Origin of the sequence: Streptomyces venezuelae (assembly GCF_008642375.1) — a bacterium.
Classification (GTDB): Bacteria; Actinomycetota; Actinomycetes; order Streptomycetales; family Streptomycetaceae; genus Streptomyces; species Streptomyces venezuelae_G.
In genome coordinates this window covers 8,053,046-8,109,099 of record NZ_CP029194.1, presented here as the reverse complement: position 1 = coordinate 8,109,099, position 56,054 = coordinate 8,053,046, and the positions used below count along the sequence as shown (strand labels likewise).

48 protein-coding genes and 6 pseudogenes (2 of these 54 running past the window's edge) are annotated in these 56,054 nt (G+C 73.3%); 24 read left to right on the top strand and 30 right to left on the bottom strand.

Annotated elements, in window-relative coordinates:
• Positions 1-49 carry the 5' end (the start) of an MFS transporter gene (locus DEJ46_RS36830; RefSeq protein WP_150273372.1) on the bottom strand. The gene continues 1,208 nt to the left of window position 1, outside the view, so only the first 49 of its 1,257 coding nucleotides appear in the window; the start codon lies at positions 47-49; its stop codon lies off the left edge, out of view.
• Positions 50-187: 138 nt separating this feature from the next.
• Here DEJ46_RS36830 and DEJ46_RS36825 point away from each other — a divergent pair, with 138 nt between their 5' ends.
• Positions 188-1,069 carry a winged helix-turn-helix transcriptional regulator gene (locus DEJ46_RS36825; RefSeq protein ID WP_150273371.1) on the top strand — a complete coding sequence of 294 codons (882 nt, stop codon included), beginning with the start codon at positions 188-190 and terminating at the stop codon, positions 1,067-1,069.
• 201 nt (positions 1,070-1,270) lie between these two features.
• On the opposite strand, the gene DEJ46_RS36820 is transcribed toward DEJ46_RS36825, so the two are convergent.
• Positions 1,271-1,726, bottom strand: a complete 456-nt coding sequence (locus DEJ46_RS36820) for a hypothetical protein (protein ID WP_150273369.1) — start codon at positions 1,724-1,726, stop codon at positions 1,271-1,273.
• Between the two features lie 513 nt (positions 1,727-2,239).
• Between DEJ46_RS36820 and DEJ46_RS36815 the strand changes: the two genes are divergently transcribed.
• Positions 2,240-3,514 carry a VWA domain-containing protein gene (locus tag DEJ46_RS36815; RefSeq protein WP_150273367.1) on the top strand — a complete coding sequence of 425 codons (1,275 nt, stop codon included), beginning with the start codon at positions 2,240-2,242 and terminating at the stop codon, positions 3,512-3,514.
• Positions 3,514-4,335: a hypothetical protein gene (locus DEJ46_RS36810; RefSeq protein WP_150273366.1), complete on the top strand. Its 822-nt coding sequence runs from the start codon at positions 3,514-3,516 to the stop codon at positions 4,333-4,335. The genes DEJ46_RS36815 and DEJ46_RS36810 overlap by 1 nt, the downstream gene beginning before the upstream one ends.
• 125 nt (positions 4,336-4,460) lie before the next feature.
• On the opposite strand, the gene DEJ46_RS36805 is transcribed toward DEJ46_RS36810, so the two are convergent.
• The 4 genes from DEJ46_RS36805 to DEJ46_RS40305 all read right to left on the bottom strand — a co-directional run bounded on the left by DEJ46_RS36805 (position 4,461) and on the right by DEJ46_RS40305 (position 9,496).
• Complete coding sequence (locus tag DEJ46_RS36805) at positions 4,461-6,023, bottom strand: DUF4157 domain-containing protein (protein ID WP_150273364.1); 1,563 nt, start codon at positions 6,021-6,023, stop codon at positions 4,461-4,463.
• A 197-nt stretch (positions 6,024-6,220) separates the two neighbouring features.
• Complete coding sequence (locus DEJ46_RS36800; protein ID WP_024757086.1) at positions 6,221-6,700, bottom strand: (2Fe-2S)-binding protein; 480 nt, start codon at positions 6,698-6,700, stop codon at positions 6,221-6,223.
• 14 nt (positions 6,701-6,714) lie between these two features.
• Entirely contained in the window at positions 6,715-9,102 is a 2,388-nt protein-coding gene (locus tag DEJ46_RS36795) for a molybdopterin cofactor-binding domain-containing protein (protein ID WP_150273363.1), read from the bottom strand.
• A 61-nt stretch (positions 9,103-9,163) separates the two neighbouring features.
• Positions 9,164-9,496, bottom strand: a complete 333-nt coding sequence (locus DEJ46_RS40305; RefSeq protein ID WP_223835367.1) for a hypothetical protein — start codon at positions 9,494-9,496, stop codon at positions 9,164-9,166.
• Positions 9,497-9,736: 240 nt separating this feature from the next.
• Between DEJ46_RS40305 and DEJ46_RS36785 the strand changes: the two genes are divergently transcribed.
• Entirely contained in the window at positions 9,737-10,585 is an 849-nt protein-coding gene (locus DEJ46_RS36785; protein ID WP_223835366.1) for a type 1 glutamine amidotransferase, read from the top strand.
• Entirely contained in the window at positions 10,582-11,070 is a 489-nt protein-coding gene (locus DEJ46_RS36780) for an OsmC family protein (protein ID WP_223835365.1), read from the top strand. The genes DEJ46_RS36785 and DEJ46_RS36780 overlap by 4 nt, the downstream gene beginning before the upstream one ends.
• A 176-nt stretch (positions 11,071-11,246) precedes the next feature.
• Here the strand turns inward: DEJ46_RS36780 and DEJ46_RS40300 are convergent.
• The 4 genes and pseudogenes from DEJ46_RS40300 to DEJ46_RS36765 all read right to left on the bottom strand — a co-directional run.
• A pseudogene (locus DEJ46_RS40300) lies at positions 11,247-11,903 on the bottom strand (NPCBM/NEW2 domain-containing protein); the annotation flags it as partial.
• A gap of 565 nt (positions 11,904-12,468) precedes the next feature.
• Positions 12,469-12,624, bottom strand: a pseudogene (locus tag DEJ46_RS40295) (sulfatase-like hydrolase/transferase); the annotation flags it as partial.
• Positions 12,625-12,867: 243 nt separating this feature from the next.
• Entirely contained in the window at positions 12,868-14,304 is a 1,437-nt protein-coding gene (locus DEJ46_RS36770; RefSeq protein WP_150273361.1) for a carboxylesterase/lipase family protein, read from the bottom strand.
• Positions 14,305-14,356: 52 nt separating this feature from the next.
• Positions 14,357-15,658, bottom strand: coding sequence for an MFS transporter (locus tag DEJ46_RS36765; protein ID WP_150273360.1), 1,302 nt, complete (start codon positions 15,656-15,658; stop codon positions 14,357-14,359).
• A gap of 143 nt (positions 15,659-15,801) precedes the next feature.
• Here DEJ46_RS36765 and DEJ46_RS36760 point away from each other — a divergent pair, with 143 nt between their 5' ends.
• From DEJ46_RS36760 to DEJ46_RS36750, 3 genes are all read left to right on the top strand, one after another.
• Complete coding sequence (locus DEJ46_RS36760; protein WP_150273358.1) at positions 15,802-16,755, top strand: LysR family transcriptional regulator; 954 nt, start codon at positions 15,802-15,804, stop codon at positions 16,753-16,755.
• 73 nt (positions 16,756-16,828) lie between these two features.
• Complete coding sequence (locus DEJ46_RS36755; protein WP_150273357.1) at positions 16,829-17,194, top strand: hypothetical protein; 366 nt, start codon at positions 16,829-16,831, stop codon at positions 17,192-17,194.
• A gap of 162 nt (positions 17,195-17,356) precedes the next feature.
• Entirely contained in the window at positions 17,357-18,559 is a 1,203-nt protein-coding gene (locus tag DEJ46_RS36750) for a serine hydrolase domain-containing protein (RefSeq protein ID WP_150273355.1), read from the top strand.
• A gap of 11 nt (positions 18,560-18,570) precedes the next feature.
• Here the strand turns inward: DEJ46_RS36750 and DEJ46_RS36745 are convergent, their stop codons facing one another.
• Complete coding sequence (locus DEJ46_RS36745) at positions 18,571-18,963, bottom strand: DUF4440 domain-containing protein (protein ID WP_150273354.1); 393 nt, start codon at positions 18,961-18,963, stop codon at positions 18,571-18,573.
• 70 nt (positions 18,964-19,033) lie between these two features.
• A pseudogene (locus DEJ46_RS36740) lies at positions 19,034-19,621 on the bottom strand (arylsulfatase); the annotation flags it as partial.
• A 56-nt stretch (positions 19,622-19,677) separates the two neighbouring features.
• On the opposite strand from DEJ46_RS36740, the pseudogene DEJ46_RS36735 reads away from it, so the two are divergent.
• Positions 19,678-20,556: pseudogene (locus DEJ46_RS36735) on the top strand (TauD/TfdA dioxygenase family protein); the annotation flags it as partial.
• Positions 20,557-20,609: 53 nt separating this feature from the next.
• Here the strand turns inward: DEJ46_RS36735 and DEJ46_RS36730 are convergent.
• A complete protein-coding gene (locus DEJ46_RS36730) occupies positions 20,610-20,981 on the bottom strand; it encodes a cupin domain-containing protein (protein WP_150273352.1) in 372 nt (123 codons plus the stop codon).
• A 230-nt stretch (positions 20,982-21,211) separates the two neighbouring features.
• Here DEJ46_RS36730 and DEJ46_RS36725 point away from each other — a divergent pair, with 230 nt between their 5' ends.
• Together DEJ46_RS36725 and DEJ46_RS36720 are read left to right on the top strand one after the other, a co-directional pair.
• A complete protein-coding gene (locus tag DEJ46_RS36725; RefSeq protein ID WP_150273351.1) occupies positions 21,212-21,649 on the top strand; it encodes an SPW repeat protein in 438 nt (145 codons plus the stop codon).
• Positions 21,650-21,835: 186 nt separating this feature from the next.
• A complete protein-coding gene (locus DEJ46_RS36720; protein WP_150273350.1) occupies positions 21,836-23,125 on the top strand; it encodes an ATP-binding protein in 1,290 nt (429 codons plus the stop codon).
• On the opposite strand, the gene DEJ46_RS36715 is transcribed toward DEJ46_RS36720, so the two are convergent.
• Positions 23,103-24,038 (bottom strand): carbohydrate kinase family protein, encoded by a 936-nt coding sequence (locus DEJ46_RS36715; RefSeq protein WP_150273348.1) that lies wholly within the window; start codon positions 24,036-24,038, stop codon positions 23,103-23,105. The two genes, DEJ46_RS36720 and DEJ46_RS36715, sit on opposite strands and share 23 nt — an antisense overlap.
• 264 nt (positions 24,039-24,302) lie before the next feature.
• On the opposite strand from DEJ46_RS36715, the gene DEJ46_RS36710 reads away from it, so the two are divergent.
• Positions 24,303-24,830 carry a YdeI/OmpD-associated family protein gene (locus DEJ46_RS36710; RefSeq protein WP_150275091.1) on the top strand — a complete coding sequence of 176 codons (528 nt, stop codon included), beginning with the start codon at positions 24,303-24,305 and terminating at the stop codon, positions 24,828-24,830.
• A gap of 18 nt (positions 24,831-24,848) precedes the next feature.
• On the opposite strand, the gene DEJ46_RS36705 is transcribed toward DEJ46_RS36710, so the two are convergent.
• A complete protein-coding gene (locus DEJ46_RS36705; protein ID WP_150273346.1) occupies positions 24,849-25,370 on the bottom strand; it encodes a GNAT family N-acetyltransferase in 522 nt (173 codons plus the stop codon).
• A 131-nt stretch (positions 25,371-25,501) separates the two neighbouring features.
• Between DEJ46_RS36705 and DEJ46_RS36700 the strand changes: the two genes are divergently transcribed.
• Positions 25,502-25,906: a hypothetical protein gene (locus DEJ46_RS36700; RefSeq protein ID WP_223835542.1), complete on the top strand. Its 405-nt coding sequence runs from the start codon at positions 25,502-25,504 to the stop codon at positions 25,904-25,906.
• Positions 25,907-25,999: 93 nt separating this feature from the next.
• On the opposite strand, the pseudogene DEJ46_RS36695 reads toward DEJ46_RS36700, so the two are convergent.
• Positions 26,000-26,389 (bottom strand): annotated as a pseudogene (locus DEJ46_RS36695) (GNAT family N-acetyltransferase); the annotation flags it as partial.
• 133 nt (positions 26,390-26,522) lie between these two features.
• Between DEJ46_RS36695 and DEJ46_RS36690 the strand changes: the two are divergent.
• From DEJ46_RS36690 to DEJ46_RS36675, 3 genes and pseudogenes are all read left to right on the top strand, one after another.
• A complete protein-coding gene (locus DEJ46_RS36690) occupies positions 26,523-27,227 on the top strand; it encodes an ArsR/SmtB family transcription factor (RefSeq protein WP_150273344.1) in 705 nt (234 codons plus the stop codon).
• Positions 27,228-27,548: 321 nt separating this feature from the next.
• Positions 27,549-27,881, top strand: a pseudogene (locus tag DEJ46_RS40645) (hypothetical protein); the annotation flags it as partial.
• Between the two features lie 418 nt (positions 27,882-28,299).
• The gene (locus DEJ46_RS36675) at positions 28,300-28,962 is read left to right on the top strand and encodes an NADPH-dependent F420 reductase (protein WP_150273341.1); all 663 of its coding nucleotides are present in this window, start codon (positions 28,300-28,302) and stop codon (positions 28,960-28,962) included.
• Between the two features lie 12 nt (positions 28,963-28,974).
• Here the strand turns inward: DEJ46_RS36675 and DEJ46_RS36670 are convergent, their stop codons facing one another.
• Complete coding sequence (locus DEJ46_RS36670; protein WP_150273340.1) at positions 28,975-30,198, bottom strand: pyridoxal-phosphate dependent enzyme; 1,224 nt, start codon at positions 30,196-30,198, stop codon at positions 28,975-28,977.
• 65 nt (positions 30,199-30,263) lie between these two features.
• Complete coding sequence (locus DEJ46_RS36665; RefSeq protein ID WP_150273339.1) at positions 30,264-31,355, bottom strand: hypothetical protein; 1,092 nt, start codon at positions 31,353-31,355, stop codon at positions 30,264-30,266.
• 354 nt (positions 31,356-31,709) lie between these two features.
• Here DEJ46_RS36665 and DEJ46_RS36660 point away from each other — a divergent pair, with 354 nt between their 5' ends.
• Complete coding sequence (locus tag DEJ46_RS36660) at positions 31,710-33,206, top strand: PP2C family protein-serine/threonine phosphatase (RefSeq protein ID WP_150273337.1); 1,497 nt, start codon at positions 31,710-31,712, stop codon at positions 33,204-33,206.
• A 138-nt stretch (positions 33,207-33,344) separates the two neighbouring features.
• Here the strand turns inward: DEJ46_RS36660 and DEJ46_RS36655 are convergent, their stop codons facing one another.
• On the bottom strand, positions 33,345-34,838 hold the full coding sequence (locus DEJ46_RS36655) for a hypothetical protein (protein ID WP_150273335.1): 1,494 nt from the start codon (positions 34,836-34,838) through the stop codon (positions 33,345-33,347).
• Positions 34,839-35,072: 234 nt separating this feature from the next.
• On the opposite strand from DEJ46_RS36655, the gene DEJ46_RS36650 reads away from it, so the two are divergent.
• From DEJ46_RS36650 to DEJ46_RS36640, 3 genes are all read left to right on the top strand, one after another.
• The gene (locus DEJ46_RS36650) at positions 35,073-36,200 is read left to right on the top strand and encodes an aminoglycoside phosphotransferase family protein (RefSeq protein ID WP_150273334.1); all 1,128 of its coding nucleotides are present in this window, start codon (positions 35,073-35,075) and stop codon (positions 36,198-36,200) included.
• 365 nt (positions 36,201-36,565) lie between these two features.
• The gene (locus tag DEJ46_RS36645; protein ID WP_150273333.1) at positions 36,566-38,512 is read left to right on the top strand and encodes an N-acetylmuramoyl-L-alanine amidase; all 1,947 of its coding nucleotides are present in this window, start codon (positions 36,566-36,568) and stop codon (positions 38,510-38,512) included.
• A gap of 159 nt (positions 38,513-38,671) precedes the next feature.
• Positions 38,672-40,870 (top strand): terpene synthase family protein, encoded by a 2,199-nt coding sequence (locus tag DEJ46_RS36640; protein ID WP_150273332.1) that lies wholly within the window; start codon positions 38,672-38,674, stop codon positions 40,868-40,870.
• A 50-nt stretch (positions 40,871-40,920) separates the two neighbouring features.
• Here the strand turns inward: DEJ46_RS36640 and DEJ46_RS36635 are convergent, their stop codons facing one another.
• The 4 genes from DEJ46_RS36635 to DEJ46_RS36620 all read right to left on the bottom strand — a co-directional run bounded on the left by DEJ46_RS36635 (position 40,921) and on the right by DEJ46_RS36620 (position 45,575).
• The gene (locus DEJ46_RS36635) at positions 40,921-41,286 is read right to left on the bottom strand and encodes an RNA-binding S4 domain-containing protein (RefSeq protein ID WP_150273330.1); all 366 of its coding nucleotides are present in this window, start codon (positions 41,284-41,286) and stop codon (positions 40,921-40,923) included.
• Positions 41,287-41,302: 16 nt separating this feature from the next.
• Complete coding sequence (locus DEJ46_RS36630) at positions 41,303-41,803, bottom strand: hypothetical protein (protein ID WP_024757478.1); 501 nt, start codon at positions 41,801-41,803, stop codon at positions 41,303-41,305.
• A gap of 56 nt (positions 41,804-41,859) precedes the next feature.
• Positions 41,860-44,622, bottom strand: a complete 2,763-nt coding sequence (locus tag DEJ46_RS36625) for an ATP-binding protein (RefSeq protein WP_223835540.1) — start codon at positions 44,620-44,622, stop codon at positions 41,860-41,862.
• Between the two features lie 263 nt (positions 44,623-44,885).
• On the bottom strand, positions 44,886-45,575 hold the full coding sequence (locus DEJ46_RS36620) for a beta-lactamase family protein (protein WP_263411788.1): 690 nt from the start codon (positions 45,573-45,575) through the stop codon (positions 44,886-44,888).
• On the opposite strand from DEJ46_RS36620, the gene DEJ46_RS40280 reads away from it, so the two are divergent.
• On the top strand, positions 45,538-45,711 hold the full coding sequence (locus DEJ46_RS40280) for a hypothetical protein (protein ID WP_223835555.1): 174 nt from the start codon (positions 45,538-45,540) through the stop codon (positions 45,709-45,711). The genes DEJ46_RS36620 and DEJ46_RS40280 overlap by 38 nt on opposite strands.
• Before the next feature lie 146 nt (positions 45,712-45,857).
• Here DEJ46_RS40280 and DEJ46_RS36615 read toward each other — a convergent pair whose 3' ends face one another.
• The 5 genes from DEJ46_RS36615 to DEJ46_RS36595 all read right to left on the bottom strand — a co-directional run bounded on the left by DEJ46_RS36615 (position 45,858) and on the right by DEJ46_RS36595 (position 50,585).
• Entirely contained in the window at positions 45,858-46,274 is a 417-nt protein-coding gene (locus tag DEJ46_RS36615) for an ACT domain-containing protein (protein WP_150273327.1), read from the bottom strand.
• Positions 46,275-46,312: 38 nt separating this feature from the next.
• Complete coding sequence (locus DEJ46_RS36610; protein ID WP_150273325.1) at positions 46,313-47,479, bottom strand: thiolase domain-containing protein; 1,167 nt, start codon at positions 47,477-47,479, stop codon at positions 46,313-46,315.
• On the bottom strand, positions 47,472-48,575 hold the full coding sequence (locus DEJ46_RS36605; protein WP_150273324.1) for a thiolase domain-containing protein: 1,104 nt from the start codon (positions 48,573-48,575) through the stop codon (positions 47,472-47,474). Before DEJ46_RS36605 ends, DEJ46_RS36610 begins: the two co-directional genes overlap by 8 nt.
• Positions 48,572-49,531, bottom strand: coding sequence for a Zn-ribbon domain-containing OB-fold protein (locus DEJ46_RS36600; RefSeq protein ID WP_150273323.1), 960 nt, complete (start codon positions 49,529-49,531; stop codon positions 48,572-48,574). Before DEJ46_RS36600 ends, DEJ46_RS36605 begins: the two co-directional genes overlap by 4 nt.
• 253 nt (positions 49,532-49,784) lie before the next feature.
• Positions 49,785-50,585 carry a crotonase/enoyl-CoA hydratase family protein gene (locus tag DEJ46_RS36595; protein ID WP_150273321.1) on the bottom strand — a complete coding sequence of 267 codons (801 nt, stop codon included), beginning with the start codon at positions 50,583-50,585 and terminating at the stop codon, positions 49,785-49,787.
• 183 nt (positions 50,586-50,768) lie between these two features.
• Between DEJ46_RS36595 and DEJ46_RS36590 the strand changes: the two genes are divergently transcribed.
• Entirely contained in the window at positions 50,769-52,418 is a 1,650-nt protein-coding gene (locus DEJ46_RS36590; protein WP_150273320.1) for an acyl-CoA synthetase, read from the top strand.
• A gap of 29 nt (positions 52,419-52,447) precedes the next feature.
• Here the strand turns inward: DEJ46_RS36590 and DEJ46_RS36585 are convergent, their stop codons facing one another.
• The gene (locus DEJ46_RS36585) at positions 52,448-53,968 is read right to left on the bottom strand and encodes an alpha/beta fold hydrolase (protein ID WP_150273319.1); all 1,521 of its coding nucleotides are present in this window, start codon (positions 53,966-53,968) and stop codon (positions 52,448-52,450) included.
• 124 nt (positions 53,969-54,092) lie between these two features.
• On the opposite strand from DEJ46_RS36585, the gene DEJ46_RS36580 reads away from it, so the two are divergent.
• Positions 54,093-54,929 (top strand): pentapeptide repeat-containing protein, encoded by an 837-nt coding sequence (locus tag DEJ46_RS36580; protein ID WP_150273318.1) that lies wholly within the window; start codon positions 54,093-54,095, stop codon positions 54,927-54,929.
• A gap of 31 nt (positions 54,930-54,960) precedes the next feature.
• Here DEJ46_RS36580 and DEJ46_RS36575 read toward each other — a convergent pair whose 3' ends face one another.
• Complete coding sequence (locus DEJ46_RS36575; protein ID WP_223835363.1) at positions 54,961-55,551, bottom strand: 2'-5' RNA ligase family protein; 591 nt, start codon at positions 55,549-55,551, stop codon at positions 54,961-54,963.
• A gap of 212 nt (positions 55,552-55,763) precedes the next feature.
• Between DEJ46_RS36575 and DEJ46_RS36570 the strand changes: the two genes are divergently transcribed.
• Positions 55,764-56,054 carry the start of a cytochrome P450 gene (locus tag DEJ46_RS36570; protein ID WP_150273317.1) on the top strand. Its footprint extends 1,089 nt past the window's final position, so 291 of the gene's 1,380 nt are visible here — the first part of the coding sequence; its start codon is at positions 55,764-55,766; the stop codon falls past the right edge of the window.

The window sequence follows — 56,054 nt, the reverse complement described above, 5'->3', positions numbered from 1 at the left end:
GTTCGTCGTCGCGTCGGTCGTGCTCCTGGATCGCTTGTGTTCCGCTCATACAGCGCCCACCCCCGGGTCTTGTTAGTCTCTTTTGGGAACTCACTTGTTCCAGGTGAGTTTCTATCCGGAACCGACCCCATGGCGCAAGATGGTCCCGACGCACGGCCGACGTGCGCGCAGAAATGGAGACGTAGCGATGAGGTCGGTTCCCGAGCGGGACGCCGCCTGCGCGATCGCGCAGGCCGCGGCGGTGGTCGGCGACTGGTGGAGCCTGCTCCTGATCCGGGAGACCGCCCGAGGGCACCACAGGTTCGACGCGCTCCAGGAGGAGCTGGGCATCTCCCGGAAGGTGCTCACCGAGCGCCTGGCACACCTGGTGGAGACAGGGGTGCTGGAGAAGGTCCCGTACCAGGAGCGGCCGACTCGGCACGAGTACCGGCTGACCGAGAGCGGCCGGGGGCTGCTGCCGGTCCTGCTGTCGATGCAGGACTGGGCCGACCGCTGGCTCCTCGGCGACGGCTCTCTCAGCGGCACCGCCGACGGGACGAGCGCGGAGGCACGGCGCGTCGCGGCCCTGACGGGCCGGCGACTGCCGCGCCTGCGGCTGCCCGGTCACCGGGACGGCGCACCGGTCGACCCGGTGGCCGACAGCGTGGCCACCGTCCTGTTCTGCTACCCGGCGACCGGGAGCCCCAGCCCCCTACCGGAGGGCTGGTCCCACATCCCCGGCACCGTCGGCTGCACGCTGGAGAACCGGCTGTTCCGGGACGCCTACGAGGACTTCCGCGCCGCGGGCGCGGAGGTGCACGGCGTCAGCACCCAACGCCCTGACGAGCAGCGCGTGTTCGCGAGCCAAGAGGACATCCCCTTCACCCTCCTCTCCGACGTCGACCTCCGCCTCGCCGCCGCCCTGCGCCTGCCCACCTTTCGCGCCGGACAACTGCTGCGACTGAAGCGGACCGTGCTGGTCATCGACCGTGACGGCACGGTGCGGCACGCACGCTTCCCGGTGACGGACATCCCGGCAGCGGTGAACGAAGCGCTGGCCGAGGTACGGCGCCTGGCCGCGGAGGACTGACACGGTGACCAGCGACCCTTTCCTCCACGTCAGCGGGTGCTGAGCCTGCCCTCACCGGGCTCGTTCTCGCGCACGTGCCCGACGTACTCGATCACCCACCACTCAGGGTCGTCGGCGGGGCGAGCGGCGAGGCCCCCCGCCTGTCTCGGCAGGGGGTCTCGTCCAGTAGCGGCGCGGGCGGAGTTGCCGGCCTTCGCAGGCTCAACGGCTCTTGTACATCGTGACCGTGAAGCTGACCTTCTTACCGCTGTGATAGTCGGTGCTGTCCCACACCGAGATGTGAGACCTGTCCTTCATCCGCAGGTGCAGCACCTCATCGGCGTTGCTCCAGTTGTATCCGACGAACTGGAAGTTCGGCTCGGGGCTGTCTCCCATCCTCTTGTTTCCCCAGCTGCAGATACGCGACGAGTCGTGCTCGCAGACGGACCAGGCCCTGGCGTACAGGTGGCAGTCCTCTCCCTGCCATACGTCGATCCGCTTCAGCCTCTCGTCGGAAGAGCGCCACGTTCCGTTGAACCGGTTGGCCGAGCACGAGGCGGCTGCTTCTTTCGTCGAGGTGACCGTGAGCACCACCGAGAGGGAGAGCGTCAGGGCCGCCGTCAAGAGCACGGCCATGATCTGGCGTAGTGGAATGCGGGCGGAGGAGACCTGTGTCATCGTGAACCTCCGATAACGGGTCGCAGCGCGGGACTTCCCGTCGTCACACGACGCGTCGACCCCCCTGCTTCGGCTGAACGCCACTCGTTCGAGCCCGGATCATTGCGCCCTTTACCCCCTGCCCATTCCAGAGCAGCACTCCGCAATCCTGATCGCAAGTCGGCGGGATCTTCGCATCTCGCGCGCGATTCAATGATGAAGGCGCTCCAAAGTGGATCGGTCAATGAACGCGAAGGCGCGGGTGAGACTCCATACCGGGTGAGACTCCATACCGGGTCCAGCGAGTCAGCGCCGGGCCTCGACTCGCTGCTGCCCCGACGAGACCCCTGGCCCGTTCTCCCCGGGCAGCAGCGACGCCGGCTGGATCGGGGCGGGCGGCATCCCGGCGCACGGCAACCAGCGCTCGGTGGGGGACGCCGTCCGCACGCCGGAGTTCGCGAACCCGAGCACCGCTGACCGGACGTCCGGCCACTCCGTTTTGGATTGTCGGAGGATCATCAATACGATCCGGCGATGATCACGAGAAAACGGCTGGCGACCGGGGCGCTCGCGCTGCTCGCCGCCCTGACCGCCGCGCTCCTGCCGACGAGCGCGGCCGCCGACGAGCCGGTGGCGAAGGAATCCCCCAAGGTCGAGCTGGTCCTCGACGTCAGCGGGTCCATGCGAGCCAAGGACATCGACGGCAAGTCCCGCATGTCCGCCGCCAAGCAGGCCTTCAACGAGGTCCTGGACGCGGTGCCCGAGGAGGTCCGGCTCGGCATCCGCACGCTCGGCGCCGACTATCCGGGGCCCGACCGCAAGCGCGGCTGCAAGGACACCCGCCAGCTCTATCCGGTCGGCCCGCTCGACCGGACCGAGGCCAAGACCGCCGTGGCGACCCTCGCCCCCACCGGCTGGACGCCGATCGGCCCCGCGCTGCTCGGCGCGGCCGACGACCTCGGCGACGACGGGGCGACCAAGCGGATCGTGCTCATCACCGACGGCGAGGACACCTGCGCCCCGCTCGACCCCTGTCAGGTCGCGCGGGAGATCGCCGCGAAGGGCATCCACCTCGTCATCGACACGCTGGGCCTCGTGCCGGACGCCAAGACCCGGCAGCAGCTCACCTGCATCGCGGAGGCCACCGGAGGCACGTACACCTCGGTCCACCGCACCGAGGAGCTCTCGCGCCGGGTGAAGCAGCTCGTCGACCGCGCCGCCGACCCGGTCGTCACCCCCGTGGGGACGAAGGGTACGGCGCGGTGCGTCGACGCTCCGCTGCTCAAGGCCGGTCTGTACACCGACCGCGAGACCTTCGGCGAGCACCGCTGGTACCGGGTGGACCTGCTGCCCGGCCAGGAACTGCGCGCCTCCGTCAGCGTGTCGGCCGACCGGGCCGTCAACAACGACTACGGGGTGCTGCTGCGCGCGGTCACCCGCCACGGCCGGGAGATCGTCCGCGGCTCGGAGGCGGGCGACGGGCGTACGGACGTCATATCGACCGGACTGCGGTACCCGAAGCCGGATCTCGACGACGCTCCCGGCGATGCCAAGCCGGCCGCCGAGACGGTCTGCCTCCAGGTCAGCAACTCCTTCTCCGCTCCCCCGTCGGTCAAGACGACGCCGGGCATGCCGATCGAGCTGACGGTGGACGTCGTCGACGGCCCGTCGGCCGCCTCGGACGTGGCCGCCTTCGGTCTCGGCCGCGGCTGGTGGCTGCTCGGCGTGCTCACGCTCGCCGGTTTCCTGGCCGGTCTGCTCTGGGGCTGGGTGTCCCGCTGGCGCGTCGCTGTCTGGAGGACCAACTGATGCGTACCGTACGCATGCTCGCCACGGCCGCCCTCGCGGGCGCCGCGCTCCTGGGTCTCACGGCGCCGGGCGCGACGGCCGACTCCCCCACCGCGGACCCGAGTGCCGGGGCGGGGCCGACGGAGGCCGGGACGACGTTCCGTACCGCCGCGAGGTTCCTCCCGGGGCAGCAGGCCACCGCACAGGCCGCCACGGGTGACTATCTGTACTGGGTGTTCCCGGCGGACACCGGACAGCGGCCGACGGTGAACGCCACGGTCACCCTCCCCGACTCCGCGCTGCGGCACGGCCCCACCACCTGGCGGGTCGACGTGTACGACGGGCTGCGGCGGCGCCAGCCGTGCATGTACGGGACCCAGTCCCGTACAGCGGCCAAGGAGGCCGCTTCGGTGGAGCTCGCCTGTGTGCTGCGCCCGGTCCGCGCGGCCGCGGACGCCTGGGCGAACGACCCGCTGCCCGGCAGCTACTACGTCCGGCTGACCGTCACGGGCCTCCCGGACGAGGACCTCGGCCAGCCGTTCACGGCGCGGGTCGGGGTGACCACCCTCGACCAGGGCGGCGCCTACGCGACGGACGGCTCGCTCGCCGCGCCGCTCGTGCCCGGGGCGACCACCGCCGACCAGGCGGAGGCCGACGCGGACGCGGGCCGGCCCTCCGCCGTGGAGGCGGCGGCCCCGGAGGACGGCTGGTCCTCGGGCTGGTGGTCCGACCGCTGGATCTGGACCGCGGCGGGCGGCGTCCTCGCGGCGCTCGCCGGCATCGGCGGCTACGTCCTGACACGCGGCACCGGCCGCCCGTCCCGGATCCCGCCGGCCGTCTGAGCCGCCGCACACAGGACCGAAGGCCCCCACCGCCCCGTCGCGGTGGGGGCCTTCGGCCGCTTCGGCGGCGGGCTCCTCAAGGTGACTCGGGTCGGCGGGGAGGCGAGGTCACGCCGAACCCACCGTCACACTGCCTGGAGCTGTCCGGCCGCGAGGGCGTCCTGCCGTGCCTGCCAGGCCTGACCGTGCGCGTTCAGGAAGGCGACAGCGGTGGACTCGCTCGCCGTGTATCCCTCAAGGCCGAACGCGGTGGGATTGTGCCCGAGCGCGGCGAGCAGCGATGCGGCGGTACGGAGATCCCCAAGGTTGAACTGTGCCTGCATCCATTGCTGTACCGCTCCTCGGCGAGCGTTCGCCACCATGAGCGGGTCCCCGCCGCGCTGGAGCCTCCCGCCGCTCATGATGTTCGCCGTGTCCATCGAATTCTGGAAATGGGCGTTCATGCTGGCGAGGATGCGGTTGCGTTCCTGGATGTTCGCGGCTGCTTGCGCCTGTGCGGCCGCCGCCTGCTGAGGTGTCATCGGGCCGACGTTTCCGGCCAGGAAATTGAGTCGCATCATCGCCTCGGTCGCCGGTGTCAGGGAGGGGTAGACGGACTCGCAGAACCTGGGGAACAGAGTGAGCCAGCCGATCTTGCCGTGAATGTGCCCGGCGCTGTTGCTCGCGGTGATGTCGACAGCCCCCGCGTAGGCCAAGTCGCTCTGCCGGAGCAGGAGATAGTCCGGGCGCGTCGACCCGATCGCCGCCTGTGTCTGCGCCACATATCCGGCGGGAACGCCTCCTCCGGTCTGCTGGAGGCGTATCTCGGTGATGGTCTCGACGGCGTAGCCGAACTGCATGCTCACCCCACCGGGAACACCGACGGTCATCTGCTGGTTCCACACCCGCAGCCACTGGTCGATGTGACCGTGGGTGTTCCTGTAGGCGGCCAGAGCTCCGAGTCCAGGGGCCGAGACGACGTAGTCGTACGCCCATTGGACCGCCGCATCCACGGTATTGGCGTAGGTCCAGAACGCGGCTGATCCCACGTCGTTGCCGTCCGAGTCGTGCGTCTGGACGATCTGCCGCTGAATCGCCGTCTCGCCGGCGGCGCGGGGCGTCGGCCCCTCGCGGTCCTCCGCGGTTCCTCGCGGCGGGCCGCTCATGGCCCGGGTCGCGTTGGCCTCCGCTTCCCGTTCGTGGCGATCGGACGGGTCGGAGACCTTGAGCCCGGACCCGTTGTCGGTGCCGGCGACGGGCCCCCGGCGTTGTTGGATGACGTGGGTGAGTTCGTGGGCGAGGGTGTGCCTGTCACTTCCGCCGTCACCGATGACGACGTGGTTGCCACTCGTGTAGGCGCGGGCGCCGACCTCGGCTGCGGAAGCCCTGGCAGCGGCGTCGTCATGGATGCGCACGTCGGAGAAGTCGGCGGCGAGCCGGCTCTCCATGTCGGTGCGGGTCGCGTCGTCCAGGGGACGCCCGCCGGTGCGCAGGACGTCGTGGACGGCCGAGCGCTGCACCGCGGGCCGTTGCGTCTGCGCCCAGGGGTGACCGGCGGCTCGGAGCATCTGGACGGCGGCCCCGTTGCCCGCGGCACCCCGCAGGGCGAGAAACCCGGCAGGTGCGCCGTCGCCCCGGGCGGGAGCCTTGGCGGCGGTGCGCCCGGGCTCCTTGCCCTCGGCAGTGCGGTCTCGGTCGTTGGCGCGCATCAGGTCCTCTCGCGGTCGCGGCTCCCGGCTCCGGGTCGGCTCGGGTCGGGTCGGGTCGGGTCGGGAGCACAACCGACAGGGGCCCGGCGGAGCTCCTTGGGCAGGGCACGAGGGTCTCAGGCGACACCAACGTCTCCCTAACCTCCTCAGGAGCTCCGCGTTAGCGGGAGCCGGGGACGGGGACGGGGACGGGACCGTCACTCCATACGGCGGGAACCCTCCAGGACCGCCTGCCGGATGCGGTGGTACGTGCCGCAGCGGCAGATGTTGCGGATCGTGTCGAGGTCCGCCTCGGTGATCTCGCGGCCCGCCTCCCGCGCCCGGCGGACCGTCGCCACCGCCGCCATGATCTGGCCCGGCTGGCAGAAGCCGCACTGGGCGACGTCGAGGTCGAGCCAGGCCTCCTGCATCGGGTGCAGGTCGCTGCCCACGGTGTCGGGGAGCCCCTCGATGGTGGTGACCTCGTCGGTCGGGGCGAGGTCGTCGACGGGCACGGCGCAGGGCGTGAACGCCTTGCCGTTGAGATGGCTCGTACAGGCCCGGCAGACGCCGACCCCGCAGCCGTACTTGGGGCCGGTGACGCCGAGGACGTCCCTGAGGACCCAGAGGAGCCGGACGTCGCCCTCGACGTCGGCGGTGACGGCCTTGCCGTTCAGGATGAAGGTGTGCTGCGGCACGGGGACTCCAGGTCTCAGATGGTGCGGTCGCGGCCGTCGGTGGGCGAGGCCGGGACGGGCGGGACGGTCGGCAGGGGGGTGAAGCCGAGCGGCTCGGCGTGGTTGAGGGGGAAGACCGTCGGCATCGTGCCGGTGGCCCGCCCGTACGCGCAGGCGACGGCGGCCATGGCGCCGGCGACCGCCAGCTCCCCTGCGCCGCCCGGCTTCTCCCCGTTCGGCGGCATCACGATGATCTCCAGCTCGGGCGGGGTGTTCCACTGCCGGGTGTAGAAGTACTGGTCCCAGCTGCCTTCGAGGAAGTGCCCGTCACGCAGGTGGAGTCCGGACGTGAGCGTGATGGCGATGCCGTCGGAGATGCCGCCCATCATCTGGGCCTCGAGCCCGCGCGGGTTCACGGCGAGACCGACGTCGACGGCGCACACGACCTTGGTCACACGCGGTCCCGTGTACGCGTTGGGGATCTTCCGACCGGTGGTCTCCGGGCGGCAGTCGATCTCGGCGAGGATCGCGACGAAGGAGTGGTACTCGGCGTGGACGGCGATGCCCTGGGCCGTGCCGGGCGCCATCGTCCGGCCCCACTCCCCCTGCTGGGCGACCTTGTCGAGGACGGCGCGCGCCCTCGGGTCCTTCATGAGCCTGCGCCGCATCGCGTAGCCGTCCTGGCCCGTGCGGCGGGCCAGTTCGTCCATGACGAGTTCCTGGGCGCAGCGGACGTTGGGCGAGTAGATGCCGCGCATGGACCCGGTGTTGTAGCCCTTGTCGGTCTCGGAGAGCAGCTGGGTCGTGACGCCGAGGTGGTAGGGGCTGACCTGGGTGAGGTGGAACATCGTCTGGGAGAAGGTGCTGTCGGCGACGGGGAGCCGGGCCACCTCGGCGGTGAGGAGCTCGCCGATGCCGTGCCCGAAGTCGGTGGCCACGGAGGTGTGGCGCTGCTCGTACGTCAGGACCTCGCCCAGCGAGTACGTGGCCCGGACCCGCGAGGTGGACATCGGGTGCGTACGGCCCTGGCGGAAGTCGTCGGTGCGGTGCCACATCAGCTTGACGGGCTTGCCGAGGGCGCGGGAGACCTCGGCGGCCTCGTGGGCGGCGTCGTGGAAGAGCTTGCGGCCGAAGGAGCCGCCGCCCTCGGTGACGTGGACGCGGACGGCGGTGGGCGGCAGGCCGAGCTTGAGGGCGATCTGCTCCTGGGCGACGATCGGGGCCTTCAGCGAGGCCCAGATCTCCGCGGAGTCCTCCCGTACGTCCGCGATGGCGCAGTTCGTCTCCAGGGCGGCGTTGCTGGAGAAGTGGAAGGTGAAGCGGGCGTCGACCGCCTTGGTGAGCAGGGGAAGCGGCGGGACCACCAGGGGGAGTTCGGCCCGGCGGAGCTTCTCCAGGACGGTGGCGTCGGAGGCGCCCTCGGCGGTTCCGGGGCCCCAGTCGACGTCGAGGGCGCGGACGGCGTCGACGCACTGGCCGAAGGTGCGGCCGCGGACGGCGACGCCCGTGGAGACGGTGACGACATCGGTGATGCCGGGCATGGCCCGGACCTCGGCGAGGTTGGCCACGGAGCGGACGGTGCCGTTGATGGTGGGCGGGCGGCAGATCATCGTGGGCAGGGCGTCCGGGACCTGGAGGTCCATCGCGAACTTCTTGCGGCCGGTGACGGCTTCGAGGGCGTCGAGCCTGCGCTGCGCGGTGCCGACGACACGGAAGTCGGCCCGGTCCTTGAGCTCCACCTCCACCGCGGTGTTCGTGAGGGCGGCGGCCTTCGCGGCGAGTTCACCGTAGCCGAGGAGGGTGCCGGCCGGGGAGAGGACGGCGCCGGCCTTCGTCGTGAGGGTCTCGACGGCGTCTCCGAGGACGAGGGAGGCGGCGTGCAGGAGACGCCCGCGGGCGACGGCGGCGGCGACGCGGATGGGGGTGTAGGTGGAGTACGTGGTGTTGGAGCCGCCGGTCAGCTGGTTGAAGAGCAGCTCGGGCCGGGCGTCGGCGAGCGTGACCTTCACCTTGTCCAGGGGCAGGTCGAGTTCCTCCGCGACGATCATGGCGCTGGAGGTGGTGACGCCCTGGCCGACCTCGGCGCGGGGCAGCGCGAAGTGGGCGGTGCCGTCGCTGTCGACGCGGATCGTGATGAGGTTGCTGGTCGGCAGGGCGGCGAGCGTCAGCAGCTCGTTGAGGTCGAGGAGTTCCGCCGGTCCGGGCAGCGAGGGGATGAGCGCCGGGGCCGCGGCGGCGGCCTGCCGGGGCACGAGGGCCTCGGCGCCGAGCTGGGCGGCGACGGTGAGGGTGGGCGCGGCGAGGACGTATCCGAGGAACCGGCGCCGGCCGATGCCGGGTTCGGCGGGCGCGGCCGGCTGCGCGGCGCCTTCCCCGCTTCCGCTCGTGTGGTGGTCGTCCCGCGCGGGGTGCCGCCTCGGCATTCGGTGTGCCTTTCGTCCAGGCCCCGGGCTTGCTACTGCCGGGTATCGTCAGAGGCGACGATCATCGCTCATGTGCGGGCCCCTTGGGGACCGTTCGGCGGAGGCGGCCCGTCGTGCGGGAGACGGACCCCGTGGGAAGCGCGTCCCAGGCCTTCCTGCCGGCCCGCAGGCCGCTCGACTGGACCCGGCCGCCGCAGGAGCGGAGCTGGGCCCGGGAGAGCCGGGCGCGCTGGCCGCCGCCCGCGATGAGGGCGTTGACAGAGGCCATCGGGTCACCGCCCGTCGACCGGACGAGCAGGGCGCCGAGCACGACGGGGCCGAGGGCCACGGCGAGGGCCGCGCCGGTGGCGGTGACGTGCTGGAGAGGGCGGGGGCGCCGGGCGTCGAAGGTCATGTCCTCATTCCAGCGGAGGGCGGCGGGCCGCGTATCGGTCGACGTACTCAGGCGGGCCGAGCGAGGTACTCAAACGGTGGCTCGGGGTCTCCCGCTCGGGCCCCTTCTTCGGAGATCCTCGGGGAATCGAACACCCCGGGCGTCCCCGGGCCGCAGTCTGGAGGCGTGACCGCCGTGACGAGCCGGACAAGTGAGATGAGCGAGATGGGTGGGACGGGTGAGAGGGGTGAGAGGGGTGAGATGGGTGGGACGAGCACGCCGGACGGGACGGGCGGGTCCGCGCCGGTCGTCCCGGCCGTCCCGGCCGTTCTCGTCGTGCAGCACGAGGAGGACGCCGGCCCCGGGCTCGTCGGGGAGCGCCTCCTGGCGGCCGGTCTTCGCCTCGACGTGGTGCGGGCCTGGCTGGGTGAGCCCTTCCCCGACGACCTGCGCGGTCACGCGGGGCTCCTCGTCCTCGGCGGGTCCGTCGGCTGCCGGGACGACAGGGCCGCCCCGTGGCTGCCCCGCGTCCGTACGCTCGTCCGGGAGGCGGTCGCCGACGAGGTGCCGCTCCTCGGGATATGCCTGGGCGGCCAGATCGTCGCCGACGCGCTGGGCGGTTCGGTCGTGACGCGGGCGCGGGGGCCCGAGCTGGGCGCCGTACCGCTGCGGCGGCTTGCCGCGGTCGACGGCGACGCGGTGCTCGGCGGGGTGCCGGAGGGCGCGCCGGCCGCGCAGTGGCACTGGGACGAGGTGGACCGGCTTCCGATCGGCGCCGTACCGCTGTTGAGCGGGGACGACTGCCCGTACCAGGCGTTCAAGGTGGGGCGGGCGGGCTGGGGACTCCAGTTCCATCCGGAGGCGGGGGCCGGCACGGTCGCACGGTGGGCGGAGGCCGACGACGCGCAGGTCCGGGCGGACGGCGGCGACCCGGCGACGGTGGTGGCCTCGGTACGGGAGGCGGAACCGGAGCTGCGTACGGTCTGGGGCACGGTGTCCGAGGCATGGGGCGCGGTCGTGCTGCGGCACATGGGTGCGGATACTCATGTCCGGGCTGGATGCGCGACGGGCGCGTCCGCTTGGCGAGACGGGGGCCGTGGGGTTGTGTGACGGTCGACCGCACCGCCACCGCACGACTGCGAAGGAGCTCCGCCGCCATGGCCGACTACCGGATCGAAACCGTCCGCACCGGGTACCGGAACTGGACCGCCCGCAACGACCGGGGCGCGGAGGTCCGGATGGCCGCGGCCGACGACGCGGACGCGCAGCCCTCGTTCACGCCGGTCGAGTTGCTGCTGGCGGCGATGGGCGGCTGCGGCGGCCTGGTCGTCGACCGGACCGCGCGCGCCGTGGACCACGACGACCTGCGGATCGTGGTCGAGTCGGTCTCGGGCCCGGAGGACGACGGCCGGCTGAGCCGGATCCGGGTCAGCTACGAGTTCGAGCTGCCGGACAACAACCCGCGGGCGGAGGAGGTCTTCGCGCGGGCGGTACGTCTGACGCACGAGAAGTTCTGCACGGTGAGCCGGACCGTCGAGCACGGCGCCCGGGTGGAGGCGATCCTCCCGGACGGCACGGTCGGCTTCGAGGGCTGACCGGACGCGCGCGGGGCCCTCAGCCGACCGTGACGTGGTCCAGGGCCCAGGACGTGTGGTCGAAGGACGTGCGGGCGTTGGCGTCCGTCCCCTCCAGGCGGAGGACGCGGACGCCTCCGTACGTCCACGTCCAGGGGGACGGGGCCCGTGGCGGCCGTCAGGGTGGGCGTGGTGAGGAGGACGCGGTCGTCGCCGTACACCGTGGCGCGGGTCGCGCCCGTGGAGCTCTGGCGGGCCGAGAAGTCGTCGATGCCGACGAGCGCGGTGAACCGCTTCGCCACGCCGCCGAGGTGGAAGGGCACGTCGCTGTACGCGTGGACCCGGAGGCCCTTGGGGTATGTGGTGCCTCCGAAGGCGATCGGGGTGGCGGCGTTCTTGCCGTTGGAGCTGTCGCGCTCGACCGGACCCCAGCCGTTGACGGCCCGGATCCAGGGAAGGTCCGAGAGGTAGCCGTCCTTGGTGGGCGCCGGGGGCGGGGTCGTGACGGTGCCGTCGGCGGCGTACCGCACGGGCCCGCCCGGCGCGAGGGCCGTTCCTTCGGCGGTCAGGGTCCACGGGGTGGCCGCCGGGGCGCCGGCGGGCGGTGTGACCTGCCAGGTGGCGGTGAGCCGCGCGCCGGGGGCGAGCTGTCCCGCCGCGGTGGCGGTGGTGGCCTGTACGGTCCAGCCCGCGGGAACTCGCAGGGTGACCGCGGCCGTGTTCCAGGGCCGCGCCGAGCCGTTGGCGAGGGAGACCGTCGCGGTGAACGGCTTTGAGGGTACGGTGAGTTGAGGGATCGTCAGTTCCGTGCGGAAGTCGGCCCTGGGGTATGCGTCCTGCCAGGAGGAGCGCATCAGTCGCGACGAGTTCGGCGACCCGGGCGGGGTACCGGGACGCGAGGTCCGAGGCCTCTCCCCGGTCGGTCGCGAGGTCGTAGAGCTCGACCTGCCACTGGTCGTCCGGCAGGGCGTGGTCGCGGACGGGGGCGAAGCGCACGGCCTTCCACCTGTCCTTGCGGAGCGCTTCCGCGAGCCAGGTGGCGCGCTGTCTGTCCTGGGCGTCGGCGCGGCTCGTGACACCCCGCTCGTCCCGGAACCAGTAGAGGTGGTCGTGGTGGGCCGCGTTGCCGCCGCCGGTGAACAGGGGCGCCGCCGACAGACCGTCCACATCGGTGGGGGCGGGGGCTCCGCCGAGTTCGGCGAGGGTCGGGAGGAGGTCGGTGAGCGGGGCGGGGCGGTCGCTCGTGCCCGGCAGGACCCGGCCGGGGCCCCAGGCGATGAGGGGACGCACCTGAGCGAAGGTGGTGTCGGCGCCGGTCAGTGAGCCCTGGGCGCCGGACGGGTTGGCGCGCACGGTCGCGTGCCCGGTGTGCAGTCCGGTGAGGACGGAGCAGCGGGAGGGAGCGCAGACGGCCGCCGTCGAGTAGGCGCCCGTGAACCTCAGCCCGTCGGCGGCGAGTCCGTCGATGCGCGGGGTGGTGATGAGCTTCTGACCGTACGCGCCGAGCTCGCCGTACCCGAGGTCGTCGGCGAGGACGACGATCAGGTTCGGCGGGCGGGTGGCGTCCTCGGACACGGCGGCCCCGGCCGGTCCCGCCGCGGCCGCGGCCGACCCGACCGCGCCGGTCGCGGGCAGGGCGGGGCAGGGCGGCGGGCACGCGCACGACGGTGCTTGAGGGGGCGTCCCGGGTCCGCGTCGTACGGCTCCCGAGCCCCCTGCCGATCATCGGTGCCACCCGCCCCCGCGGACCATGCGCAGCGCATGAAAAGCGTGTGACACGGTCCAGGGGAGGACCCGGCCCGGAGGGTGTCCGGTCACTCAGTCGGACCAGATCGCCCGGACCCCGTCCAGCGGGTCCTCGGCGATCCGGGGCTCGGTGTCCCAGATCATCGTGGCGCGCCGGTCCGCGGTGTAGCGCGGCCAGTCGGCGCCCGGGTCCTGGTCCGTCACGAAGGAGACCCAGGCCCGGTGCATGGCGTCGGCGAGGGCGCGCGGCGGCGCGTCGCCGGCGGACTGCGCGACGCCTTCGGAGTCGAGGACGTCGAAGGCGAAGGGCAGGTCGAGGCAGTGGAAAGCGATGCCCATGACCGGCGAGCGCCAGGCGAACTCGTAGAGCCAGGTGGGCTGTTCCCGCGCGGCGCGGGCGTCCGCGACGGCGAGGTTCGGGGCGCGGAAGACGGAGTCGGTGAGGGCCTGCCCGAAGAGGAGGGCCTCGTCGGTCTTCGCGTACGCCTGGGTGAAGGCGTCGATCCCGGCCTCGTCGAGGCCGAGGTCGCCGAGCACGAGCGGGACCGGCACCCCCTCGGGAGCGGGGACCATCGTGAACTCGTGCTCGGTGAAGCCGAGCATCAGCGGGACGCCGTCGCCCGCGCCGCCCGCCGTCAGAGCCTCCAGCGCGGGTACGGGGATCAGCTCGCCGTCCGCGAAGGGCGCGAGGGCCAGCATCGGCGGCACGCCCTCGCGGTCCGGGCCCTCCTCGGCCAGCCGGTCCTGGAGCGCGAGCAGTTCGTCGTCGCCGAGGTCGCGCAGGGCCGCCGCGGTGGCGGGGACGCCGGTGCGGGAGGTGAGGAGCCGGGCGGCGGCGCGGGCGACCTCGGGGCCGTCGGGGCGCAGGAGCGCTCCCGAGACGGAGATGACGCCGCGGAAGAGTTCCCGGGCGGACGGGACGGCGAGGAGGGTCTGGACGGCGCCGCCGCCCGCCGACTGGCCGGCGATGGTGACCTTGGCGGGGTCGCCGCCGAAGGCCACGATGTTGTCGCGGACCCATTCCAGGGCGGCTATCCAGTCCCGTACGCCTCGGTTGTCGGGGGCGTCCTCCAGGTGGAGGAAGCCCTCGATGCCGAGCCGGTAGCCGAGCGAGACGACGATGACGCCGTCCCTGTTGAAGGCGGCCCCGTCGTACCAGGGGCTGGCGGCCGAACCCGCGACGTAGCCGCCGCCGTGGATCCAGACGAGGACGGGGAGCCCGGCCTCGGGGTCGGCGTCGGGGGTGAAGACGTTGAGGTTGAGGACGCCCTCGCCCGGGATGGTGGGCTCGGGAATGATCACGACCTCGCCGAAGGGACGGCGCTGGGCGGTCGGGCCGTACGCGGTGGCGTCGAGCGGCTCCGTCCACGGCTCCGGCGGGACGGGCGCGGCGAACCGCAGGTCGCCCACGGGAGGCTGCGCGTACGGAATGCCGAGGAAGCGGAGGCTGCCGTCGGCACGGCGTTCGCCGCGGACGGGCCCTCGGGAGGTGGTGACGGTCGTGCTCATGCGGTGCTGCTCCTTCTGCGCGCGGGCGACACGGGGCCGGGAAAGGAGCGTGTCACCGCTTACTTACACGTGTCAATCCCGGGTCGGGCCCGACTTCCTCTGTGCCGGCCAGAACCTCGCGCCGTGGGAGCAGCAGCGGTGTCGCGAGGAGGAGCACGCCCGCGAGGGCGATCGCCGCCCGGGGTCCGGCGAGCCCCGCGAGGACGCCCCAGAGGGCGGTCAGGGTCGCGGTGACGGCCTTGCCGGAGACCGACCAGGCCGTGAGGGTGCGGGCGACCCGGCCGGTGCCGGTCAGGCGGAGCCGGTGGGCGGCGAAGACGGGGTTGAAGACACCGATGCAGGTGATCAGCGCGAGCTCGACGGCCATGACCAGCAGGAGCCCGCCCATGCCGGGGCGGACGAAGACCAGTCCCACCGGCCAGCACACGCGCAGCCGGCCCGAGACGAGCAGGACCCGGTGCCCCCCGAACCGCTCGACGAGCCCGGGCGCCAGGCGCGCGCCGACGAGGCCGCCGACGCAGGGGACGGCGAACGCCAGGCCGTACTGCCAGGGCGTGAACCCCAGCGGCCCGAGCATCAGAACGGCGAGGAGCGGTGCGGTGGCCATGATCAGGCCGTTCACCAGGAGGGTGTGGAGGAAGAGCGGGCGCAGCAGCGGGTGGGTGAGGATGTGGCGCCAGCCTTCGACGAGGTCACCGAAACGCGGTCCGGACCGCGCCACGGGCGGCGCCACGGTCCGCGTCACTCTTCGCGCCTCCCGCCGGGGGTGGGGCTCCCGGCCGCGGATCGCCCGGATTCCCGCCGCCGAGAGCAGGTAGCTGACGGCGTCGGCGGCCACGGTGGCGACGGGCCCGAGGAGGGTGATCAGGGCGCCGCCCAGCGGTGGCCCGACGACCGTCGCGGTCCAGGTCGTGGACTCCAGCCGGGCCTGGGCCGCGACCATGGCCTCGGGCCGGACGAGCGCCTTGAGGCAGGCGCCGGCCGCCGCGCCGAAGGTGATGTCGGCCGCGGCGACGAGGACCGAGACGAGCAGGAGCTGCGCGAGGCCGAGCCGGCCGAGGGCGTACGCGACGGGGACGCTCAGCAGCGCCGCGCACCGGACGAGGTCCATCGCGACCATCACCGGCCGCTTGCGGCGGAACTCCACCCACGGCCCGAGCGGGACGGCGACCGCGGCCCCCACCGCGGCGCCGACCGCGGCGAGCGCGGCGACCTCGGCGGCACCCTCGTGGAGCACCGTGATCGCGAGCAGGGGAAACGCGCCGAACGCGAGCCCGGTGCCGAGCGCGCTCGCCGCGTAGGCCGCCCACAACCACCCGAAGTCACGCCCCGGCGAGGGCCGTCCGCGCGCCATGTCCGTACTCCCCTCCGCGACACGTCGAGCAACGAACAACCGCACGTCGCCTCCCTCCATCCAAGCGACTCGCCCATACCCGGAGCAAACAACCGGATGTCCGGCAGGACACAACCACTGGTTGTCGGAATAGCCTGGGGACCGTGGATCTCGATGCCGTACGCACCTTCCTCGCCGTCCTGGAGTCGGGCCGGTTCCGGCAGGCCGCCGACGAACTGTCGATCACCCAGCAGGCCGTCTCCAAGCGCGTCGCCGCGCTGGAGAAGGAGCTGGGCGTCCGGCTGCTCACCCGTACCGCGCACGGCGCCGAGGCCACGATCGACGGGCAGGCCTTCCTGCCGCACGCCCGCGCCCTGCTCCACGCGGAGGCCCGGGCGATCGCCTCCGTGCGGCCCGGCAGCCGAGCGCTGCGCGTGGACGTGATCGGCCGGCGGCTGGCGCCCGCGACGCTGCTGCGCGCGTTCCACCGCACGCACCCGGAGATCGAGCTCGACGTCGTGACGCTCTTCGACGCCGACGCGGCCGTCGCCGCCCTGCGGTCCGGCACGATCGACGCGTCCTTCCGAGCGGTCACCATGCCCGGCCGGCACCTCCCCGAGGACATCGGCGCCCTGCCGGTCCTGGACGAGCCGATCGAGCTCCTCACCGGGCCGGCCCACGCGCTGGCGTCCGCCCGCGCGGTCACACCGGCACGGCTCGCCGGGCACCGGATCTGGGTGCCCGGGATCGTCAGCGGAACCGAGTGGGCCGCCTACTACGCCGACCTCGCCGCCGAGTTCGGGCTCACGATCGAGGTGACGGGACCCGACTTCGGCGTCGAGCCGCTCCTCGACGCCGTCGCCGACTCCCCCGAGCTCGCGACCTTCGTGGGCGCGGGGACGCGCCTCGTCTGGCCCGAGGCCCACGACCTGCGGCGCATCCCCGTGCACGGCCCGACGCCGGTCTACCCGCACTCGCTGCTCTGGGCCCTGGACAATCCGCACCCCGCGCTGCTCGCCCTCCGCGAGCACCTCGCCGTGTCCCCGACCGAGCCCACCGAAGCCGACATCTGGACACCCTCGTGGGCACACCGGCGTGCGCGGCGCCCCGCGCTCTAGAATCGGAGCGACCGCCCGCCGGACCTGCGCCGCGGGCCGGCTGTTCAGGCGTTTCCGGGGAAGGCGGCAGGCGATGAGGTGGAGCCTCGATGTCGCGTTGGGGTCGCTCGTCTTCCTCCTCGGCGCGGGATTCATCACGGCGGGTGTGGTCTGGAAGGGACGCGCCGTGCGGCCGTTCGCCGCTTCCCGGGCACGGTCCGTCGCCCAGCGGGAGTACGCGCGCGATCTGCAGCGGGCGGCCGACCACGTGATCGCGACGGCCCGCAGCTCCGCCGGCGAGGGCGAACCGGCCATCGTCACCGTCGAGGCCGTGGTGAGCGTCACCCAGGACCGCTACGGGTACACCACGGTGGAACGGCGGCACGCGGCGGCGGCGCTGCGGCGCCGGTTCGAGCACTGGCGGTGCGCCGCCGACTGCGTCACGGACGCCTACACGTAGGCACGGACGCGCCACGGGGCCGGCCAGGGGGCCGCCTCAGCGATCCGCGCGACGCCGAACGAGTGGACTCCGGTGGGGCACTCCCCCGACGGAGCCTTCCGCCAGGGGTCCGGGTGGTGATGTGGCTGCCTGTTTCCCCGACCCGGAAGAGGCGCCCCCCACATGCGACGCATCCCCGCCCGACGTCTGTTCGCCGCAGCACTGCTCGTGGCGTCCGTGCTGGCCCCGACGGTCGTGGCCCCGGCCCCGACGGTCCACGCAGCGGGCGTCGACCGGTACGAGAAGGACGACTGCCCGCCGGGCGGTCTCGGCCCGGAGGTGAACGCCCGGCTGGACAAGGCCATCGAGGACGTCCGCAAGCAGGCGGGCATCCCCGGCGTCGTCGTCGGGGTGTGGATGCCGGGGAAGGGCAGCTACGTCCGCGCGAGCGGTGTCGCCGACACCGCGACCGGTGAGCCGATGTCCGCCGACTCGTACATCCGGATCGGCAGCGAGACCAAGACGTTCACCGTCACCGCGCTGCTCCAGCTCGTCGACGACGGCCGGATCGGCCTGGACGACCCCATCGCGAAGTACGTGCCCGGTGTGCGCAACGGACACCGGATCACGCTCCGCCAACTCGCCGGGATGCGCAGCGGGCTGTTCCCGTACACCTCCGACGCGGACTTCATCCACGACCTGCTGAGCGACCCCCGGCGGCAGTGGACGCCGGAGGAGGTGCTCCCGTACGGCATGAAGCACAAGAACACGTTCAAGCCGGGCGCGCAGTTCCAGTACTCCAACAGCAACCTGGTCCTGCTCGGCCTGGTCATCGAGAAGGTGACCGGTCAGCGGCTCCAGGACGTCATCCGCAACCGGGTGCTCCGGCCGTCCCACCTCTTCGGCACGCTGTTCCCGGAGGGGGCCGAGTTCCCCGAGCCGCACTCGCACGGCTACACCGACCAGACGCTGAGCGGCGGGATCGCGGACGCCACCGACTGGAATCCGAGCTGGGGCTGGGCGGCCGGGGCGATGATCTCGAACCTCCAGGACCTTCGCCACTGGGCCAGGATCGTCGCCACCGGGGAGCTGCTCAGCCCGGAGACCCAGGCTCAGCGGCTCAAGACGCTCCCGACGGGCTTCCCCGGCACCACGTACGGCCTCGGCATCCTCAAGACCGAGGGCTGGATCGGGCACAACGGCTCGCTGCCGGGGTACGAGACGGTGACCGTCTACCTGCCTTCGAAGAAGGCCACCCTGGTCCTCATGCTCAACACGGACGCCCGCAAGGTCGACAACCAGGAGCCGTCCACGCTGCTCGCCCGCGCGATCACCCGGATCATCACCCCGGACAACGTCTACGACGGCGGGACCTCACCGCGTTAGCCGGCGGAGCGTCAGGCGATGCCCTCGGGTACGGGCGTCGCCTGGTGGTAGTACATCCGCAGGGGCGCGTCGGCCGCCCCCGCGGGGTCGCGCCGCCACAGGGAGCTGCGGCGGGCCCGGTGGCCGTCTCTGACCGTCTCGAACGTGACGTGGACCAGCCCGGGGGCGAGCAGGACGCCCGTGACGGCGCCGGGTTCGTAGTGGGTGCCCTCCTCGGTGTCCCCGGCCATGTCGGGAAGCGCGGCGAGCATCTCCTCGTACGTCCAGCGGCGGCCGGAGGCACCGACCTCTGCGAACTCGGGGTCGAGGAGTTCGACGGCGAGGGCGCGGGAGACACGTACGGCCGGGTCCAAGAGGCGCAGTTCGCCCGCGATGGCCTCGTCGATGTCGGGATGCTGGGTCATGGGGGCATTCTCGCTGGTCGGGCGGGGCCGGGCCACGGGTTTGATCCCGGGCCCGGCCCCGCCCGCCTCGTCACTCGAAGGCCGCGGCCGCCTCCTTGAGCGCCGCCGCGACGGTCTCGGGCGCGTCCGGGCCGGGTGCTCCGGGCCGGTAGGTGACGGAGCGGAGACGGCCGGTGAAGCGGAAGGAGCGGTGGCGTTCGAAGAGGGGCCAGGAGACGGGCGACTTGCGGTCGACGCCCACGCTGATGCCCTGGAAGGGCGCCCTGCCGATGAGTTGGTGGACGTTCTCGGGGGCGGCGCGGTCCTCTCCGTCGACCGTGACGGTGAATCGCCGGCGGAGGCCCTCCTCCGCCGTGGCGGCGAGGACGATCTCGTGCGGTCCGGGGGTCAGGGGGCCCGCGTCCGTCTCGTGGAGACGGCCGTACTCGTTGTACGCGAAGGTCAGCGGGCCGTTCTCGGCGTAGAGGCTGTAGCCGCCGCCCTGGTCGCCGTGGGAGACGAGGACGCCTTCGCCGGTCTCGTCGACGAGGACCTCGACCGCGAAGGAGCGCAGGGAGACCAGCCGTGAGGAGCGGTAGCGCTCCAGTTCCGGGGTGCCGGGGAGCAGGGTGAGGGGCCGGGCGAGGCGCTGTTCGGCGGGGTTGCGGCGGGCGATCGACCGCCACCACCACCGCGGCCACTACCGCCGTCACCGTCCAGAAGGTCGGCGGCCGCCTGGACGCCGTCATCTCCGGCGTCCCCCTCGGCGGTGACCTCTCCGCCGGGACCGTCGCCGAGATCCGGGCCGCGCTCCTGGCGCGCAAGGTCGTCTTCTTCCGCGGCCAGGACCACCTGGACGAGGAGGCCCACGAGGCCTTCGGCAAGCTGCTCGGCACCCCCGTCGCCCACCCCACCGTCCCCTCCGCCGACGGCCGTTGCTCCTTCCCGATCGACTCGGACCACGGCGCCCGGGCCAACCAGTGGCACACCGACGTCACCTTCGTGCCGGCGTACCCCGCCTTCTCGATCCTGCGCGCGGTGACCATCCCGCCGTACGGCGGGAACACCCTGTGGGCCAACGCGGCGACCGCGTACGCCAAGCTCCCCGAGCCGCTGCGCGCGCTCGCCGACAGCCTGCGCGCGGTGCACTCCAACGACTACGACCACGCGGCCCTGCATCCGGGCGTCCTGCCCGAGCGGCTCGCGCGCTTCCGTGAGGTCTTCGCCTCGACGAAGTACCTCACGGAGCACCCGGTCGTGCGGGTCCACCCGGAGACCGGCGAGCGCACCCTCCTCCTCGGCAACTTCGTGCAGCGGATCAGCGGCCTCACGGGCGCCGACTCACGCGCCCTGCTCGTCCTCTTCCCGGCGCACATCGAGCGCCCGGAGAACACCGTGCGCTGGCAGTGGCAGGTCGGCGACGTGGCGATCCGGGACAACCGCGCCACGCAGCACTACGGCGTGGACGACTCCGACGACCACGAGCGCAAGCTGCGCCGCGTGACCATCGACGGCGACGTGCCGGTGGGCGTGGACGGCGCCGCGTCCGTCCTTCTCTCGCCCGAGTCCGTCCCGGACCCTGCCTTCGGCATCGCCTCCGGCGCGTCGACGGCGGAGCCACCGCGTGAGGGCGATGAGGGCGAGCCGGGGGAGCTCAGGCGTGCCCGTCAGGAACCGGACGGCTGGGCGTAGTCGACGAAGCCGACCCAGTCCAGGGCCATGCAGGGCTCGTCGCCGAGCACCCACGCGTCGTGTCCGGGCTTGACCTCCATGAAGTCACCGGCGCCGAACTCCACCGTCTCGCCGTCGTCCATGACGACCTTCAGCCGGCCGCTGACGATGTATCCGACGTGCGACGCCATACAGCTGTCGGTGCCGGCGATCGGCTTCACATGCTTGGACCACTGCCAACCCGGCTCGAAGACGGCGCGACCGACCGCTCCCTTTTCGCCGTTGACCAGGTCGAGCCTGCCCTTGCCTTCCTCGAAGGGACGGGTCTCGTCCGCTGAATCGAAGTTCTTCTGAACGATGCCGGCCATCATCTCTCCCGGCGGTGAGAGGCGGTGCCCCGAGTCCACTTCCAGGCTACGCCGGGGTGCCCGGACCCACCCACGTTTGGTGGTTCCGGGCATATCGGCGATGCGAATTCTGTGCGCTTCCCCTATGGGGCACATCTACACATAAAGGGCAGATAAGAGCACAATGGAGCCGCGGCATGATTGCCACACAAGCGGTCAGACGTGCATGACGCCAGAAGGAGGCGAGTCGTATGGCCGACGTCTCTCACCGTCCCGGTGATATCGCGGGACACCCCGACGCGTCGGAAATGCGGGATCGTTACGCCCGCGTACTCCAGACCCGAGGTGTCGCGGCGGTCGAGGAACTCGTGATCCTCGCCGGCATCTGGGCCGCGATCTCCGCATGGACGGTTCACTTCTCCGCCGCCCAGCCCGCGCTCGCCCTCACGAATCTGGTCGTCGGTATCGCCCTCGCGGTGCTCGGCCTGTGCATGTCGATGGTTCCCGAGCGGTCGCAGGACCTCAACTTCGTCGTCCTGCTGATGGGCGCCTGGCTGATCATCGCCCCATGGGTGGTCGGACAGAGCCCCGACACCGGCACCATCCTCAGCAACGTGATCACCGGCGCGTGCGTCTGTCTGTTCGCCCTCACGGCCGGCGGACTGCTCATGAGCAAGAGAAGGACGTGACGTTCTGATCTCTCCCCGGAACGGCGGCACCTCCCCCACCGAGGCGCCGCCGTTCACCGTTTCCCCGTCGCCTAGAGCCGGTACGGAGCGTTTGCCGGCATCGGCTTGTGCACGGTGGCGCACGACCGGTGTCCACGGCCGCGCCTAGCCTCGCCGCATCGGCACGAACGAGGGGCGGTACCACCGGTGAACTGGCACATCCATGACTATCGCGAGAGCGATCTCGCCGCCGTCGTCCATCTGATCGACACCACCGCCGAGCTCGGGCAGGAGTCCGTGTTCTCGCTCGCCGAGTGCATCGGGGCCCTCACCTCGCGGGAGCCGGCCGTGGTCGCCGTCCACCAGGGCGTGCCCATCGGGGCCGCGCTCGCCTGTGTCTCCGGGGAGCGGGCCTGGGTGATGCGGGTCGCGATCTCCTCGGCCTGGCGCGGCCGGGGGCTGGCCAGCGCCCTGCTCGTGGAGCTGGAGCGGCGGCTCGTGGCGGCCCGGGTCGGGCGGATCGCGTACGTCCTGCCGGAGGAGGAGCTCCTGGGCGAGGGGCTGCTGAACGCCGGGTACACCCGCCAGCCCGCCGTGGCGTACTTCGAGAAGGTGGAGCCCCTGCACGGGCCCGCCGCCGGGCTCCTCGACGACCTCGGCGGCCGGCTGCTCCCCGGTGACCTGTGGGCGAAGGTCGCCGGGATGGAGCGGGAGAAGGACCTCATCGAGCGGCGGGTCGTCCTGCCGCTCGCCGAGCCGGAGCGGGCCACCCGGCACGGGGTGCGGCCGCCGCGCGCGGTCTGCCTCTTCGGCCCGCCCGGCACGGGCAAGACGACGTTCGCGCGGGGCATCGCCTCCCGGCTCGGCTGGCCGTTCGTGGAGATCCTGCCGTCCCGCCTCGCCGACGAGGGGAATCTCGCCGCCGCCCTGCGGTCCGCGTTCGCGCGGATCGCCGAGCTGGAGCGGGTCCTCGTCTTCATCGACGAGGTCGAGGAGATCGCACCGGTCCGCTCGGAGCCCGCGCAGCCCGGCGGCATGCACGGCGTGACCAACGAACTCCTCAAGCTGATACCGGGATTCCGGGAGCGGGACGAGCGGCTCCTCGTCTGCGCCACGAACTCGATCCGCTCCCTCGACCCGGCGTTCCTGCGGCCCGGCCGCTTCGACTACCTCATCCCGATCGGTACGCCGGACAAGGTGGCGCGGGCGGCGATCTGGGCCCGCTACACGGACGGACGGCCGGACGTCGACATCGACGAACTCGTCCTGGCGAGCGACCTGTTCACCCCGGCCGACATCGAGCACGCGGCCCGGATCGCCGCCCAGGCCTCCTTCGAGCGGGACCTGGTGGCGGTCGGCGGCCGGGGCGGGGACGGCCCCGCTCCCGGCGCGAGCACGGCGGACTATCTGGAGGCCATCGGGCAGTGCCGTCCGACGGTGACCCCGGAGATGGTCGAGCAGTTCGCCTCGGACATCACGACGCACGCCCGGACCTGAGGGCGAACTCCTCCCGGGCCGCATCCAGTTCGGCCAGGTCGGGCGGGTTGGCGCCGGCCCGGGAGACGGTGACGGCGGCCGACGCACTCGCCGTTCGCAGCAGCCGTGCGAGGTCCTCGGCGGCGAGCGCGCCGAGGGCCGCCCGCTCCCGCCCGGCCAGGGCGTCGAGGACGGCGGACATGAAGGAGTCGCCGGCACCGACCGTGTCCACGACCGAGACCTGGGGTGCGTCCACGGTGACCGTCTCCCGCCGGGTGACGGCGAGCGAGCCCTCGGCGCCCCGGGTGACCAGGACGACGGCGGGACCGAGGGCGAGCCAGCGCGCCGCGACCGCCTGCGGGCTCTCCCCCGGGTACAGCCAGGCGAGGTCCTCGTCGCTGGCCTTCACCAGGTCGCTGAGGGCGACACAGCGCTCGACGCGCGCGACCGCCTCGCTGTGCTCCCCCATCAGGACGGGCCGCACGTTCGGGTCGTAGCTGACCGTGGCACGGTCCCTGAGCGCCTCGGTCACGGCGAGGACGGCCGCGGCGCCCGGGGTGGTGACGGCCGCGATCGAGCCGATGTGGACGTGGGCGGGTACGGGGCGGTCCGGGTCCGCCTCCAGCGTCCAGGCGATGTCGAAGGTGTACGTGGCCCGGCCCCGGTCGTCGAGGCCGACGACCGCCGACGGGGTGCGTTCGAGTACGCCGCCGGCCTCCACCCGTACGCCCGCGCCCTTGAGGTGGTCGGCGATCAGCCGCCCTGTGGGGTCGTCGGCGAGCTGCGTGAGCAGCGTGACGTCCCGGCCGAGGCGGGCGAGGCCGTAGGCGACGTTGGCGGGGCTGCCGCCCGGGTGGACCCGGTCGGCGGCGCCGGACCCGGCGGGCGCGCGGACGATGTCGGCGACGCATTCGCCGATCACCAGGAAGGACATGGGTCGGAGCTCCTTGGCGTAGGTGCCCTGCTGGACGATCCGAGGATCGTACGTCGCCCCGCCGTACCCCGCGGCGCGGCGGGGGCCCGGGCGGGGGCCGCACGCGAGATACGGCCGCCTAACAGCCGCTGCCAATATCCTGTTCGCGAAGCGCCGCCGGCCCACTCGCCGACGGTGACGGCGGTACGGGGGAAGGGCTTTCCGGTGGAGACGGTCGACACGGTCGAGGGGCTCGCGGTCATCGCGTTCGACGACGGGACGGAGATGGAGGCCTGGCTGGAGAAGCACCACGGGGACACCCCGGGCATCTGGCTGCTGCTCGCCAAGAAGGGCACGGACCTCCCTTCGCCGACGGCGGACGAGATCCTCGACGGCACGCTCGTCTACGGCTGGATCACCGGCAAGCGCATCACGCGCGACGAGCGCACGTACCTGCAGAAGATCACCCCGCGCCGGCCGCGCAGCCTCTGGTCCCAGGTCAACGTGCGCCAGGTCGAGGCGCTGACCGCCGCGGGCCGGATGCGCGAGCCCGGCCTCGCCGAGGTGCGGGCGGCGCGGGCGGACGGGCGGTGGGAGGCCGCGTACCCCTCCCAGAAGGACGCGACGGTCCCGGACGACCTGGCGGAAGCGCTCGCGGCGGACCCGCGGGCCTCGGCGGTCTTCGACGCCCTCGGCAAGACGGACCGCTACCTGGTGATCCTGAGCCTGTGGCAGGCGCGTACGGCGAAGACCCGGGCGGCCCGGCTGGCCAGGGCCGTGGCGGCGCTCTCGGCGGGCGAGCGGCCCCGCTGAGGGCCGGGGGCGGCCGGGTCAGCCCCGGCGCAGCCGGTACAGGACCTGGTGGGCGTCCCACTCCACGAAGGACTCCGCGTGCTCCAGGCCGACCGCCTCCAGGAGGCGGCGCGAGCGGTGGTTGGCCTCCTGGGTGAGCGCGACCACGCTCGGCGCGCCCTCCAGGACCCGTGCGACGACCGCGCCGACGGCCTCCCGGGCGTAACCCTTCCCCCAGTGCTCGGGCAGGAACTGGTACGACACCTCCGTCTCCCCGTTCCGCGCGCCCGGCTCCACGGTGACGAGCCCCAGGAGGACGTCGTCCTCGACCCGGATCACGGCGTGACAACCGGGCGCCCCGACGATCCTGCGCTGCCGGATCCGGATGACGGGCTCGGTGACGGGGCCGCCGAGGTGGTGCCGTACCTCGGGGTCGGTCCAGAGCCGGGTCACGGCCGCGAGGTCACGACGGCGAACGGGCCGAAGGAGCAGCCGGTCGGTGGTGAGGGGCGCGGGCGGGGTGACGGTGGGCGTCAGAGCCGGGGTCGGAGAGGCGGGCATGGTTCCGATCCTCTCAGGCGGCCCTCGTAAACGGCACCGCCGGTCCGGTACGTTCCGGTCCAGCGGACCGGAGACGGGGGCAGGGCATGGCGAGGTCAGGGATCGTCCTACGTCTGTGGGCGGCCGGGGAGATGCCGTACCGAGACGGGCTGTACCGCCCGGACGACACAGCGCTGGATCTTGACGTGGAGGGCCCCGGGGCGTACCGCCCGGACGCGGGGCAGCCGATCCCCTTCCGGCTCGGCGAACCGCTCCCTGTGGCCCTGGCCGTCGAGGAGGACGGCACCGTCGAGGTGGATCGCTTCTTCGAGAGCCCGCTGCCGGACGGATCGGGGTCACTGTGCGGCGGTGGCGGCGGCATGGGCAACATCGGCCACCTCGCCCGCCTCGACGCCGACGGCTCGCTGCGCTGGGCGGCCTTCATGTTCCACTCGAACCCGTTCATGGGCGTGCGCTACGAGGACACGACGGCCGTCTTCAGCAACGACTGGTGGAACGAACTGCGCCTCGACCTCACCGACCCCGCGTTCGCCTGACCGTCCGCAGGTGCCCACGAGCTCTTTGCTCAGGAAGACACGGCTGGTGCCCGGCGGGTCACAGGGGACCTCGCCCATGGACGTCCACCCCTGCTTCTGGTAGAAGCCCGGGGCCTGGAAGGAGAGCGTGTAGAGCACGGCCGTGCGGCAGCCCCGGGCACGCGCCTCGTCCTCCGCCTGCCGGAGGACCTCGCTGCCCAGCCCGCCCCCGCGCAGCTCGGGAGGCAGGAAGAAGAGGTCGACGAAGAGCATCCCGCGCGAGGTGTGCCCGGTCAGTCCGCCGATCACCCGGCCGTTCACCGGCTCACGCACCAGGACGGCGAGCTGTGCGCTGTCGTCGGCGCCCGACGTCTCGGCGTTGAACCCGTCGAGGCCACGGGAGATCACCGCAATGTCCGCGGGTGTCACGGCATCGGTGACCACCACTCCCGGCCGGTGCGCGGTACGCGGTGCCGCTTCGGGGGTCGGGTCGGGTGCGGGCATGGTTCCTCCCATACGCGGGCGGGGCATCGGTGTCCCCGGTGCGGGGCGCGGGGGTGGCGCCCCGCGGGCCTCCCGACGCTAGGCCCCGGACACTTCGACGGGCGTCGAACGGATGTCGGCGACAATCAGGGGCATGGACGAGGAACGTGCGGATCAGGACGTGGGCGTGGACCTCGCGGCCGTCGCCGGACTGCTGGCCGACCGGACCCGGGCCGCCTTCTGTCTGGCGCTGCTCGACGGCCGGGCGTGGACGGCGAGCGAGCTCGCACGTCACGCCGGGGTCGCTCGCTCCACCGCGACCTCGCATCTCCACCTGCTCGTCGACGGCGGGCTCCTCGCCGAAGAGCGGCACGGACGCCACCGCTACCTACGGGTGGCGGACCACCGGGTGCTGGAGCTGATCGAGAGCCTCGCCGCGCTGGCCCCCCGACAGCCCGTCCAGCCGCGCTCCCTGTCGGCCTCGGGCCGCCGGCAGGCACTGGCCCGTGCGCGACTCTGTTACGACCATCTGGCCGGGGCCGTCTCCCTGACGGTCACCGACGCGATGGTGGAGCGCGGCCTGCTGAGGTGGGGTTCGGACCCGAGGCTGACGCACGAGGGCGCGGCCTGGCTGACCGAGCTCGGCATCGCGGTGCCCGGAGGGTCGCGCCGACCCCTGGTACGTGCCTGCCTGGACTGGACCGAACGCCGCCCGCACCTGGCCGGCGCCGTGGGTGCCGCCCTCTGCGACCACGCTCTTACCGCCGGCTGGCTCGTACGCATCGGCACGACCCGCGCCCTGACCGTGACCCCCGCCGGCCGCAGGGCATGGCACGACCACCTCGGCCCGCGACCGTAGAGGCCGTTTGGTCCTGGCCGGGAAGCCGGGGCTTCGGTGGCTGGAACCTAGGGCTGATCGTTCTGCAGGAAGGCCAGGGCGTCGGTGGCGAACCGTTTGTCCGCGAAGGTTCCGCTATGGCTGCGGTCCTGGTGGACGATGAGCCGGGCGTCCGGAATGCCCTTGACGGTCTGCCGGGCCAGGCCGAGTGGGTAGACGATGTCCTTCTCGCCCTGAAGGAGCAGCGTGGGCGCCTCGATCTCGTGCGATCGGCCGCGCAGGTCGAAGCCGTCCTCGGCGCCCGGCAAGGTGGCGGCGTCGAAGTGTTCGCGGCTGCCGTCCATGAGCCAGAGCGGGCCCCTCAGCGCCGTCCGGCCGATTGTGGTTCCGGTGAGCATCTCGGCCGGTGCAGGGCTCGGCCGCTTGCGTTGCCGCGCGCGCTCGATGAGCGGCGCTGGGCACGCCTGCCGACCGGGCCGAGGGTGCAGGCTATCGCCCAGGACGAGGCGGTCGATCAGATCGGGGTGGCCGGCAGCCAGCCTGACGCCGCGCCACGGCGCCGTACTGCCCCAGTTGCTGGCCGGACAGCCGCTGGCAGTCAGCGAGATCGCCCGACGGCTTCCGGTGTCACTGCCCACCGCCAGCGAACTGATCGGAGCCCTGAGCCGGGCCGGCATCGTGGATCGGACCGAGGACCCGACGAACCGCCGCCGTGTCCTGGTGTCCCTGGCAGAGGAACACCGCCTGCCGCTCGAAGCCTTCGTCCTTCGGCGGACCGAGCCGCTGCTGCGCGCGCTGGACGGGCTGTCGCCCGACGAGAGGGCGGGCTTCCTGACGGCCTCACGGCCTGGGTCCGCGAAGTCCGGAGGTGAGCCCGCAGTGCGCGCTTCCACGGGCGAGCGCCGAATCGAGCCGTTTGTCCATCTCCAGGCGGAAGGTGCCGGACGGGACGGGTTGATGTTCGACACCAGCAACGCCGGCCGGAGGCCGTTCCAACGGCTTCGGCCCAGGGCCGGCCTAGGCCCAGCGGCCGACACGGGTGCCGTCCTGCGGCCGAGGCGCGTACCGGCCCTCCGGCGCCAGGATGATCGTCATGCGAATCGGAATTCTCGGAACAGGCAATGTGGGACAGGCCCTCGCCGCGGCGTGGCTGCGAGCGGGACACGATGTCGTCCTCGGGTCACGGCGGCCCGGCGACGAAGAGCTCCTGACGGGGCTGAAGGGGCTCCTCCAGGCGGGGTTACGGGTCGACGACCCCGCCGGGACCGCCGTGCACGCGGAGGTCCTGGTGAACGCGACTCCGGGCACCGCCTCCGTGGCGCTGCTCACGTCGATCGGAGCGCCGGTGCTCGCCGGGAAGATCCTCCTCGACGTCGCGGTCGGCTTCCTGGAGGACGAGTCGCTCTCGCACCAGGTCGTCAGCCTCGGCGAGGAGATCCAACGGGCGCTCCCGGACACGCGCGTGGTGAAGTCGCTCTGCACGATCGACCGCGCGGTGATGGTCGCACCGGAGTCCCTGGAGGGCCCCAGCACCCTCTTCCTCTCTGGTGACGACGCGGAGGCCAAGCAGGTCGTGGCCGGGCTCCTGGCCGACCTGGGCTGGCCCGCCGAGTCGCTGCTCGACCTGGGCGGCATCGTCACCGCGCGGGGCCAGGAGCACTTCGCCCTGCTCTTCATCGGGATCGCCCTGTCGACGGGCTCCTTCGAGTTCAACATCCGGTTCGTGCCGCCCGCGGCGCGCGCCGAGGCCTCGTAGGCCGACGGTCGGTCAGTCCGCCCCGGCGGCCGTCAGGGCGGACTTGACCGACGGCCAGTCCGGGGCCGTCGGCTCGTACCTCTCCCCCGCCGTGGCCACGTCCTTGTAGCCGCTGGACGTGACCACGCACACCACCGGACCGTCGGTCTCGCGCGGCCCGTGGACCCGGAGACCGGCGAGGCCGGCCGCCGAAGAGGTCTCACACCACAACCCCTGCGCGGCCAACTCCGCCCGGGCCGACATCATCTGATCGTCCGTCACCGTGCGCGCCGCTCCGTCTGTCGTCCGGACGGCGACGACGCCGCGATAGCTGTTGACGTCACAGTCGATGGCGTACGCGAGAGTGGGCCCGACGGGGACGCGGGCGGTGGGCCGCCCCGTGCGGAGGGCCTCGGTGAGCGCACCGGCCGCGGCGGGCTCGGTCGCGTACATCCGGGGGACCGAGCCGGTCACGCCCAACCGGGCGAGCTCCTGGAAGCCCTTGGCCACACCGAACAGCAACTCCCCGTACCCCGTGGGGAGATGGACCACCGCCGGAGCCCTCCCTAGGTCCAGGGCGATCTCGTACGCGAGGGTCTTATACCCCTCGGGCCCGAAGGGGTGCCCGGTGTGGGCGGTGTCCGTGACGCTGCTGACGGCCTGGAAGCCGAGCTCGTCGACGATCCGGCGCATCAGGGGGCGGACCGACTCGTACGGGGCGGTCAGGACCGTCGCGCCGTAGGCCCGGAGGTGGGAGGCCACGGCGGGCGGGGCATGCGGGGAGGCGAAGACGGCGCAGGCCAGTCCGGCGCGGGCCGCGTAGGCGGCGGCCGCCGCGCCGTGGTTGCCGGAGGAGGACACGACGACGCCGCGCGCGCCCGAGGCGACGGCGGCGCTCACGGCCACCCTGTTGAGTCGGTCCTTGTGGCTCCACGTGGGATTCCGGGACTCATCCTTGCCCCAGACACCGTCGGGGAGTTCGACCATCGGGGTGTTGCCCTCGCCGAGCCCCGGCGCGGCGAGCGGTGGGAGCAGCGGGGCCCACCGGTCGAGCCCGTGGGCGGCCGGGCGCGTGAACAGGTCGGCCGGGACCTCGTCGTAGGCGTAGTCGATGTCGAGAGGGTAGGCGACCTCGTCGGTGGAAGTGACGGGGCAGCCCGCGGTGAGCGGCGGCCAGAGAGGGTGGCGGACGGACGGGTCGGCGAGCGAACGCTGGGCGGTGGCGAGCGAACGCAGTGCCGGGTCGGGCGGGGTCACGCGGTGGCCTTTCGGGTGATGGCGCTGTCGACGGCGGGCGGGACGGGGCCTGCTCGACGGGCGGTTCAGCCCATGCGGCGGCGCAGTGCGTCGAGGGCTCCCGGCCGGCGGCCCGGGACCCGCTCGCGCAGCGCGACGAGCGCGGGACCTATGGCGCCGGCCCTGGTGCGGTCGTCGATCCGCTCCCACTGGTGGTGGGCCCGGTCGACGGCCGCCTCGACGTCGGGGGCGTCGGCCGGCTGCCGCAGGGCGAGCCTGGACTCGGCGGCGGCCAGCCACAGTTCGCAGCTGCGGGCCGGTTCGCCGGCGAGGCGGGCGAGGTCGGCCCGTACCTCCGTCCAGTGCACGGCCTCGGCGGACCGGGGCCCGTGCCGGCGCAGTGCCTCGCTCTCCCAGGCGGCCGCCACCGCGGCGGCTTCCCCGTGGCGTCCCGCCATGGCCGCGGCGAGGATCGCGGGATGCGGGTCCTGGGCGGCGGCAGCGGCCGGAGCGGGGACGACGGGCGCGGGGGCGACGGCCGGAGCGGGTGCCAGGAGGAACTGCTCCGACGCGGTCGTGCGGGCCGCCGACGCCCGCACGGAGGCCTCGGCGTGCATCGCGGGGAGCGGCGGCCGGGCTCCCGCACGCCAGAGCTCGGCCCAGGCCCGGAGGTAGTCGGGGGTCGCGGGCTCGCCCCGGCGCGGGGCGGGGGTCACGCGCCCGTACAGGTGCGGGCCGGGGCCCAATTGCAGCAGGTCCGGTGCGGCGGTGAGGCGCTGCCAGACGTCGGGGTCCGCCGCGAGGTCGGCGACGACGGTCGTGGTGCCTGCGGGGCGTCGGCCGAGTTCGCCCGCGAGCCAGTGCCAGGGCAGTGCCGTGTAGCGCAGGGTCGCCGTGGTGGTGCGGGCGAGGGCGAGATGGGGCAGGAACTGTCGCTTGTCCAGATGCAGTTGGCCCGCGAGGAAGACGACGAGTGGGCTGGGGCTCGCCGCGACCGCGCGCAGGCGGGTGAGGACCGTCTGCGGGTCCAGCGGATCGGCGAGTTCGACGACGGTCGCGACGGCGGTGCCGGTGAGGACGCCGGGCGGTACGGCGGCGAGGACCGGCAGCACGGATGCGGCGTCCATGGCGCGGCCCCGCCCGGCCGGCGCCGCCGCGAGCAGCACCGCCGTACCCACCGAGGCCGCACTCGCCGTGGCATCGCCCGCGCCCGCACCCCCACCCGGACGTATGTCCGCACCCGGATACGCGCGAGGCCGAGCGTCGACTCCTCCGCTCGCACGCGTGCCCGTTTCTCGCACCCGCGTGCCCGCCGCGCGTGTGCCCACCGTGCCGTTTCCGTCGTCGATCACCACCCTCGCACCGTAACGCGTCGCGGCCTGTCCGATAATCGTCGGGCCGTTGGCATATGCCAGAAGCACCACCGGATCGAGTGTTGCCAAATCCCTTACGAGCTGTCCCGGGCTGTGCAACAGTCGTCCGCAGGCCTCCTTTTCCCACCTGGCCGCGCCGCGCCTGTATCGGAGTACGACATGCCGCCGTCCCATCTGTTCGCGGACCGTCCCGCCCAGCCGCCGGAGCCGGGCGCGGTGGACGCGCTGATCTCGCAGACCCGCCGCCTGCGCGGCGAGGTGGACGCCGTCCGCCGGGACGCCGTGGCGAACGACGACGACCCCCAGCAGCGCTGGCAGCGCGCCCTGTGCGACCTCGCCGTGCACCAACTCGACGATCTGGGAGCCCACTTGGGGCAGCTCCGGGTCGGCGTGCCGGAGGGGGTCGCACCCGGGACCGAGGCCACGGCAGACTCCGAGGCCGAGGTCGAACCCGTCCTCGACCTCGCCTCGGAGCCCGACCCCGGCACGGCCTACGGCGAGGCCGCCCCGGCCCGCACCGGCTCGCTGCTCTCCCGCGTCGGCAGCGCCGAGTGGAACCTCCTCACGGACGAGGTCAGTTGGTCGGAGGAGCTCTTCCAGATCTTCGGCCGTCCCACCGAGAGCGGCCCGATGTCGCTGGACGAGCTGCCCTCCATGGTCTTCGCCGAGGACCAGCCCGTGCTCCAGGGCCTGGTGACCGACTGCCTCATCGACGGGAAGCCGATCGACGGCGAGTTCCGGATCGTCCGGACGGACGGCCGCGTGCGGACCGTCCACATGACGGGTGAGCCCGTCCTCGACTCCGACGGTTGCACCGCTTCCATGTGGGCCGTTCTACGAGACGTCAGCGAGCTGCGCCGCAGCCAGCGGGCGGTCCGCGAGAGCCGGGACAGCCTGGAGCGCAGCCGCCAGATCGAGCGCGCCGAACGACGCGTCGCCGTCGAACTCCAGGAAGCGGTGCTCCCGCCGTGGCGCGGCTCGCTCCGCTTCGCCCACGACGGCCCCGCCCCGCTCGACGTCGCGGCCCACTACCTGCCGGCCGCCAGCACCGGCCTCATCGGCGGCGACTGGTACGACGCGCTGGCCCTGCCCGGCGGGGACGCGCTGCTCACCGTCGGCGACCTGACGGGCCACGGGGTCGCCGCGACCTCCTCCATGGCCATGCTCCTCGGCGCGCTGCGCGGCATGGCCGTGGCCGGAATTCGCCCCGGGGACCTGATGGGGCACCTCAACCAGCTCCTGGAGACCTCCGTGCAGCCCGCGCTCGGGAGCGCGATGTGCTGCCGCTACGACCCGGTCGCCCAGACCCTGACCTGGGCACAGGCCGGCCACCCCGCCCCGCTGCTCTTCCGCGACGGGACGGGGCACGCCCTCCGGCGGCCCGAGGGTGTCCTGCTCGGGGCCACGGCCGGCGGCAGGTACGGCGAGACCGAGACCCGGTTGCTCCCCGGCGACCTGCTCGTGCTGCACACCGACGGACTGACCCGTGGCAGCGGCGCGCAGGACGACACGGGCACGCGTCGGCTGCTCGCCCTCGGCCCCCGGCTCACCGAGGCACGGGACGCGCAGGAGTGCGTGCGCGCGGTCGTCGAGGAGTTCGGTGAGGAGCCGCGCGAGGACGACGCATGCGTGATGGTGGTCCAGGTCGGACGCTGACCGGAGGCACCGGGCCCGGGAGGGCGCCGATCAACGCCCCGGAACCCACACACGGGTTTCGGGTCGTCGGCGCGTCCGGCCGACTGCGACCCGCCTCCGTCCCTGCCCCGCGAGCGGCCCCGAGCCCCCGCGTGGGGCTCAGGCCTGGCCCGTTCTCGGCCGGTTGACCGGCGACTTGGGCAGAGCCAGCTCGATCTCCTCGCGCAGGTCCTCGATCCTCGAGTAGCCCGCGTACTGCCCGGTGAGCCGGTACATCTCCCGCAGCCGGTGCCACGTCCGGTGGGACGAGGTCTCCCCCATGGAGACGAGGGCGAGGCGGGCATACCGGTCGGCCTGCTCGGGGTCGTCCGCGATGAAGCAGGCCGACGCCATCGAGATGAAGTCGAAGAGCTTCGACCGGTTGTGGCCGTCCTTGCGCAGCTCCAGCGCGAGCCGCGCGTGACGCTGCGCCGGGACCGCCGCGGTGGCGTCGTGGTCGGCGAGGGTCCGGTAGGCGAGTGCCTGCATGCCGTGCATGTCCGCCTCGTCGAAGTTCTGCATCCAGCTCGGCGGTTCCACGTCCGCCCGGTCCGAGATGAAGAGCTCCTCCGCCTCGCCCAGCGTCCGCTTCATGGCCTGCCCGCGCCCCATCGATGCCTGTGCCCAGGCCTCGATGGTGTGGAGCATGGCCTGCGTCCGCGGCAGCATCTGCTCGCCCGCGCCGGTCTTGGCCAGCTTCATCAGGTCGAGGGCGTCGTCGGGCCGGCCCAGGTGCACCATCTGGCGGGCGGCCCTGGACAGTGCCTCGCCGGCCCGGGGACGGTCGCCGCCCTCGCGGGCCGCGTGGGCGGCGATGACGAAGTACTTCTGCGCGGTGGGTTCGAGACCCACGTCGTGGGACATCCAGCCCGCGAGGACTGCCAGGTTGGCCGCGACACCCCAGAGGCGCCGCTGGAGGTGGTCGGCGTGGCGATAGGCGAGCATGCCGCCCACCTCGTTGAGCTGGCCCACGACGGCCTTGCGCTGGAGGCCGCCGCCCCGCGAGGCGTCCCACGCGCGGAACACCTCCACCGACCGCTCCAGAGCCTCGATCTCCTCCGACCCGATGGGGGCGGCCTCGTAGCGGTCGAACCCGGCGGGGTCGGCATGGAGGGGATCGGTGGCGCGCTGGGCGGTGGCCTTGCGTGCGGGGTCGGTCTGCAGCCAGTCGTACATGCTGCTGCTGAGTGCGGAGCCGGCGGCGAGCGCGGCACCCGCGCCCACCAGGCCGCGTCGGTTGAGCATGAGGTCCATTCCCGTGAATTCGGTGAGGACCGCAGCCGTACGATCGGGAGCCCAGGGCAGCCCGTCAGGGTTGTCGTCTTTCCTGACGTCCTGCCGCTTTCCGGCGCGCCCGTGTCGTACGAACCCGAGGTCCTCGATGGTCACGACACGGCCGAGTCGCTCGGTGAACAGTGCTGCCAGCACCCGGGGTACGGGATCGCGCGGGGTCTCGCCCCGGTCGATCCACCGCCGCACCCGCGAGGTGTCGGTCGCCAGCTGGGGGTGGCCCATGGCCGCCGCCTGCCGGTTGACGAGTCTCGCGAGTTCGCCCTTGGACCAGCCGGCCAGGCCGAACAGGTCTGCCAGGCGGGTGTTGGTTTGTCCGGTCACGTCTAAGCCCCCAGGTTCTCGGCTGAGTTGACAGTAGCCCCCTGTCATAGGGCTGGCGACTATTCGCCAGGGTTCGCCAGGGTGCGCCCGATGTTCCGCCACCCGCGCCCGGGTGTCAGGTAGGAACGCGCCACCCCGCCCCGCCGACCGGCCCTCATTCCCCAGGGTGCGGACCCGGGGGCGGGCGGGGCGACGCACGCAACTCGTCGGACCACGAAGGGATCTGTCACCTCCATGTACACAGCATCGTCCTCCGTGTCCGCCCCGCCCCGGCCGCAGCACCGCGTCGTCCCGGCCGGTGCCGGGCCGTACCTCGCCCCCGCGCCCCAGGCCGTACGGCCCCGGCGCTGGACGGGCGGCACCGGCACCCAGCCGGTGAGCGGGAGACTCGACCTGTCCGGCCCCCAGGGGGCGCAGCTGAAGATGGCGATCGCCTCGGTCCACCGCATCTGCCCGGAGTTCAACCCGGTCCAGGTGCTGAGGCGCAGCGGCCGCTCCGTCCTGATCGTCGGGACGACCGGGCGGACCACCGCAGTCGCGAAGTGTTTACTGGACCACTCCCCCGCGTGGGTCGAGCGGTTCCAGCACGAGATAGCTTCCTACCGCTCCTTCGTCCGGCACCGTCCGCCGGTGCGGGCGCCCCGGCTGATCGCCGCGGACCCGGAGAACTGCACGCTGGTGATCGAGCGGATGCCCGGACGGGCGGCGGCGCTCTCGCGCCACCCCGTCGAGGCCCCGCCGCGGGCCGACGTCCGGGCGGTGCTCGGCGCGGTGGCCCGGCTCAACTCCTGGCGCCCGCCGGCGGGTACCTTCGACGCGCCGCTGGACTACGGGACGCGGATCGCGCGCTACCACGAGCTCGGTCTCTTCACCGACCGGGACCGGGACGACCTGCAGAAGCTGCTGCACGGCCTGGCGCACGCGGGCGGGCGGCAGGGCATGGGGCAGTTCTGTCACGGTGACGCCCTGCTCTCCAACGTCCTGCTCTCCCCCGCCGGTCCCGTCCTCGTCGACTGGGAGCACGCCGGGTGGTACCTGCCCGGCTACGACCTGGCGACCCTGTGGGCGGTGCTCGGTGACGCACCGCTGGCCCGGCGCCAGATCAGTCAGCTCGCCCAGCAGGCGGGCCCGGCCTCCCGGGACGCCTTCCTGGTGAACCTGATGATCGTGCTGACGCGGGAGATCCGTACGTACGAGACGGCGGTGCAGCGCACCATCAAGGAGGCGCCCCCGGCCGGTACCGTCCCGGTGCCCTCCGGTGCGCTCTCCGCCGGCGAGGAACAGCGGCTGCTCCTGAGGCGGCTGCACGACGACTGCGCCATGGCACGGCGGGCCGTGCGCGCGGCGGTCGGAACGCGCTGAAGGGGGCGGATCCGACCGACGACACGGGGGTGGCGCGCCGTGCGCCCGGTGCCGACACACCGGGACACGGCGCTCCGTCTTGTCCACGCCGCGGACCTCGCGGGAGGCGGCCCCATTGGTCCACTCCACTGACGCGTCCCAGGCCCGGGACCCGTCTTCCCGAAACTCCGCCGAACGGCCTCCATTCCTGTCCTGACGTGGGAACTTCCGCGCGAGCAGGCGTGATTGACGGATCGTCCGGGACCCGATACCCCTGTACGGGTTCGGTCCCGCACGCCCCCGTGTCACCCCCGCCCCTGGAGGCTGCCTTGCTCCGTTCCGCGTCCTGGAGACGTGTCCCGGCCCCGCCGTCATCCCCCCGCCGTATGCCGAGGGTGGCCGGCGCGGTCGCGTCCGCCGCCCTGCTGCTGCCGCTGCTGTCCGCGGCTCCGTCCGCCGTCGCCGACGTGCCCGAGGCGGGCACGCTCCAAGGACAGTTCGCGCGGGCGGCCGCACGCCACGGCGTGCCCGAGAGCGTCCTGCTCGCGGTGTCGTACCTCCAGTCGCGCTGGGACACCCACGGCGGTGCGCCGAGCGTGACCGGCGGCTACGGGCCGATGCACCTGACGGACGCGGTGACGGCGCTCGCCGGGTCCGTCACCCCGCATCATTCCGACGGCGAGGAGGACGCGCGCGGCGACTCCTCGCGCCCGGTCCGTTCGACGGCCGGCACCCCCGCCCCCGCGGCCGGGCCCGCGCCCGAGGCGCTGCCGGGCCGGCTGCGGACCCTGGAGCGGGCGTCCGCGCTCTCCGGGATCCCGGCCGGGGAACTGCGGGACTCCACCGCCGCGAACATCGAGGGCGGGGCGGCGCTGCTCGCGGCGGCGCAGCGCGAGTCCGGGCTGCCGGCGAGCGCCGATCCCGCCGAGTGGTACGGGGCGGTGGCGCGCTACTCGGGTGCCGACGACTGGGCGACGGCCGCGACGTACGCGAACGACGTGTTCGACGTGATCAGGACCGGCGAGACCCGCACGACGGACAGCGGCCAGCGGGTGACGCTCACGGCCGCCCCGACGGTGGCGCCCGCCACGGAGCAGGTCGGCGCGCTCGGGCTGCGCCGGCCCGCCGCCGGTCCGGTGGAGTGCCCGCGCTCGGTGGCGTGCGAGTGGATCCCCGCGCCGTACGAGGAGTTCGGCGAGGGCGACTACGGCAACCACGACAAGGCGGACCGGCCCTCGTCCCAGTCGGTCGACTACATCGTCATCCATGACACCGAGGCGACCTGGGACGTCACCCTGAAGCTCGTGCAGGACCCGACGTACGTGTCGTGGCAGTACTCGCTGCGCTCCTCGGACGGGCACATCGCGCAGCACCTGCCGCTCAAGGACGTCGGCTGGCACGCGGGCAACTGGTTCGTGAACGCCAAGTCGGTGGGTCTGGAGCACGAGGGTTTCCTCACCTCGCCGGACTCCTGGTACACGGAGGCGATGTACCGGACGTCGGCGCGGCTCGTGCGGTACCTCGCGCAGCGGTACGACATCCCGCTGGACCGGCAGCACATCCTCGGGCACGACACCGTGCCGGGGACGGTGACCTCGACGATCCGGGGCATGCACACGGACCCGGGCCCGTACTGGGACTGGGCGCACTACTTCGAGCTGCTGGGCCGGCCGATCACGCCGAGCGCCGGTCCGCATGCCGGAGTGGTGACGATCCGGCCCGACTACAGCGCTCACCGGCCGGTCTACACGGGCTGCGTGAAGGCGGGCGAGGTGTGTGCGCCGCACGGGAGCGGGGCGGTGCGCCTGCACACCGCGCCGAGCGCCGACGCGCCCCTGGTGAAGGACATCGGGCTGCGGCCGGGCGGGCAGGACTCGACGACCGGGGTCAACGACACCGGGGCGCGTGCCTCGACGGGGCAGAGCTTCGCGGTGGCGGAGCGCCGGGGCGAGTGGACGGCGATCTGGTACCTCGGGCAGAAGGCGTGGTTCCACAACCCGCGGAAGGAGCCGGCGGCGGTGAATGCGCGCGGGCTCGTCCTCACTCCCCGGGAGGGGCTCGCGGAGGTGCCGGTCTACGGGCGGGCGTATCCGGAGGCCTCGGCGTACCCGGCGGGGGTTCCGGTGCAGGCGGTGTCCCCGCTCCCGTACAAGCTGCTCGCGGGTCAGCGGTACGTGGTGGGTGACCGCACGCCGGGCGAGTACTACTTCGCGCCGGTGTTCGACAGCAGCGGGCATACGGTCGTCCGGGGGCAGGAGGAGTACTACGAGATCCAGTTCGGCCATCGGGTGGCCTTTGTGAAGGCCTCTGACGTGCGGGTTTCCCAGGGCTGACGGAGGCGTGGCCGAAAGGCGCGGGGTGGTGCCGGAGAAGCGTTCCGGCACCACCCCGCCCGCGTTCATACGACTATTCGGGAGATCGCGTGTGCCATCCGGGCGACGGGTAAGGCTGGGCCGGTCATCGCACGTGCTCACCGAAAGGCCCTTCAGGAAATGCCTCAGCCCTTCGTTATGCCGGACTTCTATGTTCCGTATCCGGCGCGGCTCAATCCCCATGTGGAGACCGCCCGCACGCACACGCGTGACTGGGCGAGGGAGATGGGGATGCTGGAGGGCTCGGGCGTCTGGGAGGAGCACGACCTCCAGTCCCACGACTACGCGCTGCTCTGCTCGTACACCCACCCCGACTGCGACGCGGAGGCCCTGGACCTCGTCACGGACTGGTACACGTGGGTCTTCTTCTTCGACGACCACTTCCTGGAGGTCTTCAAGCGCACCCTGGACCGGGCGGGCGGCAAGGCCTATCTGGACCGGCTGCCGCTCTTCATGCCGGCGGACCCGGCGGCGGGCATGCCCGAGCCGACCAACCCCGTGGAGGCCGGCCTCGCCGACCTCTGGCGGCGGACGGTCCCCTCGATGTCCGAGGGCTGGCGGGTGCGGTTCGCGGAGGCGACGGAGCACCTCCTCTACGAGTCGCTCTGGGAGCTCGACAACATCGACGACGGCCGGATCGCCAACCCCGTCGAGTACATCGAGATGCGCCGCAAGGTGGGCGGCGCGCCCTGGTCGGCCGGTCTCGTCGAGTACGCGGCGGGAGCCGAGGTCCCCGCCCAGGTGGCGTACTCCCGGCCGCTGCGCGTGCTCAGGGACTCCTTCTCGGACGCCGTGCACCTGCGCAACGACCTCTTCTCCTACCAGCGCGAGGTGGAGGACGAGGGCGAGAACAGCAACGGCGTCCTGGTCCTGGAGAAGTTCCTCGGCTGTACGACCCAGGAGGCGGCGGAGGCCGTCAACGACCTCCTGACCTCGCGGGTCCAGCAGTTCGAGAACACGGCCCTGACCGAAGTACCGCTGCTCGCCGCCGAGAAGGGGATGAGCGCCGCCGAGTGCGCGGCCGTGGCGGCGTACGCGAAGGGGCTCCAGGACTGGCAGTCCGGCGGTCACGAGTGGCACATGCGCTCCAGTCGGTACATGAACGAGGGCATGGTCGCGGGGCCTTCGCGGCTCGACGGGGTTCTCGGCACCTCCGCGCTCGACATCCGGACCCTGTTCGGGCGCCCGGCCGCCGCCCGGAACCGGGCGTTCACCCACACGCCGCACGAGCACGTGGGGCCGTCGCTGGTGCCGGAGTTCGACCTGCCGTACCCGCTGACCCTCAGTCCCCACCACGAGGAGGCAGGGCGGCACAGCGTCGACTGGGCGGAGCGGATGGGTCTCCTCGACGACCTCTGGGACCGGCCGCTGGCGGAGGGCTTCGACTTCGCGCTGTGCTCGGCGGGGCTCGATCCGGACGCGTCCCTGGAGGAGCTGTGCCTCAGCTCCGACTGGCTGACCTGGGGCACGTACGCGGACGACTACTACCCGTCCGTCTTCGGGCGGGCGGGCTCCCTCGCGGGCGCGAAGGAGCAGACCGACCGGCTCAAGGCGTGCATGCCGCTCGACGAGCCCGCGACAGGTGCCGCGGTCGCGCTGAATCCTTTGGAGCGCTCGCTCGCGGACATCTGGGAGCGGACCGCCGCTCCGATGGCCGCCGGGGCGCGGGCGCAGTTGCGGGCGTCGATCGACGCGATGCTCGACAGCTGGATGTGGGAGATGCACAACGTGGTGCAGCACCGGGTGCCCGACCCGGTCGACTACATCGAGATGCGGCGCAGCACCTTCGGGTCCGAGCTCACCACGCTGCTGGCCAGGCTTCGGCGGGACGGGACGCTGCCCCCGGAGATCTTCCGGTCGGGCACCGTGCGCAGCCTGGAGAACGCGGTGATGGACTACGGCGCGCTCGTGAACGACCTCTTCTCGTACCAGAAGGAGATCGAGGTCGAGGGCGAGGTGCACAACGGCGTTCTGGTGCTCCAGAAGTTCTTCGACTGCGACTACCCGACGGCGGTGGCGATGGTCGACGATCTGATGCGGGGCCGGCTGCGCCAGTACGAGCACCTGAAGCATCGTGAAGTCCCCCTGCTCCACGAGGACTTCGGTCTCGACGCGGCCGGGCGGGCGGCGTTCGACGCGTATCTGCGGGAGTTGGAGGACTGGCTCGCGGGCGTCCTCAACTGGCACCGGAAGGTGCGGCGTTACGGCCCCGAGGACGTCCGCGCGGGCAGTGGCGGCGCGCTGCTGCGGCGCGGACCCGCGGGTCTCGGCACCTCGGCCGCGCGGATCTCCGAGCTCCTCGGAGCCGGACCCCGCTGACACACACCGAAGGCCTCCGGGGGATTCCCGGAGGCCTTCGGGTCTTCGGATCAGGTGCGGCGGCCGCGCAGGTCGTCGATCTCGCGGCGCTCGCGCTTGGTGGGGCGGCCCGCGCCCCGGTCGCGTACGGCCGCGACGGCGACGTGCTCGCGGGGCGGCGGGGGCGGGCTGTTGTCCACGTACGCCTCGACGGCGACGGGCGGGCCGACCCGCTTGGTGTGGAGTTCCTTGATCTCGACGATCCGCTCACGGCCGCCGTGGAAGATCCTGACCTCGTCGCCGGGCTTCACCGGCTGGGCGGGCTTGGCCCGTTCGCCGTTGACCTTCACATGCCCGGCCCTGCAGGCCGCGGCGGACTGCGAGCGGGTCTTCGTGAGACGGACCGCCCAGATCCAGGCGTCGACGCGCGCGCTCATCGGCCCCCGCTCCCCGTCAGCCCTGCTGGAACAGCTCGGCGGGCAGGGGCTTGAGCAGCGCGTACAGGTCGTCGGTGATCGGCCGGTCCCAACTGGCGATCGTCACGAGGACGTTGTCGCTGCGGTCGAACTGGACGCAGGAGATGCGGCTCTCGGAGAGCTTGAGGCGGCGGACGATGAGGAGGTTGTCGCCCTGCATCACGGGGACGTCCTCGGTGTCGAGCACCTCGACCGGCTCGTCGTTCTCCAGGGCCGCGAGGAGCTGGGCGACCTCGAAGGGGATCTGCCCGTCGGCGAGCTCGCGCGCCGGGGAGCCCTCGGGGAGGTTGCCGATGATCATCGCGGGGCCGCGGCCGCCGAACAGGTCGTACCGGAGGAACACGCCCTGGCAGGAGCCGTCGGGGGCGGGCAGCAGACCGGCGCCGAGATTGCCGGGCCAGTCGCCCGGGTCCATGGCCAGGACGTCGAAGTCCGGGCCCGCGGGAGTGGCGGCGCTGCGGCGGCGGAGGAAGGACATACGGCCATGGTACGTGCCCCGGCGCGCGATGCCGCACCCCGCGCGCCCCGCTCGGGTCAGGGCTGCCCGCCGGGGCGGGCCGTGTTCCGCAGGGCCTGGCCGAGGCCGGTGCGGTCGGTGCCCAGCTTCCGGTAGACGGCCGAGAGGAGCCGGCTCACGGCGGCGGCGTCGACGCCGAGGTGGAGGGCCACGTCCCGGTCGCGGACGGTGAGCTCGGCGGCCTGGCGCTCACGGGCGGTGAGCGTGTCCGTGCCGGCCGGGTGGAGGGGCCGGGGGCGCAGTCCGGCCGCCGCCAGCTCGGTCCGTGCCTCGTCGACCAGGCCGTCGGCGCCGCAGTCCTGGGCGGCCTCCAGGCCCCGGTAGAGGTGCTCGGCGGCCTCCCCGGCCCGTTCCGTGCGGCGCAGGGCGGTGCCGAGGGCGACGAGGGAGCGGGCGAGCTCGTAGGCGGCGGGTGACTGGTCGAGCCAGTCGACGGACTCCTCCAGGATCTTCACGCGCTCGGCGGGCGCGGAGACCTCGGCGAGCACCCGGAGCGCCGAGCCGATCGCGGAGGGTGCCCCGTACTGCCGGGCGCGGGCGACGGCCTCCTGGGCGGTCCGCCGGGCCCTGCCGGGGGTCGTGACGGCCTCGGCGGCGGCGAGGTGGAGCTGCCAGGGGCACCAGGCGGGGTTGCGCATACCGCGCGGGTCGAGGCGGCGGCCGACGGCGGCCAGCTCGGCGGCGGCCTCGTCGGTGCGGCCCCTGGCCAGCAGCAGCTCGGCGTGGACGGTCTGGGAGTCGGGGAAGGTGACGGCGGCCGGGAAGGGCTCGCCGAAGTCGTGCTCGCGGGCGATGCGGTCGGCCTCCTCGACCCGGCCGCGGGCCAGCAGGACCTCGATGGTGACGCCGACCGCGTACCACTGGGCGGGGGTGCGCGGTCCGACGCGCTCCGCGAGGCGCAGTCCGGCACGGACGAAGTCCTCGGCCTCGACGAGGCGGCCGCGGCGGTAGCGGATGTAGCCGAGCAGTGTGTACGCGAAGGAGAGGTGGGCCCCGCGCCAGCCCTGGCGCTCGAACTCGGCGGTGCCTGCGGCGAACAGCTCCTCGGCGCGGCCGGGGCGGTCGGCGTACAGGAAGGTGAGGGCCGTCAGGACCGGGACCTCGAAGCCGCGGCTCTCGTCGGCCCAGCTGAGGCCGCCTTCGAGGGCGCGCTCGGCGTGCCCCACGGCGACGGCGGAGGGTTCGGCGCGCAGGGTGGCGTCCCAGCCGCGCAGGCCGATGACGTACCGCTCGGTCAGGTCGCGGCCGGTGAGCCGGTCGGCGAGGGCGGCGAGGCGGCGGGAGCGGGCGGGCGACTCGGGTTCGTCGGCCCGGAAGGCGTCCCACATGAACTTCTCGGCCTGCATGCGGAGGCGGCTGCGTGCGTCGGTGGTCTGCCGGGCCTCGCGGCCGAGGAGCTCGGAGGCCTCGACGAGGCGGTCGCTGTGGGCGAGGACCTGGGAGAGGCGGTACACGATGCCGTGGCGCAGGGCCGGGTCGGCGATCGGCTCCTCCAGGGCGGCGCGCAGGTGGTTGACGGTGGTGGCGGGTTCGGTGAGCAGGGAGGAGCAGCCGAGCTCGAAGAGGACCGCGGCCCGGTCGTCGGCGGTGGGGGGCTCGCGCAGGGCGCGGGCGAGGAAGCGGCGGGCCGCGTCGGGGGCGCCGGCGCGGAGGTTCTCGCGGGCGGCGGCGCGCAGGTGGCCGACGGCCCAGGAGTCGCCCTCGGGGTGGGTCTCCAGGAGGTGCCGGGCGGCGGCGGTGGAGCCGAGGCCGGCGTCGACGACGCACCAGGCGGCCTGGCCGTGGAGGGCGACGCGGGTGGCGGCGGGGATGGAGCGGTAGACGGTGGTGGCGATGAGGGGGTGGACGAACTGGAGGGGCTCGTCGGGGCCGTCGGCCTCGGCGAGGACCCGGGCCTCGCGCAGGCGCCCGGCGCAGTCGGCGACGGCCTCGTCGCCGAGTCCGGCGACGGCTCCGGCGAGCTGCGGGGAGATCTCGGTGCCGAGGACGGCGCAGGCCCAGGCGAGGCGCACGGTGGCGGGGCCGAGGCGTTCGAGGCGGGTGACGAGGCCGCTGCCCTTGAGGGCGGCGGCGAGGTCGCGGAGTTCGTGGGCGCCGCCCGCGGTGGGTTCGAGGCCCCGGTCGCGGACCTTGGCGGCCAGCTCGACGGCTTCGAAGGGGTTGCCGGAGGTGACGGTCCAGCACTCGCGACAGAAGGCGTCGTCGGCGTGGGCGCCGACCCGGTCGCGGACCAGCGCGGCGATGGCGTCGGTGGTGAGCGGGTCAAGGCCGAGGGGCCGCTGCCCGGAGCGGTGTCCGGTGAACTCGGCTCCCTCGTCGGGGAGTTCGTCGGGCCGGTAGGCGACGACGAGGAGCATGGGCAGCTCTTCGGCGCGCGGGGCGAAGGCGGCGAGCCAGCCGAGGGACTCCGGGTCGGCCCAGTGGGCGTCGTCGAGGACGACGACGAGGGGGGCGCGCCGGACGGCGAGGTGGGTGAGGACCCAGTCGAGTCCGTCGCGCAGGCCCTGCGGGTCGGGCGGGGACCCCGCGGCGGTGGCGCGCAGCCCGAGGGCGGGGCCGACGATGTCGTACCAGGATCCGAGCCGCTCGCGGAGCTCGGTGTCGGAGGCGTGGGCCAGTTGGGGCTGGAGGAGCTGCCGGGCGACGTGGAAGGCGACCCGCTGTTCCTGGTCGCCGCCCCGGGCGGAGAGCACGGTGCAGCCGCGGGCGCCGGCGAGGCGCCGGATCTCGGCGAGGAGGGTGGTCTTGCCGAGCCCGGCGGGGGCGGCGTAGGCGAGGATGCCGCCGCGGCGGGTGGCGCGGGGCCGGTCGGCGGATGCGCTGTCGGACGCGTCGGGCGGGGTGTTGTCGGCCGCTGTGCGGTCAGCCGGGTTGCCTGCCGGGGCGGGGAGGAGCCTCGGGCCGGTGGTGGCGGGATCCAGGCCCGGGAGGGTGACGGGACGGCTCGGGGTGCCGTCGGGGACGGCGACGAGGTGGGGGCCGCGGGGCTCGCGGGGTGCGGGCACCCGGTCGGGCCGGGCGGGGAACTCCTCGGCGAGGCCCGTCAGGAGGTCGAGTGCCTCCTCGGCCGCCGTGAGCGCCGCCTCGCGTTCGAAAAGGCCGAAGCCCTTGCGGGCCGGCCTGCCGTCCTCAAGTACCACGTTCCACCCCCACACCGGGGGCGCGCGCCCGGCGCACAGTGCGGGGTGCCGGGCGGGTGGCCCCGCGAAAACCCCAGCGTACGCCCGTTGGGGTGAACAGGGACGGGTAAACACCCAAGCCAGGGGCGCACGACGGCGCGTCCGGCTCGTTCCGCTCGGCACAGGGCGGTGGAGAGCACCTTCGTCGCGGCCTTGGCCGCCGCGTCGGACAGGGTCAGACCGGTGTTGACCGACAGGGTGACCTGTCGCTCGCGGTCGGCGGAGGTGAAGCTGAAGGTCTGGTATCCGACCACCTCGCCCGTGTGTCCGAGGACCGGTCCGTCGGCCGGACAGGTGTTGGCGTTGCCCTCCGGGCCGAGACCACCGTGGAGGAGCGCCTCCCCGGCCCCGCCCCGCCGGGCTCCAGGAGATGCGGGCGACGCAGCCCATGAACCCCGAGCGGCCGGGGCGTTCCTACGTCTGCCCTCGGCCACCGGTTGGAGCACGAGGGTGGCGGTGAAGCTCTTCGTGACACTCCCGGCACGGAACCGGTCGCCGGCCTTGGCGGCGCGCCCCTTGCTCAGATCGGCGGTTCCGCTGCTGCCGCGCCACACTCCGCGCGCGTCGCGCACCTCGGCCACGGCCCCGGGGATCCCGGCGGCGACGGCGGCCGGCACGAGCAGCGCGGCGGCGGCGAGCAGGGAGACGGTGGTGGCGGTGGCCCTGCGGTGCGACGACTTCACTGGCTGACGTCCTCATCTGCGTCTGGAGCAGCTTGAGTTGGCTTCAGCCCAGGCAGACGGAGAACGCCGGTGATCACGACGAGGGATCAGTGAAGCCACCGCTTCCCTGAGGGGGACCTCAAGGAGACCAAGAGCAGAGTCCCGCGCGGAACCCTAGGGACGCCCCTGAAGGTCGCCGCCCTCCGTGAGGCGCTCCAGCACGGCCAACGCCTCCTCCGCCCGCGCGTGTTCCACGAAGAGGTGGTCGTGGTGGAACCCGGCCACGACGTTGCAGCTCATGCCCGCGTCGGCGAGCGCGCCCGCGACGGCGGCCGTCAGGCCGACGGCGTCGAGCGCGGAGTGGATCCGCAGGGTGATCCACCCCGCGACGTAGTCGTACGGGAGGGAGGCGGCGTCCGCCTCCTCCTGGCGTACGACGAGGGTGAGCCCCTCGCTCTCGGTCACGGTGACGACGGGGGCGACCCCGGCCGGGGCGGCGGGGCCCGCCACCGTGGTGAAGACGTACCGCCCGGGGGCGAGTTCCGGTCGCATTCCGGCGAGGAGTCGGGTCAGGTCGCGTTCGGCGTTCATGCGAGCCAGCCTAGGCGGCTCCCGGCCGGGCGCCCGGTTCAGCCGGCGGGCGGGGTGTCCCCGACCAGCCACATGGAGAAGAACTGCGCGCCGCCTCCGTAGGCGTGTCCGAGCGCCCGCCGCGCGCCCTCCACCTGGTGCTCGCCCGCCTCGCCGCGTACCTGGAGTGCGGCCTCGGCGAAGCGGATCATGCCGGAGGCTCCGATGGGGTTGGTGGAGAGCACCCCGCCCGAGGGGTTCACGGGCAGGTCGCCGTCGAGTTCCGTCACCCCGGCCTCGGTGAGCTTCCATCCCTCGCCCTCCTCGGCGAAGCCGAGGTTCTCCAGCCACATCGGTTCGTACCAGGAGAACGGCACGTACATCTCGACGGCGTCGATCTCCCGCCTCGGGTCCGTGATGCCGGCCTGCCGGTAGACGTCGGCGGCGCAGTCCCGGCCCGCCTGCGGCGAGACGAAGTCCTTGCCGGCGAAGAGGGTGGGCTCGCTGCGCATGGCGCCGCCGTGCACCCAGGCGGCCGGGCGCGGCGCGCGGGCCGCCCCGGCGCGGTTCGTGAGGACCATGGCGCAGGCGCCGTCCGAGGACGGGCAGGTCTCCGAGTACCGGATCGGGTCCCAGAGCATCGGGGAGGCCTGGACCTTCTCCAGGGTCAGGTCGTGCTCGTGGAGGTGGGCGTAGGGGTTCTTGAGGGCGTTGCGCCGGTCCTTGTACGCGACGAGGGAGCCGATCGCGTCGGGGGCGCCGGTGCGGCGCATGTAGGCGCGGACGTGCGGGGCGAAGAAGCCGCCGGCCCCGGCGAGTAGCGGCTGCTGGAAGGGGACGGGCAGGGAGAGGCCCCACATGGCGTTGGACTCGGACTGCTTCTCGAAGGCGAGGGTGAGGACGGTCCGGTGGACGCCCGCCGCGACGAGGTTGGCGGCGACGAGCGCGGTGGAGCCGCCGACCGATCCGGCCGTGTGCACCCGGAGCATGGGCTTGCCGACCGCGCCGAGGGCGTCGGCGAGGTACAGCTCCGGCATCATCACGCCCTCGAAGAAGTCGGGGGCCTTGCCGATGACGACGGCGTCGATGTCCGCCCAGGTCAGCTCCGCGTCCGCCAGGGCGCGGACGGCGGCCTCGCGGACGAGTCCGGCGATCGAGACGTCCTGCCGGGCGGCGACGTGCTTGGTCTGGCCGATGCCGACGACGGCGACGGGCTCTTTAGGCACGGGGGTCCCCTTCCAGGACGGCGACCAGGTTCTGCTGGAGGCAGGGCCCGGAGGTGGCGTGGGCGAGGGCGCGGTCGGAGGCGCCCCGGTGGATGCGGGCGGCGGCCTCGCCGAGGCGGATGAGGCCGGCGGCCATGACGGGGTTGGCTGCGAGCGCGCCGCCGGAGGGGTTGATCCGGACGCTCGCGTCGAGGCCGAGGGCCTTGGCGAGCACGACCTCCTGGGAGGTGAAGGGGGCGTGGAGTTCGGCGGTGTCGACGGCGGGGGCACCTCCCATGCCCTTAAGGCCATGGGGGAGGTCGAAGGCTCCGGCGCGTTCGGCGGCGAGGCGGGTGGAGGGCGAGTCGGTGAGGTCGCGGACGCCGAGGGAGTGGGCCTCGATGCGGTGGTCCATGCCCCGGATCCAGGCGGGGCGTTCGCAGAGTTCGCGGGCCAGGTCGCCGGCGGCGAGGACGACGGCGGCGACGCCGTCGCCGATGGGCGGGCAGTCGCCGGTGCGGAGGGGCCGGACGACGTACTCGCCCTGGGGGCGGGTGCCGGGCAGTTGGGCGTGCGGGTTGGCCGCCGCGTCGGTCCGGCTCCGCTCGGCGATGGCGGCGAGGGCGTTTTCGTCGGTGTGGCCCGCGTCGACGAGCGCCTGGGCCTGGAGAGCGGCGAGGGCGACGGAGTCGGGCCAGAGCGGGGCGAGGTAGTAGGGGTCGAGCTGGCGGGTGAGGACGTCGCGTACGGAACCGGGCGAGGACTTCCCGTAGGAGTAGACGAGGGCGGTGTCGGCCTCCCCGGTGAGGAGCTTCACCCAGGCCTCGTACAGGGCCCAGGCGCCGTCCGTCTCGACGTGGGACTCGGAGATGGGCGGCCAGGCACCGACGCCGTCGAGGGCCATGGTGAAGGAGAAGGCCCGTCCTGCGAGGTAGTCGGAGGAGCCGGAGCAGGTGAACCCGATGTCGGAGGCCTTGAGTCCGGTCTGCCGGAGCACGTCGTGCAGGACGGGCATGACCATCTCGACCTCGGAGAGGTCGTCGGTGCGGCGGCGGTGGTGGCTCTGGGCGAAGGCGACGATCGCCACCTCTCGTGCGGGCCGGTGGTGCGGCGTCACAGCAGCTCCTTGTAGGTGTCGTAGTCGGCGTCGGGTTCGCCGGTGGGCCGGTAGTGGTCGGGGTAGCGGCCGTCCTCGCTCCACACGGGTTCGACGCGCAGGCCCATGCGGACCTCGTCGTAGGGGATGCCGGCGATGCGGCCGTGGAGGGCGAGGCCGGCGCCGTCGAGGGCGATGTGGGCGTAGACGTAGGGCACCTCGATGTCGAGGTTCTTCGCCTTGATGTTGACGATGCAGTACGTGGTGACGGTGCCGCGCGGCCCGACCTCGACCTGGTCGGTGGTGGCGACCCCGCAGGTGGGGCAGGCGCCCCGGGGAGGCACGTACACCTTGGCGCAGGAGGGGCAGCGCTCGCCCACGGTGCGGCGCTCGGCGAGCGCGTGGAGGTAGCGGGTCTGGGCGCGGCCGGGGCTGTAGGTGTAGTCGAGGCGGGCGGGGGCGACGATGCCGGTGACGGGGTCGTCGAACTCGCCGGTGTGCGGGACGGTTTCGGCCGCCGTCCCGCTCTCGTACGGCTCGAAGCAGGCGATGTCGGTGATGGCGCCGGAGCGCTCGGCGGCCCAGCGGATCCGGACGCGCAGTCCGGTGCGGACGGCCTCGGGGCCGGGGGCGTCGAGGGCGTGCAGGAGGGCGGTGTCGGCGCCGTCGAGGCGGACGAGGACCCAGGCGAAGGGGGTCGTGAGCGGCTGGCCGGCGCGGGGCTCGGGGTTCCAGGCCCAGGTGGTGACGGTGCCGGTGGCGCCGACCTCGACGAGCTCGCGGAGCTCGGCGGCGGTGGCGGGGTCGTACTCGACGGGCGGGACGAGCACCTCACCGGCATCGGTCCGCACCCCGAGCACGGTCCGCTCGCGCAGCCCGGTGAGGAAGGCGGACTGGACGGGGCCGAGGGAGCGGGTGAAGGGGAACTCGACGACGAGGGGGGCGTGCAGGATTTCCGGCGGTGGGGTGACGGTCATGGGCGGGCTCCTTGGTGGCTGGTCGGTGGTGGTGGATGCGCTGGGGCCGCTGCGCGGGGCCTTCTCCCCCACCCCGCCCCTTCCCGAACTGGGGGCAAGCCCCCAGGCCCCCGTACGGCCTCCGGCCGTGCCTCGCCGGGCGGGCTGAATGTTCCGGCCAGGGGGGCGGAATGTCAGCCCCGCCGGCGTTTGAGGCGCGGGGGTCCGGGGGGGCTGAGCCCCCGGTTGCGGGAAGGGGCGGGGTGGGGAAAGCTCACTCCCGCCGATACACCGCCGTCCGCTTCTCCGCGAACGCCCTCGCCCCCTCCTTCGCGTCCGCCGTGTCGAAGATCGGCCACCCCCGCTTCAGCTCGGCGGCCAGCCCCTCCGTCTCGGTCATCTCGGCGGTCTCGTAGACGGACGCCTTCACCGCTTCGACCGCCAACGGCCCGCACGCGTTGATCCGTTCGGCGATGTCGAGGGCCGCTTCCAGCGCCGTGCCGTCCGGGACGACCCGGCCGACGAGCCCGATGCGGGCGGCTTCCTCTGCGGTGTACGGGCGGCCCGTGAGGAGCATTTCGAGGGCGTGGGTACGGGCGATCTGGCGGGGCAGCCGGACGGTCGAGCCGCCGATGGGGAAGAGGCCGCGCCTGACCTCGAAGAGGCCGAAGGTCGCGGAGGCGGCCGCGACGCGGATGTCGGTGCCCTGGAGGATCTCGGTGCCGCCGGCGACGCAGTACCCCTCGACGGCCGCGATGACGGGTTTGCGCGGGCGGTGGTGGCGCAGCATCGCCTTCCAGTGCAGGTCGGGGTCGGCCTTCAGCCGGTCCCGGTACTGCTCGCCCTCCATGCCCTTGCCGGCCAGGGCCTTGAGGTCCATGCCGGCGCAGAAGGAGCCGCCCGCGCCGGTGAGGACGATCGAGCGGATGCCGTCGTCGGCGTCGGCCTCCAGCCAGCCGTCGTGGAGGCCGACGAGCATCGGCAGCGAGAGGGCGTTCTTGGCCTCGGGCCGGTTCAAGGTGAGGACGAGCGTGGCGCCTTCGCGCCGCACGTCCAGGTGTTCGGTGCCACCCATGGGGTCTCCCGTCTCCAGTTCTGGAACAGGTTGCAGGAGTGGGGGGTCCAGTTCAATAGTTTTCTGACACTCAGTCAGATTCTTCTGCGCACCCCCTTCCCCCCGTCGCCGGTCGGCGCTCTAATGACCGCCACGTCACTGCGCACCCGTACGAGTCAGCGCGAACCGGGATCAGGAGGAACGGTGGAGTACAACCTTGCCGACCTGTTCGAATCGGTGGTCGACGTGGTCCCGGACCGCGAGGCTCTGGTGTACGTCGATCACCCGGGTACGGGTGCGGAACGGCGCCTCACGTACGCCGAACTCGACGCCGCGGCCAACGGGATCGCCCATCACCTCATCGACGCGGGCATCCGCCCCGGTGAGCACCTCGGCCTCCACCTGTACAACGGCGTCGAGTACCTGCAGACGGTCCTCGCCTGCCTCAAGGCGCGGATCGTCCCCGTCAACGTGAACTACCGGTACGTGGAGGAGGAGCTCGTCTACCTCTACCGGGACGCCGACCTGGCGGCGCTCGTCTTCGACGCCGAGTTCACGGAGCGGGTGGCGGCGGCGCGGCCGCAGGCGGAGAAGCTGCGGCACCTCGTGCGGGTGGGGACCCCGCCCGAGGGAGCGCCGGCACTCGACTGCGTACCGTACGCCGAGGCCGAGGCGGCCGGCTCTCCGGAGCGGGGCTTCGGCCCGCGCTCCGGAGACGACCTCTTCATCATCTACACCGGCGGCACGACCGGCATGCCGAAGGGCGTCCTGTGGCGCCAGGAGGACCTGTTCTTCGCGGGCCTGTTCGGCGGCGAACCCTCGGGCGAGCCCGTGAAGCGCCCCGAGGAGCTGGCCGAGCGGGTCGCGGCCGGCGGCCCCGGCATCACCTTCTTCCCCGCGCCGCCGCTGATGCACGGCACCTCCACGCTGACGGCCTTCATCGCCTTCAACTACGGCCAGCGGGTCGTCCTCCACCGCAAGTACGTGCCGGAGGAGGTCCTGCGCACCCTGGAGAAGGAGAAGGTCTCCAGCATCTCCCTCGTGGGCGACGCGATGCTGCGCCCGCTCGTGGACGCCCTGCACGGCCCCCTCAAGGGCACCGACCTCTCCCAGCTCTTCAGCCTGTCGTCCTCCGGGGCGATCATGTCCGACACCGTCCGGGCCCAGCTCCAGGAGCTCATGCCGAACGTGCTGCTGCTCAACAACTTCGGCTCCACCGAGTCCGGTTCCAACGGCCGCGCGACGGACGACTCCGGCCCGGACAAGGGCTTCCGGCTCCACGTCAACGAACGCACCCAGGTCGTCGACCCGGCCACCCGCGAGCCCGTCGCGACGGGCGAGATCGGCCGCCTGGCCCAGCGCGGCCACGTCCCGCTCGGCTACTACAACGACCCGGCCAAGACCGCCGAGACCTTCTTCGAGAAGGACGGCGTGCGGTGGGTGCTCCTCGGCGACATGGCAACCGTAGACGAGCAGGGCGTCGTCACCGTCCTCGGGCGGGGCTCGCAGTGCATCAACACGGGTGGCGAGAAGGTGTACCCGGAAGAGGTGGAGCAGGCCCTGAAGTCCCACCCCGACGTGTACGACGCCCTGGTCGCCGGAGTCCCCGACGCCCGCTGGGGCAACCACGTCGCCGCGGTCGTCCAGCTCCGCGCGGACGCCCCGCCGCTGGACCTGGAGGCGGTGCAGAACCACTGCCGCCCGCGCCTGGCGGGCTACAAGGTCCCGCGCCAGCTGGTCCTCACCGACCGGATCCAGCGCTCCCCCAGCGGCAAGGCGGACTACCGCTGGGCCCGCTCGGTGGCGGTCGAGGCGGACGCGGGAGCGGCCACCGCCACCGAGGACCGGACCTAGAGCCTACGGGCGGCGGCCGAAGACACCCGCTAGACGCCGAACTCCCGGAGTGCGGCGAGGAATTCGACCGGCCGGGCATCATGGATCAGATGCCCGGCCTCGATCGTGACCAGGCGGGCTCCGGGGATGCGTTCGGTGAGCCAGGTGAGGTGTTCCTGGGGGAGGTGGCTGGACGGGCCTCCGGCGAGGACGAGCGTGGGGGCCGTGATCGTGCGGAGGCCCTCGCGCCAGGCGGGGTCGGGGGCGTTCAGCTGGGCGTCGGTGGTCGTGACGACCTCCCAGTCGAGGGCGAGCGGGCCCTCGGGGCGCTCGGCGACCGGGCGGGGCGGGTCGAGCGGGAAGAAGACGGGCGGCTCCTCCAGGACGAGACGGCCGATCAGGCCGGGTTCGCGCTGGGCGAGGAGGCAGGCGGCCCCGGCACCCATCGAGTGCGCCACGACGGTCGCCCCGGCGAGGCCGAGGGCGCGCAGGAAGCCGCCGAGTTCGTCGCGGAGGTCCTCGAAGCCGTAGCCGCCGGGGTGGTCGCTCAGTCCGTGCCCGCGCAGGTCGGGGGCGTACACCCGGTGGTCGGCGGCGAGGCCATCGGCGATGCCGTGCCAGCCGGTGCCGTTCTCGCCGCGGCCGTGGACGAGGACGACGGGCGGGGCGCCGGCGGGCCCGCTCACCCGGTAGGCGAGGCGTACGCCGTCCACGGTGACCGAGCGGACCTCCGGGTCGAGGAAGGCGGCGACCGGGCGGACGAAGGCCTCCGCGTCGTCCACCCAGGGGAAGTGCCCGGCTCCGGCCTGGACGACCAGTTCGGCGTCGGGGAAGCGGGTCGCGATCTCGGCGGCCCTGGCCGGGGTGGGGCCGGCGTCGTACTCCCCGGCCAGGATCAGCACCGGTGCCTTGAGCGCGGTGAGCGCGCGCCCGGTGGACTCCGGGTCGTAGGCGCCCTCGCCGTGGTAGGCGGAGGCGGCCTCCCAGCGGATCTGCTTCTCCGCCGCCGCCGCGTGTTCCCGGGCGGCCTCGTCCCAGCGGCCGTAGGCGAAGGGCGCCACGATCTCCAGGACGCGGGGCAGTGGGGTGTCGGGGCCGATCGTGCCGAGTGCGGCGCGCGCCTCCGCGTACCAGGGCCGGTCGGCGAAGATCTCGACGGCCTCGTCCCACTCCTCGTCGGTGGTGCCGAGGCCGAGCGCCCACCCGCTGGAGGTGACGAGGACGAGGGAACGGACGCGCTCGGGGTGGGCGGCGGCGTACAGGGTGGCGAGGTTTCCGGCGGCGGAGTGGCCGAGGAGGTCGATCCGGTCCAGGCCGAGGTGGGCGCGGAGGGCCTCGACGTCGCCGACCTGGCGGTCGCAGCGGTACGTGCCGGGGTCGGCGGGCTCGGCGCTCGCTCCGGTGCCGCGGGCGTGGAGCACGACCAGGGTGCGGTGGGCGGCGAGTCCGCCGAGGTCGCCGAGGTAGGCGGCGTCGCGCATGGGGCCGCCGGGCAGGCAGATCAGCGGCTCGCCCTCCCCCTGCGTCCGGTAGGCGAGCTCGGTCCCGTCATACGAGGTGAAGGTGGGCATGCGGCTGATCATCACGACCCGTTGTCGATCTTCGCAACGGATTTCGCCGAGGGCCGCACGACGGGCGGGACGACGTGCGGGGCGTCCGCCGGGGCCGCGATACGGTGGACGGACCGTCCCCGACATGCGAAGGAACCGTTCCACCGTGCCCGAGACCCGGGAATCCGCGCTGCGCGGCGACTGTGCCAACTGCTTCGGGCTGTGCTGCGTGGCGCTGCCCTTCGCGAAGTCCGCGGACTTCGCCGTGAACAAGTCGTCCGGTGAGCCCTGCCGCAACCTCCAGGAGGACTTCCGCTGCGGCATCCACACGCGACTGCGGCCCAGCGGCTTCCAGGGCTGCACGGTGTACGACTGCTTCGGCGCGGGCCAGCAGGTCTCCCAGGTGACGTTCGGCGGGGTGTCCTGGCGCGAGGCGCCGGAGACCGCGCGCCAGATGTACGAGGTGTTCCCGGTCGTGCGCCAGCTGCACGAGCTGCTCCGCTACCTCACCGAGGCCCTGGCCCTGCCGGCCGCCCGGCCGCTCCACGCCGAGCTGCGCGCGGCGCTCGCCCGGGTCGAGGAGCTGACCGCGGGAACGCCCGACGCGCTGGAGAAGCTCGACGTGGCGCCCGTACGGGCCGAGGTGAACCCGCTGCTCCTTCGGACCAGTGAGCTGGTCCGGGCGACGGCCGGCGGCAAGCCGAAGAGCCGCCGGGGAGCCGACCTGATCGGCAAGCGGCTCCGCGGGGCGAAGCTGCGCGGCGCGGACCTGCGCGGGGCGCTCCTGATCGCCGCCGACCTGACGGGGTCCGACCTGACGCTCACGGACCTCATCGGCGCCGACCTGCGGGACGCCGACCTGTCGGGCGCGGACCTGACCGGCGCGCTCTTCCTCACCCAGCCGCAGCTGAACGCGGCCCGCGGAAACGCGGCGACCCGCCTCCCGGCCGGTTTCGACCGCCCCGCGCACTGGACACCCTGACCGACGCCTCAGGCCGGTCCGCACCGCAAGATCACCGTACGTCGCCCGTCGTCCCGAGCCGGAAGACGAGCCGGGGCCGCATGGGACCGTCCTCCCGCCGCGACAGCACGACGACCTCCTCGACCCGGGCCGGCATCGCGCCCAGCCGGCCGGCCAGCTCGGGGGCGAGCCTGCGCGGAGTCCTGCTCCGGCCCAGCGAGAGGTGCGGGGTGAAGCCGGCGGAGCGGCCCCCGCAGCGGGGGAAGCGTCGTAGCAGCGCGTCGTACAGCGCCTCCCAGGGCTCGGGGCCGGCCGCTGCCGGATCGAGCCACAAGGTGGCGTCGTGGCGGTGCCCGAAGCTACGCACGCCGCTGAGCAGGGCGGTGAACGGCGCGACCTCGGCCACGGCGGCGGCCAGCAGCGGAGCGGCCCGGTCGAAGTCCGCCTCCGGGACGAAGCCGAAGAGCAGGTTCACGTGCGGCGGCCAGCGACCGATCTGCCGGTCGTGCACCTCGCGGATCCGCTGGATCGCGGGCCACAGCGCCGCGGGCGGGAGCCACGCCACGGCGGTGCGGGGCGTCGGCGGGCTACCGAGGACACCCGGCCGGCCGCCGCTGTCGCCGTGGGCGATGTCCGTCTCCACACCACCATGGTGCGCCGGGCGCGGGGCGACCGCTTCGGTCCGGCCGTACCGTCAACCTGGCGGTGACCCGGGTGACATTGGCTGACCTGCCGCTTTCCTGACCGGGCACGTGACGCGCCGCAAGCCTGCGCTAGATACACCGAGATGCGGGATCGGCCTTCAGCAGGGGGTCGCCCGCCGACTGGGCCCGCCAGAAGGAGCCGTAGCGCGTCATGAAGGATTTCCCCTCGATCCCCACCGCTCCCCGTGCGCTGCCCCTGCTCGGGCACGTCGTGCCGCTGCTTCGGGATCCTCTGGCCTTCCTGAACTCGCTGCCCGCCCTCGGTGAGCTGGTCCGCGTCCGGCTCGGCCCCATGAGCATGATCGTGATCTGCGATCCGGAACTGACCCGGCGAGCTCTGCTGGACGACCGTGTCTTCGACAAGGGCGGCCCGCTCTACGACCGCCTGCGCGAAGTGATCGGCGACGGTGTGGTCTCCTGCCCGCATCAGGCGCACCGCCGG

Coding starts and splice junctions, on each gene's coding strand:
- DEJ46_RS36600 (WP_150273323.1), bottom strand. CDS start 49,531: ATGACCGTCACCCCACCGCCGGAAATCCTGCACGCCCCCCTCGTCGTC.
- DEJ46_RS36810 (WP_150273366.1), top strand. CDS start 3,514: ATGCGTACCGTACGCATGCTCGCCACGGCCGCCCTCGCGGGCGCCGCG.
- DEJ46_RS36630 (WP_024757478.1), bottom strand. CDS start 41,803: ATGTCCTTCCTCCGCCGCCGCAGCGCCGCCACTCCCGCGGGCCCGGAC.
- DEJ46_RS36640 (WP_150273332.1), top strand. CDS start 38,672: ATGCCTCAGCCCTTCGTTATGCCGGACTTCTATGTTCCGTATCCGGCG.
- DEJ46_RS36825 (WP_150273371.1), top strand. CDS start 188: ATGAGGTCGGTTCCCGAGCGGGACGCCGCCTGCGCGATCGCGCAGGCC.
- DEJ46_RS36595 (WP_150273321.1), bottom strand. CDS start 50,585: ATGGGTGGCACCGAACACCTGGACGTGCGGCGCGAAGGCGCCACGCTC.
- DEJ46_RS36715 (WP_150273348.1), bottom strand. CDS start 24,038: ATGTCCTTCCTGGTGATCGGCGAATGCGTCGCCGACATCGTCCGCGCG.
- DEJ46_RS36815 (WP_150273367.1), top strand. CDS start 2,240: ATGATCACGAGAAAACGGCTGGCGACCGGGGCGCTCGCGCTGCTCGCC.
- DEJ46_RS36730 (WP_150273352.1), bottom strand. CDS start 20,981: ATGGCCGGCATCGTTCAGAAGAACTTCGATTCAGCGGACGAGACCCGT.
- DEJ46_RS36660 (WP_150273337.1), top strand. CDS start 31,710: ATGCCGCCGTCCCATCTGTTCGCGGACCGTCCCGCCCAGCCGCCGGAG.
- DEJ46_RS36645 (WP_150273333.1), top strand. CDS start 36,566: ATGCCGAGGGTGGCCGGCGCGGTCGCGTCCGCCGCCCTGCTGCTGCCG.
- DEJ46_RS36675 (WP_150273341.1), top strand. CDS start 28,300: ATGCGAATCGGAATTCTCGGAACAGGCAATGTGGGACAGGCCCTCGCC.
- DEJ46_RS36785 (WP_223835366.1), top strand. CDS start 9,737: ATGGGTGGGACGAGCACGCCGGACGGGACGGGCGGGTCCGCGCCGGTC.
- DEJ46_RS40305 (WP_223835367.1), bottom strand. CDS start 9,496: ATGACCTTCGACGCCCGGCGCCCCCGCCCTCTCCAGCACGTCACCGCC.
- DEJ46_RS36750 (WP_150273355.1), top strand. CDS start 17,357: ATGCGACGCATCCCCGCCCGACGTCTGTTCGCCGCAGCACTGCTCGTG.
- DEJ46_RS36705 (WP_150273346.1), bottom strand. CDS start 25,370: ATGCCCGCCTCTCCGACCCCGGCTCTGACGCCCACCGTCACCCCGCCC.
- DEJ46_RS36615 (WP_150273327.1), bottom strand. CDS start 46,274: ATGAACGCCGAACGCGACCTGACCCGACTCCTCGCCGGAATGCGACCG.
- DEJ46_RS36795 (WP_150273363.1), bottom strand. CDS start 9,102: ATGCCGAGGCGGCACCCCGCGCGGGACGACCACCACACGAGCGGAAGC.
- DEJ46_RS36725 (WP_150273351.1), top strand. CDS start 21,212: ATGGCCGACGTCTCTCACCGTCCCGGTGATATCGCGGGACACCCCGAC.
- DEJ46_RS36820 (WP_150273369.1), bottom strand. CDS start 1,726: ATGACACAGGTCTCCTCCGCCCGCATTCCACTACGCCAGATCATGGCC.
- DEJ46_RS36650 (WP_150273334.1), top strand. CDS start 35,073: ATGTACACAGCATCGTCCTCCGTGTCCGCCCCGCCCCGGCCGCAGCAC.
- DEJ46_RS36770 (WP_150273361.1), bottom strand. CDS start 14,304: ATGAGCACGACCGTCACCACCTCCCGAGGGCCCGTCCGCGGCGAACGC.
- DEJ46_RS36635 (WP_150273330.1), bottom strand. CDS start 41,286: ATGAGCGCGCGCGTCGACGCCTGGATCTGGGCGGTCCGTCTCACGAAG.
- DEJ46_RS36580 (WP_150273318.1), top strand. CDS start 54,093: ATGCGAAGGAACCGTTCCACCGTGCCCGAGACCCGGGAATCCGCGCTG.
- DEJ46_RS36745 (WP_150273354.1), bottom strand. CDS start 18,963: ATGACCCAGCATCCCGACATCGACGAGGCCATCGCGGGCGAACTGCGC.
- DEJ46_RS36690 (WP_150273344.1), top strand. CDS start 26,523: ATGGACGAGGAACGTGCGGATCAGGACGTGGGCGTGGACCTCGCGGCC.
- DEJ46_RS36700 (WP_223835542.1), top strand. CDS start 25,502: ATGCCGTACCGAGACGGGCTGTACCGCCCGGACGACACAGCGCTGGAT.
- DEJ46_RS36805 (WP_150273364.1), bottom strand. CDS start 6,023: ATGCGCGCCAACGACCGAGACCGCACTGCCGAGGGCAAGGAGCCCGGG.
- DEJ46_RS36585 (WP_150273319.1), bottom strand. CDS start 53,968: ATGCCCACCTTCACCTCGTATGACGGGACCGAGCTCGCCTACCGGACG.
- DEJ46_RS36755 (WP_150273357.1), top strand. CDS start 16,829: ATGAGGTGGAGCCTCGATGTCGCGTTGGGGTCGCTCGTCTTCCTCCTC.
- DEJ46_RS36710 (WP_150275091.1), top strand. CDS start 24,303: ATGGAGGCCTGGCTGGAGAAGCACCACGGGGACACCCCGGGCATCTGG.
- DEJ46_RS36765 (WP_150273360.1), bottom strand. CDS start 15,658: ATGGCGCGCGGACGGCCCTCGCCGGGGCGTGACTTCGGGTGGTTGTGG.